Origin of the sequence: Cognatilysobacter terrigena, assembly GCF_004361065.1 — a bacterium.
Taxonomy (GTDB): Bacteria; Pseudomonadota; Gammaproteobacteria; order Xanthomonadales; family Xanthomonadaceae; genus Cognatilysobacter; species Cognatilysobacter terrigena.
In genome coordinates, this window is record NZ_SELT01000002.1 from 165,785 (window position 1) to 222,428 (window position 56,644).

A 56,644-nucleotide genomic window follows, 5' to 3' on the forward strand; every position below is an offset into this window, starting at 1 on the left:
CGAGCAGGTCGAGCCCGCGCTTCTGGTGGAAATGGATGAGGTGCGCGATGACTTCGGTGTCGGTCTGCGACTCGAACACGTAGCCTTCGGCGCGCAGGCGATCGCGCTGCTGCTCGTGGTTCTCGATGATGCCGTTGTGCACCACCGCGAGCTCGCCGAACGAGATGTGCGGATGCGCGTTCGTCTCGGTGACGCCGCCATGCGTGGCCCAGCGCGTGTGGCCGATGCCGAGGCGCGCGTGGAAGTTCTCCTGTGCGGCCGCGTTCTCCATCTCGGCGACGCGACCGGTGCGGCGCACGCGGCGCACGTCGTCCCCGTCGATCACGGCGATGCCGGCGGAGTCGTAGCCGCGGTACTCGAGTCGCTTGAGGCCGTCGATCAGGACCGGAACCACATCGCGATCCGCGATCGCGCCGACGATGCCGCACATAGGGAAGCTCCTCCGAGAAGGCGCCTAGTGTAGCGGCCGGGTGTCCGTCCGGCGGACGCGGGCGGTGTCCGCGGACGGCGTCCGTTTGGGTTTCGCCCTTGCGGATCAAGGAGTTGCGGTTGGCACGATGCGTGCTTAAAGCCGCTTCAGAACCTCAGCATCCCATCCGCCCATGGCCATCCGCGATACCTCCGCACAGGACGTGCAGGTTTCCACCACCGAACCCGGCCGCGGCCGGCGCCGCCTGCTCCTCGTCGGGGGTGCCGCCGCGGTCGCGCTCGTGCTCGCCTTCGGCGTCGCCGCGCGCTTCACCGGCTCGCGCTCGGTCGACGTGCAGCGCCTGCGCATCGCCGAGGTCACCCGCGGCACGCTGGTGCGCGACGCGCAGGTCAACGGCCGTGTGGTCGCCGCGGTGAGCCCGACGCTGTACGCGCCGGTGGCCTCGACGGTCGTGTTCGAGAAGCACGCCGGCGACAAGGTCGCCAAGGGTGACGTCATTGCACGGCTGGTCTCGCCCGAACTGCAGAGCGAACTCGCGCGTGAGCAGTCCACGCTGCAGCAGCTCGAAGCGCAGACCGGCACGGCGCGCATCACCGCGTCGCGCTCGCGCCTGGATGCACGCAAGGAAGCGGACGAGGCGCAGATCGGCCTGCTCGCCGCGCAGCGCGACCTCCAGCGCATCGAGCATGCGTTCCGAGGCGGTGCGCTCGCCGAGATCGACTACCTGCGCGCGCAGGACGCGCTCAAGACGGCGCAGATCCGCTCGCAGAACGCGATCAAGGCGGCACAGCTGACGGGCACGAGCGCCGGTTACAGCGTGCAGACCAGCGCGCAGGAAGCGCAGCGCCAGCGCCTCGTCGTCGCCGAAGCGCAGCGCCGGGTCGACGAACTCAACGTGCGCTCGCCCATCGACGGCGTGATCGGCACGACGCTGGTCGCCGACCGCGCCGTGGTGCCGGCGAATGCCGCGCTGCTCACCGTCGTCGACCTCTCCAAGCTCGAAGTCGAGCTGGAAGTGCCCGAGACGTACGCCGAAGACCTCGGCCTCGGCATGACCGCGCAGGTGCAGGTCGGTGCGACGACCGCGGACGCGACGATCTCGTCGATCTCCCCGGAAGTCGTGAATCGTCAGGTGCTGGCGCGCGTGCGCTTCGCCGGCGGCAAGCAGCCGCCGGGCCTGCGCCAGAACCAGCGCGTCACCGCGCGCGTGCTGATCGAGGAGCGCCCGAACGTGCTGATGGTCGAGCGCGGCCCGTTCGTCGACAACGGCGGCGGCCGCTACGCCTACTTCGTCGACGGCGGTAGCGCGACCAAGCGCCCGATCCGCGTCGGCGCCACCAGCATCTCCGCCGTCGAACTGCTCGATGGCGCCAAGCCGGGCGATCGCATCGTCGTTGCCGGCAGCGACCTCTTCGGCGACGCCGAAAAAGTCTCCCTCTCCCAGTAATCACCTCTCCAGAACACGCAGCCCGAGGACGTCCCCATGCTTCGCATGTCGCAGCTCAGTAAGGTCTACCGCACCCACATGATCGAGACGCATGCGCTGCGCGGTCTCGACATCCACGTCCGCGAAGGCGAGTTCGTCGCGGTGACCGGGCCGTCGGGTTCGGGCAAGACGACGTTCCTCAACATCGCCGGGCTGCTCGAGGATTTCACCGGCGGCGAGTACAAGCTCGACGGCGTCGACACGCGGGGTCTCAACGACGGCCAGCGCAGCAAGCTGCGCAACGAGAAGATCGGCTTCATCTTCCAGGGCTTCAACCTGATCCCCGATCTCAACCTGTTCGACAACGTCGACGTGCCGTTGCGTTATCGCGGCCTCGGCTCGGCCGAGCGCAAGAAGCGCATCGAGGACGCCCTCGGACAGGTCGGCCTGTCGTCGCGCATGAAGCATTTCCCGGCGGAGCTTTCGGGCGGCCAGCAGCAGCGCGTCGCGATCGCCCGCGCGCTCGCCGGCAGCCCGCGCCTCCTGCTCGCCGACGAACCGACCGGCAACCTCGACTCGCAGATGGCGCGCGGCGTCATGGACCTGCTCGAGGACATCAACGCCAAGGGCACGACGATCGTGATGGTCACGCACGACCCGGAGCTCGCCGCGCGTGCGCAGCGCAACATCCACATCATGGACGGCCTGGTCACCGACATCACCGCCGCCAGCGCGCTGCACGCGGTGACGCATCCGTCCGCGCCGGCATCGGTCTGAGGTCACCGCCATGTTCACCTACTACCTGAAACTCGGCGTCCGCAACCTGCGGCGCAATCCCGTGCTCACCGCGCTGATGGTGTTGACGCTCGCCGTCGGCGTCGCCGCAAGCATGTCCTCGCTCACGCTGCTGTATGCGATGAGCGGCGATCCGATTCCGCAGAAGTCCACTCGCCTCGTCGTGCCGCTGCTCGACAACGCACCGCTCCAGCAGCCGAACCCCAGCAAGGACCCGCCGGACCAGCTGACCTATCGCGACGCGATGGCGCTGCGCGCATCCGGCAAGAGCGCTCACGCGACCGCCGTGCTTGGCATCAGCGGCGCGGTGAGCGGCAACAAGCCCGACGCGCGCCCGGAACTCGTCGACGGCGTAGCCGTGAACAACGACTTCTTCTCGATGTTCGACGTTCCGTTCGCGCAGGGCGGCGCCTGGAGCGCGGCCGACGACAGCCGCGGCGGCAACGTCGCGGTGATCTCGAAGAAGCTCGCGGACAAGGTGTTCGGCGACGCCAACCCGGTGGGCCGCACGCTGCGCTTCGAGAACCACGACTACCGCATCACCGGCGTCGTTGGGCAATGGGAGCCGCTGCCGAAGTTCTATCGGCTGGTCGGCGGCAACACGCTCGCGTTTGAAGAAGTTTTCATCCCGTTCAATAACGCCATCGCCAACGAGATGGACCCGAACGGCAGCGTCAACTGCAACACGAATGGCGAGATCAAGCCGGGCTACCAGGGCCTGATGGATTCGGAATGCGTATGGGTGCAGTTCTGGGCCGAACTCGCGAGCCCGGGCGACCGCGCCGCCTACGCGCAATACCTCGACGACTACGTCCGCGAGCAGAAGAAGCTCGGCCGCTTCGAGCGCCCCCTCAACAACCGCACCTACAACGTCATGGAATGGCTGGACCAGCAGGAAGTCGTCAGCGACGACAGCCGCCTGCAGACCTGGCTCGCCTTCGGCTTCCTGCTCGTCTGCCTGGTCAACGTCATCGGCCTGCTGCTCGCCAAGTTCACCGCACGCAGCGGCGAGATCGGCGTACGTCGTGCGCTCGGCGCGCCGCGCATCGAGGTGTTCAAGCAGTACCTCACCGAGTCCGGCGTGATCGGCGTGGTCGGCGGTGCGCTCGGCGTCGCGTTGACGTTCGGCATCCTCGCGCTGATGGCGCACCAGTCCGACCAGATCAAGGCGCTCGCGCACATGGACTGGGTGATGCTCGGCACCGCGATCGGCCTGTCCATCCTCGCCAGCCTGCTCGCCGGCCTGCTGCCCACCTGGCGCGCGTGCCAGGTGCGCCCGGCCGTCCAGCTCAAGTCGCAGTAAGCGGAGAACGTCATGGAAATCCGTCCCATCCTGTCCGCGCTCCTGCGCAGCAAGACCGGCGCCGTGCTTATCGCCGCACAGATCGCACTGACGCTCGCGATCATCGCGAACGCGCTCTACATCGTGAACGATCGCGTCGCCCGCTCGATTCGACCGAGCGGCATCGACGAGGCAAACAGCTTCTTCATCACGTTCGCCGGCATTGGTGACATGGCCGACAAGGAAGCGATGCAGAAGCGCGACGTCGAGGTACTGAAGGCGATCCCCGGCGTCGTCGACGCCGCGTGGGTCAACCAGTACCCGATGACGCAGAACGGCTGGGGCCTCGGCCTCACCACGACGCCGCAGGACCCCTCGTCGGGCGTCAACGGCGCCGCGTACTTCTCGCCGGATTCCATGGTCAAGACGCTCGGGCTCAAGATCGTCGAAGGCCGGGACTTCACTGCGGACGACGTGCGCACCGTCGATCCCGACACCGGGCAGCTCGGCGCCGACAGCGTGCTCGTCACCAAGGCGATGGCGAAGAAGCTGTGGCCGGACGCGACGTCGTACGTCGGTCGCCCGGTGTCGCTCGGCAGTGGCACGGACAGCGTGCCCATGCGGGTGGTCGGCGTGATCGACACGCTGATGACGCCGTTCGCGCAGCGCAGCGACAACGCCTACAGCAGCTTCGTGCTGCCGGTGCGCTACATCGCCAGCGAGGGCTCCTACGCCGTGCACACGGCGCCAGGCCAGCGCGACCGCGTGATGCGCGCCGCCGAAGATGCGCTCGTCAAGCTGCGCAACGACCGCGTGCTGACGTCCAACCGCTCCGCCGATGACACGCGTGCGCGCCGCTACCAGGGCGAGCGCTCGATCGCCGGCATGCTGATCGCGGTGACGGTCGGCCTGCTGCTCGTGACGGGCAGCGGCATCGTCGGCCTCGCCAGCCTGTGGGTGACGCAGCGTCGCAAGCAGATCGGCGTGCGCCGTGCGCTGGGCGCGACGAAGGTCGACATCCTTCGCTACTTCCTCGTCGAGAACGCGATGATCAGCACGATCGGCATCGTCATCGGCATCGCGCTCGCGCTTGCGCTCAACCAGGTGCTGGTCAGCACGATGGAGCTGCCGCGCCTGCCGCTGGCCTACCTCGGCTACGGCATGCTGACGCTGTGGGGCTTGGGCATACTGGCGGTGTACGGGCCGGCGTCGCGCGCGGCCGCGGTCCCGCCGGCGATCGCCACGCGCAGCGCCTGATGTCCCCAGGGGAAGCCATGTCCGACACCCACCGCCGCGCACGTCAACCGATGTGCGCGGCCATCGACGAAACGGTGGCCTGATGGCGCGCGTGCTCGTCATCGACGACAACCCCGCGGTCGCCACCGCGCTCGACGTGCTGTTCTCGCTGCACGACATCGAGACGCTGCGCGCCGAGTCGCCGGATGCCGGCCTCGCGGTGCTCGATCGCGAAGCGGTCGACATGGTCGTGCAGGACATGAACTTCCACGCCGACACCACGTCGGGCGAGGAGGGCCGCGCGCTGTTCGCCGAGATCCGCGCGCGCCATCCGGACCTGCCGGTGATCCTGCTGACCGCATGGACGCATCTCGACGCGGCCGTCGACCTCGTGCGCGCCGGCGCGGCGGATTACCTCGGCAAGCCGTGGGATGACCGTCGCCTGATGGCATCGGTCAACAACCTGCTCGAGCTGTCGCAGGCGCGGCAGGAGATCGGGCGTCGTCTCTCGTCCGAGCGGCGGCGTCGCGAGGCACTGACCCGTGAGTTCGACCTGCGCGACGTCGTGTTCGCCGATGCGGCGACCGAGGCGGCGCTCTCGCTCGCGGGTCAGGTCGCGCGCTCGGAATTGCCCGTGCTGATCACCGGGCCAAATGGCGCCGGCAAGGAGAAGTTCGCCGAGATCGTGCACGCGAACTCGGCGGTGAAGAACGGTCCGTTCGTCGCGCTCAACTGCGGCGCACTGCCGGGTGAACTGATCGAAGCCGAACTGTTCGGTGCGGAAGCGGGCGCCTACACCGGTGCGAACCGCGCACGCGAAGGCAAGTTCGAAGCCGCGGATGGCGGCACCCTGTTCCTCGACGAGATCGGCACGCTGCCGCCGGCGGGGCAGGTCAAGCTGCTGCGCGTGCTGGAAACGGGGCGCTTCGAGCGCCTCGGCGGCAACCGGGAACGCACGGTCAAGGTCCGTGTCGTCAGTGCGACGAACGCCGACCTGCCCGCGATGATCGCGGCCGGACAGTTCCGCCAGGATCTGTTCTATCGCCTCAACGCCGTCGAAGTGCGCGTGCCGGCGCTCGCCGAGCGGCCCGACGACATCCTTCCGCTCGCCCGTCATTTCCTCCCGCGTGGCAAGCGGCTTGCGGTCGACGCCGAACGTGCGCTGCTCGCGCATGCATGGCCCGGCAACGTGCGCGAACTGCGCAACGTCGTGCAGCGCGCGGCGTTGCTCTCGCGTTCGGATGCGATCGAAGCGCGCGATCTCGGGTTGCCGGCAGCAGCGATCGTGCCAGCCTCCGCCGATGAACCGGATCGATCGAGCATCGAAGCCGCGCTTACGCGGCACGCGGGCGTCGTTGCGCAGGCCGCGGCCGACCTGGGGCTGAGCCGCCAGGCGCTGTATCGCCGCATGGAGCGGCTGGGCATCGGGCGCCCATGAACGGGTGCGCCGCCATTGCGGATGGGATGTCATGCGCGCGTTGCGTCGGCTGCCGCTGACGATCACGTTCTCGCTGGTCGCAGCGCTGCACGCGCTGTTCGCGGCGTCGCTCGCGCTGCTGCTGGATCGCTTCGTGCTCCACCAGGCGGCCACCTCGATCGCGCTCGCCGTCGTGCTCGACCTGCCGCTGCTCGTCTACCACGTGCGTCGCCTGCTCGCGCCGATGCACTCGCTGTTCCGCGCGCTCGCCGGCACGGTCGCGAGCTATCGCGATGGCGATTTCAGTTTCGGCATCCAGTGGGACGGCGACGACGAACTGCGCGAACTGGTCGACAGCCACAACGCGCTCGGCGACGTGCTGCGTGAGCAACGCGTCGCGCTCGTGCAGCGCGAGCTGCTGCTCGACACCATGGTGCAGAACACGCCGGTGTCGATGGTGCTGGTCGGGCCGTCCGGCCACGTCGTCCATGCGAACCTCGCTGCGCGCCGCATGTTGGGCGACGGCAAACGTCTCGAAGGCCGGATGTTCGGCGACCTGCTGATCGATGCGCCGGAAGCGCTGCGCGATGCCTTCGATCGCGGTGGCGATGCGATGTTCACCGTCGGCGATGACGACGACGAGGATGTCTACCACCTCTCGCGTAGGCACTTCCGCCTCAACGGACGTCGACATGAGCTCGTGCTGCTGCGCCAGCTCACCGCCGAACTGCGTCGCCAGGAAGTGCAGACGTGGAAGAAGGTCATCCGCGTGATCTCGCACGAGCTCAACAACTCGCTGGCGCCGATCGCATCGCTTGCGCATTCGGGTGCGGAACTGGTGCGTCGCGGCCAGTACGATCGGTTGCCGACGGCGCTGTCGACCATCGAGGAGCGCGCGCGCCACCTCGAAGGCTTCATTCGCGACTACGCGCGTTTCGCGAAGCTGCCGGCGCCACGTGCGGAGCCCGTCGAGTGGTCGCGCTTCCTCGCGCAGCTGCACGCGCAGGTGCCGTTCAAGGGCGAGACCGATGTCGAGGGCGTGGTGCGCATCGACCTCGCGCAAATGGAGCAGGCACTGCTGAACCTGCTGAAGAACGCGCACGAATCCGGGTCGTCGCATGAGGATGTCGAGCTGGTGCTGCGCAGGCTGCCCGACGCCTGGCGCATCGACGTTCTCGACCGCGGGCAGGGCATGAACGAAGCCGTGCTCGCGAACGCCTTGCTGCCGTTCTATTCGACCAAGCGCAACGGCACCGGCTTGGGCTTGGCGCTGGTGCGCGAAATCGCGGAAGCGCACGGCGGGCGCGTATCGCTCGCCAACCGCAACGGTGGCGGGCTCTGCGTGTCGATGACACTGCCTGCTTAACGCTACACATTCGTGAACGGGCCGTCGTGACATCGCGCTGACGCTTGGTCCGGAGGATCGCGTGGCAGCGGCAAAGGGGCGACACGCAAGATGAGCGTCACCGGGGGCACGGATGGACAGCGCACGCTGACACGCAGCGAGCTCGAGCTGGAGCTGGGCAAGCTCGCGCTCGTGCTGGGCCGCCTGCAGCCGCGTCGCAACCCGTCCACCGGTGGCATGCCGACGTGGCCGTCCCCCGTGATCGACGGTTTCCTCGATGCCTGCGTGCGTGTGCTCGCGCAGACGCGAAGCGCGCACCGCGGCTGGGTGACCGAGCGACTCTGCCATCTGGCGGCGTCCGCGCAGCTCGGCATCATCGGCCTTCACGAATGGCTGGCCGACAACTCGCGTGCGGGTGTCACGTCGGATCGCCTGCGCGTGCGCCCGGGTTCGCGTGCATCGTCCTCCGATGCGCCGTAGTCGCGTTCAGCGCACTTCGCGATAGCCGCCGGGCACGCCGTTCGGCGAGAACACGAACTGCCACAGCTGCGCCTGCCGCGTCCGGAAGGTCGCCATGCTCGCGGCGAGATAGAAGCGCCACATGCGGCGGAAGCGTTCGTCGTAGCGCGACGGCCATGCACGCTCGATGTTCGCGCGCCAGGCCTGCAGGGTGCGGTCGTAGTCCGGCCCGAAACCGTGCCAGTCCTCGAGCACGAACAGCCTTTCGGACGCACGCATGATCTGCGCCGCAGACGGCAGCATCGAGTTGGGGAAGATGTAACGGTCGATCCAGGGGTCGGTCGTGCGCACCGATACGTTCGAGCCGATCGTGTGCAGCAGCGTCAGGCCATCGGGCATGAGGCAACGGCGCACGGCCTCGAAGTAGCTGCGATAGTTGCGCTCGCCGACGTGTTCGAACATGCCGATCGAGAACACGCGATCGAACCGGCCTTCGAGTTCCCGATAGTCCTGTAGACGGATATCGATCGGAAGACCGCGGCACAGGTCACGCGCGAACTCCGCCTGCTCCGCGGAAATGGTGACGCCGACGCCACGGATGCCGTAGCGCTCGGCCATGAACTTCAGCGCTTCGCCCCAGCCGCAACCGATGTCGAGCATCGTCATCCCGGGCTGTAATTGCAGCTTGCGCGCGATGAGGTCCAGCTTCGCCTCCTGGGCGTCGTCCAGCGTGGCGGCATGCGCCCAGTACGCGCAGCTGTAGACCATGCGACTGCCGAGCATGGCGCGGAACAGGTCGTTGCCGAGGTCGTAGTGGACGCGACCGACGCGCCGCGCGCGTCGGGTGGACTGCACGTTGGTCAACGCGGCGCGCACGCCGGCCCAGATCGCCGTCATGCCGCGCACGCGCTCGTCGAGATGCGCATCGAGCAAACGCGTCAGCAGGCCGTCGAGGTCGTCGGTGCCCCACACGCCGTCCATGTAGGACTCGCCGAGCCCCAGCGATCCGTCACGTAGAACGCGGGCCGCGAAGCCCGGCGCGCGAACACGGATGTCCGTCGGCTTCGGGCCGTCGAACTCGACATCCGCGAACGCGAGCAGTTCGGCGAGGCGACGATCGAGGTAGCCCGAGCGCTGCACGCGGGCGGGGGCATCGCGGATGATCGGGGATTCGATGGACACGGCGTGTCCCTGTCCTGACCTGGAATGCGCGCGGTGAGTCGTAGTGCGCGCGGGAGTGCTTGTGTTGCGAGCGCCTGTCGGTACGGCCGAGCGCGGTCAGGTTGCGCGGCGCCGCGTCAGCATTTTGCGATGGTGGTGTAGAGGACGCGGGCGCGCGCACGCGCGCCGGTCGAGGCCGCTAAGCGCGCCTGACCGCGACGCTCAGCGGGGCGTCTTCTTCGGGCGATGCCAGCCTTCGAGCGTGGTCTGGCGCGCGCGGCCGACGGTTAGTTCGCCCGCCGGCGCATCGCGCGTGATCACCGAACCCGCACCGATCGTCGCACCGGCGCCGATCGTCACCGGCGCCACCAGTGAGCTGTTCGAGCCGATGAAGGCCTCGTCCTCGATCGTGGTGCGGTGCTTGTTCGCGCCGTCGTAGTTGCAGGTGATGGTGCCGGCGCCGACGTTGACGCGGCTGCCGATGACCGAGTCGCCGAGATAGGCGAGGTGGTTCGCCTTGCTCGACACGCCCATCGTCGTCGCCTTCGTCTCGACGAAATTGCCGATGTGCACGCCGTCGGCGAGCACGGTGCCCGGGCGCAGGCGCGCAAACGGACCGATCTGTGCGGCGCCTTCGACGACGACCCCCTCGAGGTCGCAATGCGCGCGCACTTCCGTGCCCGGGCCGAGCTTGACGTCCTTCAGCCGGCAGAAGGGGCCGATGCGCACGCCGTCGCCGAGCTCGACATCGCCTTCGAGGATGACGTCGACATCGATCGCCACATCCATGCCGACGCGCACCGTGCCGCGCTGGTCGAAACGGACGGGGTCCGCAAGCGTCGCGCCCGCGGCGCACAGCGCATGCGCGCAGCGACGCTGCAGCGCGCGCTCGAGCTGCGCGAGCTGCCAACGATCGTTCGCGCCTTCCACCTCGATGGGATCGTCGACCAGCACGAGTTCCGCCGGGCTGAATTCGTCCGCCGCGGCGGCGAACACGTCGGTGAGGTAGTACTCGCGCTGCGCGTTGTCGTTGGACAGATGCGCCAGCCAGCGACGCAGCGGTTCGGCGTCGGCGACGAGGATGCCGGTGTTGATCGTGGTGATCTCGCGCTCGTCGTCGGTCGCGTCCTTCTGCTCGACGATGCGCGCGACCTTGCCGGCCGCGTCGCGGATCACGCGGCCGTAGCCGTTCGGGTCGTCGAGTTCCGCGGCGAGCATCGCCATCCGGCCCTCGGCCTCGAGCAGCTTCTGCAGCGTGTGCGTGCGGATCAGCGGCACGTCGCCGTAGAGCACGAGCACGCGCGCGTCCTGCTCGATTTCCGGCATGGCCTGCAGCACGGCGTGGCCGGTGCCGAGGCGTTCGGTCTGCTCGACCCAGTCGAGATCGCTCTGGCCGTCGAACGCGGCGAGCACCTGGTCGCCTCGATGGCCGTAGACGACGTGGATGCCGGCCGGCGCGAGCACGCGTGCGGTGTCGACGACGTGCTGCAGCATCGGAATGCCTGCGACCGTCTGCAGCACCTTCGGCTTGGCGGACTTCATGCGCTTGCCTTCGCCGGCGGCGAGGATGACGACGTGCAGGGGCGCGGGCATGGCAGTCACGGGCAGCGGGACGGAGTCGGGATTCTAGCGGTCGCGTCGCGGCAGGCGTGGCGTCGCCATGTGAAAGCGCGCGGCGAGCCTCTACCATGCCGCCGGTGTCCGCATCGCCCGCTCCTTCGACGCCCGGCGTCCTCGTCCAGCGACGCCTCGTCGAGGCGGGCGCGCTCGCGTGCGTGGCCGGCTTCGTCTGGCATCGGTTGTGGACCGCATTGCCGGCGGCGCGCTTCGGTGAGTCGCTGGTGCTCGCCGTGTTGTGGCTGGCGCTGGCGTGGGGTGTCGCGCGGGTCGCACGTCGCCGTCTGGTCGATGGCATCGCGCTGATCGCGATCGTCGCGCTGGCCGTGATGGCGGGGCCCTTGCCGGTGCTCGCGACAGCATTGCTCGCGGGCGCGGCGATCGCGATCGGCACCTGCTGCGTCGATGAGATGGGCGGCGCGTTCGTGATCGGTGCAGCGGTGATCGCGGGTGTCGTCGGCTGGCTGTTGCCGGTGCCCATTCACTCGACCTGGCTCTACGCGGCGATGTGCAGCGGCGTCATCCTGTTGCGTCGTCGTGCGGTGCTCGGCGCTGTACGCGGTGGTGTCGCTGCATGGCAGGCGACCGTCGACGCAGCGCCGCGCGCGTGGGCGGCTGCGGCCCTAGCCGTCGGCCTCGCGTCCGCGGGCGCATGGTTGCCGACGCTGCAGTACGACGATCTCGCCTATCACCTCGGCCTGCCGTGGCAGCTGTTCGAGCGTGGCCGCTATGCGCTGGACGCGTCGCAGCAGGTATGGGCGCTCGCGCCGTGGGCCGGCGACGTGCTGCAGGCGATCGCGCAACTGCTCGCGCGACAGGAAGCGCGCGGTGCGCTGGACGCGGCGTGGTTGCTCGCGATCGCCGTAGGTGCCTATCGATTGTCCGCATCGCTAGGTGCGAACGCGGCGATGCGCGCTCTTTCCGTCGCACTTGTGGTGACCCTGCCACCGATCGCGGCGCTCGCCGGCAGCATGCACACGGAGCTTCCGGCAACAGCAGCGCTGCTCGCACTCGCCGCGCTCGCAGTGAAGCCAAGGAACGACGCACGCGGTGTCATCGCCGTCGCGCTTATCGCCGGATTCCTCGCCGGCCTCAAGCCCATCCACCTCGTCGCTGGCCTGCCGTTGGTATTGCTCGCCGCATGGCGACACCGTGTGCAGGTGCGACCGCTGCACGTGCTGGCGGCCATCGTCGCGTTCCTGATCGTCGGTGGATCGAGCTACGCCTACGCCACGGTCACCTGCGGCAATCCGGTACTTCCGCTACTCAACGGCGTCTTCCACTCGCCGTGCTTTCCGCCCGTCGACTTCAGCGATGCGCGCTGGCAACGCGTGCCTTGGGTGCCATTGCCGTGGTCGATGACCTTCATGACGCACCGGCACCTCGAAGGGTGGGACGGCGGGGTTGGATTCGCGCTCATCACGCTGTCGGGCGCGGCGATCGCGGCGGTGATCGACCGGCGTACGCGGGCGATCGCGCTGTGCGCGCTGTTCGCCGTGATCGCCCCGATGGCCGTCATCGCCTATGCGCGTTACGTCGTGCCGGGTCTGGCGGTGCTGATTCCGACCGCCGTCGTCGCGATGGCGCGCGTGCTGCCGCCGCGCCGTGCGGTGCTGCTCGGCGTCGCGCTGTGCGTGCTCGACATCGCGTTCCAGGCGAACGCGCAGTGGATCCTGCATACCGGCGGCATCAAGCGCGCGTTGGTCGCGGGTGGACGCGATGAGCCGCTGTTGATGCGTTACGCGCCGGAACGTCTCGCCATCGAACGACTTCGCGCGGTCGCTCCGACGGCGACCGTGCTCGACCTTGGCGGCGCAACGCATGCGGAGCTGGCCGGTCGCGGTCGCACCACGCTGTGGTACGCGCCGCGGATGAATGCGGCCGCGACGTCGGCCGACGGCGATGCAACCGGCGAGGCCTGGTCACGTGTGCTGCGGGACGCCCGCATCGGCATCGTCCTGCTGCGCACGCCGGACGCCACACCTGCACGCCGCGCCGGCTTGGCCCGCGCCGGTGCCTACCCGCTCCTGACCGTCGGCCCGGTAGAGTGCTGGCGCCTTCCCGAACCCGGAACCCGATGAGCCTCAGTCGACAGAGCCGCGCCTATCTCACCATCGGCCTGATCCAGTGGCTGGTCGACTGGGCGGTGGTCGTGGCGCTGAGCCACGCGGGCATGGGAATCGAGATCGCGAACGTCATCGGCCGTATCGCCGGCGCGCTGCTCGGCTTCCGCATGAACGGGCGTTTCACGTTCGGCGACGGCGACACGACGCTGGGCGGCCCGCAGTTCACGCGCTACCTCGTCATGTGGCTGTCGACGACCGTGGTGAGTACGTGGTCGATGGGTGCGATCGACGACGTCGTCGGCCTGCATTGGGCGTGGCTCGCGAAGCCGGGCGTGGAGTTCATCCTCGGTGTCATCGGCTTCGTGCTCTCGCGGCATTGGGTCTATCGACCCTGACCCGGTCGCGCTTTCGGGTCGCGTTCACCCGACACGCGCTAATCCTGACTCCAGTTGGCCCGAGGTGGGCCGATAGCCAAGGCATGGGGCTTTTGGCGACGGAGGTCCGGGGATGGCTTCACTGCAACGGGGTGCGTCGGCCGAGCTGTGGCAGGCGCTGGTGCACGAGGCGGGTGAGCGTGCCGGTTGCGCGCTCGACGAATCGCGCGAGAGCTATCTGGTATTCGTGCTGCTGCGCCATCAGGGCGACAACCACCTGCTCGCGCGCACACAGGCGCTCGAATGGCTGCATGCGCAGTCGCTGGCAGGGCGCGCCCGCGAGGAATCACTGCGTGACGTCGGCGATCGCTGCCTGCTGATCGCCGGACTGTATCCCGCGCTCGCCGAACGACGGCGCGTTAACGTGCGCTACTTCATCGACATGGGCCGCAGCGCCTATCAGGGCGTGGCCGAAGCCGGCCGCTCGGCCTATGCGACGTTGTTCGCCCAGCTCGCCGACACCTACGGCGAGCTCGTGTGCACGTTGCGTGCGGTGCGACCGGACATCACCGGCCTGTCGATCGACTACGCGCAGCTCGCACGGCTCACGCCTGCACCCGGCCGACACTGACGCGATCGCCGGCGTTCACCGGCGACCGCGTCATTCGCGTCAAGGCGTCGGCGCGTACCGCAGGGTTACGAACAGCCCGCGACCAGGCTGGCGGTAGTACTCGACCGTCTCGTACGTGCGATCGAACACGTTCTCGATACGCGCCTGCAGGCGAAGCGCTGGTGTGAACGCGTATTCCGCGCGCAGGTCGAACGTGGCGAAGGCACCGAGACGACGCGTGTTCGCGAGGTCGTCGTATCGCGCGCCTTCGCCCGCGGCGGTGACGCCGAAGCGGAACGCACCGAACTCGCGATCGAGGTCGAGACGCGCGCTTTCGCGTGCGCGACGCGGCAGCAGCAGGCCTTCCACACCTGCGCTGCGGTTCTTCGCGTCAACCCAGCTCACGCTGCCCGACGCGATCCAGCCGGCGAGCGTCGTGTTGCCGCTCAGCTCCGCGCCGCGGAGGCGTGCGCGGCTGATGTTTTCCGGTCGGAACGACGTGGAGCTGTACGAGATCAGGTCGTCGACGTTGGTCTGGTAGACGTCGAACCGTGCGCTCGACGCCGTGCCCGTCCACGCGAGCCCTGCTTCGAACGTGCGCGAGCTTTCCGGCTGCAGGTCCGGATTGCCGAAGCCGAACGGGTAATACAGCTCGTTGAACGTCGGCGCCTTGAACGCGGTGCCGGCGCCCACGGTGAAGCGCCACTGCGACGCGAACTCGTAGCCGAGTGCGAGGTTGCCCGTCGAGTGACCACCGAACTGCTGGTTGTCGTCGTGGCGCCCGCTCGCCTGAAGGTCGAACGCGCCGAAGTCGCCTTGGTACTGCAGGAAGGCGGCACGGTCGATGCGCTGCTTGAGGATGTAGTCGGTGACGTCGCTCTGCACGACGTCACGTTGCCATTCGGCGCCCGCGCTGATCCGCTGACCTGTCGCGACCGTGAAGTCGCCCTGCAACGAAGCCGTGTCGCGGTTGGAAGCAAAGTTGCCCTGGTACTGGGTGCCGCTCGAGTAGTTGTCCGACGCGTCGCGATTGCGACCCGCCTGCAACCTCACGGACGCGTGCGCGGACGGGGTCCACGTCACGCCACCGCCAACAACCTGCTGCACGACGGTCGAGCGGTCGTAATAGCCGTCGTACTCGTTGTCGCCTTCCGCGCGGAGCGCGTTGACGTCGGCCTTCCAGCCGTCGGCGATGTCGACACCGCCGCGCAGCGACAAGGCATCGCGCGTGTAGCCGTCGCGGTCGCTTTGCGCAAACGCAGGCGTGAGGAAACACCCGCCACCAAACGAGGTGAGCGGATCGTACGTGCGACACGAATCAAATCCACGCGTCTCCTGCCGCGAATAGTCCGCGCCGAACCAGCCGCGGCCCACGCGACCGCCGTAGCCCGCGCTCGCTTCGTACGTATCGCGGCTGCCCGCGCCGATCGACATGCGCGGCGCCAATGCACCGGTATCGCGCTTGGTGAAGATCTGGATGACGCCGCCGATCGCCTCGCTGCCGTACAGGCTCGAGCGCGGACCGCGCACGATTTCGATGCGATCGATCAGTTCGACGGGAATGTCCTGGAACGCGACGAGACCCGAGGTCGCCGAGCCCATGCGCACGCCGTCGACCAGCACCAGCACGTGGTCCGACTCGCTGCCGCGCATGAAGATCGTGGTGAGCTTGCCGAGGCCGCCCTGGTTGCCGATGGAGATGCCGGCGCGGCCGCGCAGCAGGTCGGGCAGCGAACGCGCCTGGCTGCGTTCGATGTCTTCGCGATCGATGACCTCGACCGGCGCGAGCACGTCGCGCACGGCGACCGGCGCGCGGTTGGCGGTGACGACGACGGTGTCGAGCTTGGTCGCGTCGTCCGCGAACGCGGGCGTCGCCAGCGACGCGGCGATGGCGAGGGTGATGAGGCGGTACGTCATTGCGGTACTTCTCCGGCGTGCACGACCCCACGTCGTGCGGTCATAGGAAATCGCGAGGAGAAGGCGGAAGCGGGACGACGGCGCGGCAACGCGACGCAGGCCGCCGCAATGCCCTCCGCATCGCAACCAGTCGACGATCGGGCCGGTCTCCGGACTCGCGAGTGGATGCGTTCGCATCCCTCCGGGGCGCCTTCCCGTGACCTGACGTCACAGTGGCCGATGCCGCGGATCGACTCGCTTACCGTTGCGGGGGCAGTGCCGGGCTGGCGCAGTGCGCGTCACCGGCTTCCCGTTTCAACCTGCGGCGATCGACCGCCAGGTCACCCGAAAGCGGCGCGAAGTCTACGGGAAAGATCGACCCGGCGCGCGGGCCGCGTCAGAACGAAAGCGCATCAGGCGCTTCGGCCTCGTCATGCGCTTCGTGCGCATCGCCCATCGTCGTGGTGACTTCGGACGCCGGCGGCATGCGCCGGGCCGATGGCAGCAATGCCGCGCCCGCAGCCGCCTGCGCGGCGAGTTCGGTGCGGCGGTTGATGTCGACCTGTTGCCAGTGACAGCCGACCAGCGCGCCTTCCAGTGCATACAGAAGGTTGAGGCTGGGCCGGAATCCCGCGCGCTTCACCCGCAGGAACGATTCGACCGCGCCGATCGCGTTGACGTCGTCCCACGTGCGCAGGCCCACCTGGCGGAGCCATGCGGCGGACTTGCCACCGATGTTGAGGAGTCTCGGCGCGTCGGTCATGGCATCACCCCAGCGAGTCGACGAAGGCACGTGCAATCGCCTCGAGACCGCGCTGGTCGTCGAGGTCGAAACGATCGGGTTCCGGGCTGTCGAGGTCGAACACGCCGATGAGCGAGCCGTCCTTCGCCACGAGCGGCACGACGAGTTCCGAACGCGACGCCGAATCGCAGGCGATATGGCCCGGAAACGCATGCACGTCCGGCACGCGCTGCGTTTCGCGCGTCGATGCCGCCGCGCCGCACACGCCCTTGTCGAGCGGAATCCGCACGCAGGCCGGCAGGCCCTGGAACGGGCCGACGACGAGTTCGGTGCCGTCGTAGAAATAGAAGCCGACCCAGTTGAGCGACGGCAGCGCGTTGTAGACGAGCGCCGACAGGTTCGCGGCGTTGGCGATGCGATCGCGTTCGTCGTGCAGCAGGCCGTGCGCCTGGTCGAGCAGTTGTGCGTATTGCTCGGGCTTGGTGCCGCTGAGCGCGGAGGCGGTAAAGGTCATGCGCGAAGTCTAGCGCGCACGATTCGGCCGGATGCGCCGCTTTCGTGCGTTCGTTGTCGCATGCATGCAACGACCGGCACCGACCGTGCATCGCCTGTCCGCATACGACATGACTTTTCGCCCGGGCGGCCGCTTCGGGCATAGCTATACTCCGCAGTGCACAAATTGGCCTGCCGCCCGCGACGCTCGTCGCCCCCGACCCGGAGCCCTCCTGCATGACCTCCACCACGCGCCTCATCGTCGCGGCCGGCGTCCTGTCGCTCGGCCTCGTCGCCTGCAAGAAGGGCGGCGACGCACAGCAGCAGGGACCCGGCGGTGCGATGCCGCCCGCCGACGTCGGCGTGGTCGAAGTCCGGCCGCAGACGCTGCCCGCCACGCGCGATCTTGTCGGCCGTCTCGCGCCGTTCCGCAGCGCGGACGTACGTGCGCGCGTGCCGGGCGTCGTGCAGAAGCGCCTCTACGAAGAGGGTGCGGACGTGCGCGAAGGCCAGGTGCTGTTCCTGATCGATCCGGCCGAACTGCGCGCCGCGACCGGCCAGTCGCAGGCCGCGCTCGCGCAGGCGGAAGCCACGTACACGACGGCCCGCGCCACCGCCGCGCGCGCACGTCGCCTCGGCCCTGCGCAGTACATCTCGAAGGCCGATCTCGACAACGCGCTCGCCGCCGAACGCTCCGCCGCGGCCGCGGTGCAGCAGGCGCGTGCGGCGCTCGCGAGTTCGCGCATCAATCTCGGTTATTCCGAGGTGCGTTCGCCGATCACGGGACGCGCCGGTCGCGCGCAGGTCACCGAAGGCGCGCTGGTCGGGCAGGGCGGTGCGACGCTCCTCGCCACCGTCGACCAGATCGATCCGCTGTACGCGAACTTCTCGATCTCGGTGGCGGAACTCGACCAGCTGCGTCGCGGCGAAGGCAAGGGCGAACCGGCGGATCGCGACGTGCAGATCGTGCTGCCCGACGGCACCGTCTACGCGCAGCGCGGCACGCTCGATTTCGAAGGCAGCGTGGTCGACCCGGCGACGGGCGCGGTCTCGCTGCGTGCCCGCGTGCCGAACCCGGAACGCCGCCTGCTGCCGGGCACCTACGTCGGCGTTCGCGCGACGCTGGGCCTGCAGGACGCCGTCTACCTCGTGCCGCAGGCCGGCGTGCTGCGCGATGCGCAGGGCGCGTACGTCTACGTCGTCGGTGCCGACAACAAGGTCGTGCGCAAGGACGTCGGCGCGGATCGCCAGCAGGACGGCAAGTGGGTCGTCGACCGCGGCCTCGCGCCGGGCGACCGCGTGATCGTCTCCGGCATCCAGAAGGCGCAGCCCGGTGCGGCGGTGAAGCCGACGCCGTGGACCGAAGGCCCGGCGAACGCGAAGCCGGCGCCGGCCGCACCCACCGCGCGTAAGGGCTGATCCGCCATGTCCCGCTACTTCATCAACCACCCCGTATTCGCGTGGGTGATCGCGATCATGGTGGTGATCGCGGGCCTGCTCTCGATCCGCGGCCTCGGCGTCGAGTCGTACCCGAACATCGCACCGCCGCAGGTTGGCGTGTTCGCGAGCTATCCGGGTGCCGACGCGCAGACCGTCGAGCGCGCGGTCACGCAGATCATCGAACAGCAGCTCACCGGCATCGACGGACTGGATTACTTCAGCGCCTCGTCGAGCCAGGGTTCGGCGTCGGTGAACCTAACCTTCAAGCCCGGTGTCGATCCCGACATCGCGCAGATGCAGGTGCAGAACAAGGTCTCGCAGGCGACGCCGCGCCTGCCGTCCGACGTCACGCGTAACGGCATCACCGTCGCGAAGGCGAACTCCGGCTTCCTGTCGGTGGTCGCGCTGAAGTCGTCCGATCCCGCGATCGGCAAGGACCAGCTGTCCGACCTCCTCGCGTCGAACGTGCTCGACCAGATCTCGCGCGTTCCCGGCGTCGGCGGCACGCAGCTGTTCGGCGGCGAATACGCGATGCACATCTGGCTCAACCCCGACAAGCTGCAGGCGTACGGCCTTTCGGCGAGCGATGTGTTGAGCGCGGTGCGCGCGCAGAACGTGCAGTTCTCGGCGGGCCAGGTCGGTGGCGAGCCGTCGCCCGACACCCAGATGTTCACGGCGACGGTCGCGGCGGAAGGCCGGTTCTCCTCGCCGCAGGAATTCGAGAACATCATCCTGCGCGCGGATCCGAACGGCGCGACGGTGCGCCTGCGCGATGTCGCGCGCGTGGAGATCCTCGGCTCCGCGCATGGCTTCGACCTCAAGTGGGACGGCCAGCCGGCCGCCGGCTTCGCCGTGCAGCTCGCGCCGGGCGAAAACGCGCTCGCCGTCGCCGCTGCGGTGAAGCAGCGCATGGACGAACTGCAGCCGAGCTTCCCGAAGGGCGTGCAGTGGTTCTCGCCCTACGACAGCTCGGACTTCGTGCAGATCTCCGTCGACGAAGTCATCAAGACGCTGATCGAAGCGATGGTGCTCGTCTTCCTCGTGATGCTGCTGTTCCTGCAGAACATCCGCGCCACGCTGATCCCGACGCTGGTCATCCCGGTCGCGCTGCTCGGCACGTTCCTGGGCATGAAGATCCTCGGCTTCACGATCAACCAGCTCTCGCTGTTCGGCATGGTGCTGGCGATCGGCATCGTGGTCGACGACGCGATCGTCGTGATCGAGAACGTCGAACGCATCATGACCGAGGAGGGCCTGAGCCCTCGCGAGGCGACGTACAAGGCGATGCAGCAGATCACCGGCGCGGTCATCGCGATCACGCTGGTGCTCGCCGCGGTGTTCGTGCCGTCGGCGCTGCAGTCGGGTTCGGCGGGTGCGGTGTATCGCCAGTTCGCGCTGACCATCGCGATGGCGATGCTGTTCTCCGCATTCCTGGCGCTGGGCTTCACGCCCGCGCTGTGTGCGAACCTGCTGAAGCCGAGCGCGCACCACGACGCCCGCAATCCGATCTTCCGCGGCTTCAACCGCATCTACGACCGGATGGCGAAGACGTATGTCGGCCACATCCGCAGCGCCGTGCAGCACGCACCGCGCTGGATGGCGGTGTTCGCCTTGCTCGCGCTGCTGACCGGGTTCCTGTTCTGGCGCATGCCGGGCTCGTTCCTGCCGGAAGAAGACCAGGGCTATGCGCTCGCGATCGTGCAGCTGCCTCCGGGCGCGACGCTGCGTCGCACCGAAGCGGTGTTCGACCAGATGCGCGAGTCGGTCAAGAAGATCGACGGCTTCGACGGCATGATGCAGGTCGCCGGTTTCTCCTTCATCGGCCAGGGCGAGAACGTCGGCATGGCGTTCATCAAGCTCAAGCCGTGGGACGAGCGCAAGATCACCGCGACCGAGTTCATCCAGCAGGCCAACGGCGCGCTGTTCCCGATCCGCGACGCGCAGATGTTCGTGATCAACCTGCCGACGGTGAACGGCCTCGGCGCGTTCGGCGGTTTCGACATGTACCTGCAGGATCGCAGTGGCCAGGGCCGCGAAGCGCTGCAGCAGGCCATGGGCACGTTGCTGGCGAAGGCGGGGCAGGACAAGACGCTGGTCGGCGTGCGTCCCAACTCGCTCGAGCCGTCACCGCAGTTGAAACTCGACGTCGATCGCGTGCAGGCGCAGGCAATGGGCCTGTCGGTCGGCGACATCTACAACGCGATCCAGATCATGCTGTCGCCGGTGTACGTCAACGACTTCGTGCAAGGCGGCCGCGTCAAGCGCGTCACCATGCAGGCCGACGCACCGTACCGCACGGGCCCGGAGTCGCTCGGGCACTTCTACACGCCGGCGCCCGGCATGACCACGAACGGCACGCCGGCGATGGTGCCGCTGTCGAACGTCGTGCACTCGAAGTGGACCGTCGCCGAGCCGTCACTCACCCGCTACAACGGCTTCGCCGCGGTCGAGATCGTCGGTTCGCAGGCACCGGGCAAGAGTTCGGGCGAGGCGATGAAGGCGATGGAGAACATCGTCAACAACGACCTGCCGCCGGGCTTCGGCTACGACTGGGCGGGCCAGTCGCACCAGGAAATCCTGTCGGGCAGCCAGACCACGATGCTGATGATCCTGTCGATCGTCGTCGTGTTCCTCTGCCTCGCGGCGCTGTACGAAAGCTGGTCGGTGCCGGTGTCGGTGCTGCTGGTGGTGCCGCTCGGCGTGCTGGGTGCGATCGTGTTGTCGATGATGCGCGGCTTGCCGAACGACATCTACTTCAAGATCGGCCTGATCACCGTCATCGGCCTTGCCGCGAAGAACGCGATCCTGATCATCGAGTTCGCGATCGCGGAGCGTCAGCTCGGCAAGCCGCTGCGCCAGGCGGTCGTGGAAGCGGCGAAGCTGCGACTGCGCCCGATCCTGATGACGTCGTTCGCGTTCATCATGGGCGTCACGCCGCTGGCCATCTCGACGGGCGCGGGCGCGAACTCGCGCCATGCGATCGGTACGGGCGTGATCGGCGGGATGCTGTTCGCGACGTTCCTCGGCCTGTTGCTGATCCCGGTGTTCTACGTCGCCGTACGGCGCATCCTGGGTGACACGCTCGACGATCCGCCGAAGCTCGATCCGAACGAGATCCATCGACAGATCCCGCTCTGAGTCGAATCGTCCGCTGCACCTCGAAGCCTCCGCACTGCGGAGGCTTCTTTTTTTGGTGGCGCGAGGCGCCAACTGGTGGCGGATCTCTCTCGTGTCACCACGCAGGTGGGAACGCGACGCGGCGCCCGCCGTGCACCTGCATCGCGCCAATGCGCCAACGTGAAGCACGCATCTGTCTGGCACCGGGGCAAAAAAACCCGGCAGCTGGCGCTGCCGGGTTCGGGGTTTCCAGCGGGAACTGGAGAGAGAAACTTACTTCGCGGCCTTGCCGGCGGCGACGTTGACCGTCTGCTCGGCGGTCTTGGCAGCGCCCTTGGTGGCCTGCTCGAACTGGTCCTGCGCCTGGCGGACGGTCTCGTTCGCGCTGCGGGCAGCGGCTTCGAACTGGCCCTTGGCGATCTGGGCGACCGACTCCTGGACCTTCACGAAGCGGCCGAGGACGTCCTGACCCGTGGTTAGCGCGCGCTCGACATTCTCGCGGGCAACTTGCGCACCGCGCGGCCAGAGGTTCTTGGCGCCGTCGAAATCACGGACGTTGGTGGCTTCGCCGAAGAAGGCGAAGGTGGCCGACGCGCGCTCTTCGAGGGCCGACAGCTGCAGGCCGACGATGGCCTCGGCGTTCTCGAGGGCGAGACGGTTGATGCGGGCCGCGGTGTCGGCGAACTGACGGGTGGCCGCGGCGAACTGCTCGTTGAACTGTGCGTACATGGCGGGCTCCTGAGGCCGGGATCGGCCGAGACTGCATGGATGGTGCGTTGCAGCATAGGCTCGTCTTTTGTGCAGCGCAACAACCGCTCGTCGGCCGTTGCCCGCGGCTCAGGGAGGTGAGCGGCTGTAGCGCCGCAAGCGGCGGTAGGCGGGTCGATCCGCTTTCGGGGCCGGTCTCGGAGCCTCAGGCTCCCGGGCCGCGGTAGCGGCAGCCCGACGTGCAGGTCTCGTGGACCACGATTTCCGACAGCAGCGGCAGCGCAGGCTTCAGCCGGTCCCAGATCCAGGCGGCGAGCCGCTCGCTGGTCGGGTTCTCGAGCCCCTCGATGTCGTTGAGGTAGTGATGGTCGAGCCGGTCGTAGATCGGGCGGAAGGCCGCCTTGAGGTCGGCGAAGTCCATGATCCAGCCGGTCTCGGCGCCGGGCTCGCCGGAGACGTGGATCTCCACGCGGAAGGAATGACCGTGCAGGCGGGCGCACTTGTGGCCCGGCGGCACGTTCGGGAGCCGGTGTGCGGCCTCCAGCGTGAAAACTTTAAAGATGTCCATCGCCGGCATTGTACGGGCGGCCTTCCCGGGTGGCTGGGCGGCGCGGGGCCTCTGCTAACGTACCGACGTCGCGGCTTCGACCCCGTTTTACGTGTCCGACTCCGTCCCGAGCACCGCGCCGAACGTTCGCCGCCCGGCGCCGCGGGTGCCGGCGGCATGGGGTCCCGTGTTCGGCAGCCTCCTGCTCGCCGCGATCTACGCACCGCTCGCATTCGCCAGCCTTCGCTGGGGCATGACGCGCGGCGTCGCGTCGCCGATGTGGCCGGCGGCGGGCGTCGCACTCGCCGTGTTCGTTCTGCGCGGACGCCACCTCTGGCCCGGCGTCGTGCTCGGCTACCTCGGGGGTGCGCTGCTCAACGCATCGCCCAATCCGCTGTGGGTGTTGACGGTCGTCGCTGGCGGCAACGCGCTCGCGGTCTACGCCGGGCATGTCGCGCTGGAGCGCCTGCGCTTCAACCCGGCGTTCGAGACGTTCCGCGACTTCGTGACGTTCGCGCTGGTGTCGGCCTCCATCGCCGTCATCTCGTCCAGCATCGGCGCCGCAGCGATCGCCGTGCCACTGCATCTCGCTGCCGACCGCGTCTGGTTGATGTGGAGCCACTGGTATCTCGGCGACATCACCGGCGTGCTGATCGTCGGCACGATGCTGCTGGCCTGGGCGCGGGGCGACTGGACCCGCACGCTGCGCTGGTGGGCGGAGCTCGCCGCCTGCCTCGCGGTGTGCACGGCGATCGCCGCGTACGTGTTCCTGAGCAGCGGCGAACGCATCTACACCTTCATCGTGTATTGCCCGTTGATCTGGGCGGCGCTGTCGCTGCGGCTGCGCGGGGCGAGCGCCGCGTGCTTCCTCGTGGCGATGGTCGCGGTGGTCGGCACCACGCTCGGCGCGGGTCCGTTCGTGTCGCACGACCTCCACGCGCGCTATCTCGACCTGCAGGTGTTCGTCATCGTGATGGCGGCGGCCACGCTGGTGCTCGCGGTGGTCGCCGACGAGCGCCGGTCGCAGCACGCGCTGATGATGAGCGAGACGCGCCTGCGCCTCGCGCTCGAAGCGTCGGACACCGGGCTGTGGAAGATCGACCTGCGCAACAGCGCCATGACGTTCTCGCCCGAGTGCGCGCGGATCACCGGCATCGACGAGCGTGCGATCGCGCCGACCCGCGAAGGCGTCGCGACGCTGCTGCATCCGGATGACCTCGCGCGCATGCGCGTGACGCTGGCCGAGGCGATCGAGCGCCATACCCTTTTCGAAAGCCAGTTCCGCGTGCGCCGGCCCGACGGCAGCGAGCTGTGGATCGAGGCGCGAGGGCGCGCGCTCTACGACGCCGACGGCGCTCCCGCCTCGATGCTCGGCACGATCAGCGACATCACCGAGCAACGTCGCAACGAGCGGCGCCTCGCCGAGCAGGCGCGGCTGCTCGACCTCACGCGCGACGCGATCCTCATCCGCGATCTCGAAGGGCGCATCACGTTCTGGAACGACAGCTGCGAGCGCCTCTACGGATACTGCCGCGACGAAGCGGTCGGGCAGATCGCACGCGAGCTGTTGCGCACCCAATTCCCGCGACCGTTCGAGGAGATCGCGGCGTCGCTGCTCGAGCACGAGCAGTGGGACGGCGAGCTCCTGCATTACCGCAAGGACGGCGAGGCGCGGGTCATCCACGCGCGCTGGGTGCTGACGCGCGATGCGGCGGGCCAGCCGCAGTCGGTGATGCAGACGCATACCGACATCACCAATCGAAAACGCGCCGATGCGGCCACCGCGTTCCTGACGGACCTCGATCGCCACATCGCGCAGGCCTCCAGTGCCGACGAGGTGGCCGAGGTCGGTCTGCGCCTGCTTGGTGAGCATCTCCACCTCATGCGATGTCTGCTGTCCGACATCGACCTGGACAACGCGCGGATTCGGCCGCTCTACGAATGGACGGGTGGTGGTCCCACTGTTCACGGTACGTACGACGCGCGTGATTTCCTCACCAGCGAATTCGGGAAACGCTTGGCGGCGGGCGAATCCGTCGCCATCCGCGATGTGCGCACGGATGCATTGACGGCGTCCGTCGCCTCCAACTACGTGCCCTACCGCACGATCGCATTGGCGGCGACGTCGTACGTCATCGAAGGCCGACTGGCCGGCACGCTGACGGCGTCCGTCGCAGAGCCTCGCCAGTGGCGGCCCGACGAGATTCAATTGCTCCGCGAAGTGGTCGCGCGCCTGTGGCCGGCGATCGAACGCGCGAAGTCGGTTTCGGCGCTGCGCGAATCCGAAGCGCGCTTCCGGCAGATGGCCGACACCGCCCCGATGATGATCTGGGTGGCCGAAGCCGACGGCCGCTGCAGCTACGTCAGCCGGCGCTGGACCGAATTCACGGGGCGCGTGCCCGAGGCCGAGCTCGGCTACGGCTGGAAGGATGTCGTGCATCCCGACGACCTGCCCGCGTACTCGGATGCCTTCGGCGAGGCGGCTGCCGCGCAGCGCGCGTTCGCGTCGGAATACCGCGCGCTGCGGTGGGACGGCGCGTGGCGCTGGCTTCACGCGACGGCGCGTCCGCGTTTCGGTGCGGCGGGCGAATTCCTCGGCTACATCGGCGCGGTGATGGACGTCACCGAGCGTCGCGATGCCGAGGATGCGCTGCGCGAGGCCGATCGTCGCAAGGACGAATTCCTCGCCACGCTCGCGCACGAATTGCGCAATCCGCTGTCGCCGATCCGCACCGGCCTGCAGGTGCTCAATGTCACCGACGATGGCGACACCGCGCGACGCACGCGCGCCATGATGGAGCGCCAGCTCGGCCACATGGTGCGGCTGATCGACGACCTGCTCGACGTCTCGCGCATCACCAGCGGCAAGGTCGTGCTGCAGCGCGATCGCATCTCGCTGCAGGATGCGGCGCTCGCGGCGATCGAATCGGCGCGTCCGTTGATCGAACATGCGCGGCATCGGCTGCACGTCGAATTGCCGTCCGCGCCCCTGTGGATCGACGCGGATCCGACGCGCATCGCGCAGGTGATGACCAACCTGCTCACCAACGCGGCGAAGTACACGCCCGACGGCGGCGACGTCACGCTGCGCGCCTACGAGTCGGAGGGATCGGCCTGCGTGTCCGTCATCGACAGCGGCCTCGGCATTCCGCCGGACGCACTCGGCGCGGTGTTCGGCATGTTCGCGCAGGTGAATCGCACGCTCGACCGTGCACAGGGCGGGCTCGGCATCGGTCTCGCGCTCGCGCGGCGACTGGTGGAGATGCACGGCGGTTCGATCACCGCGCAGAGCGAAGGCTTGGGGCGCGGCAGCACGTTCGTCGTGCGACTGCCGCTCGCCGTCGACCTGCCGTCGTCGTTCGAGCACGTTGCGACATCCACGGCGTTCGCGCCGCGCCGCCGCGTGCTCGTCGTCGACGACAACCGCGACGCCGCGGAAACGCTCGGCATGATGCTCGAGCTCGATGGCCATGCCATCTGCGTGGCGTATTCCGCACTCGACGGCCTGCGCCTGGTCGACGAGTTCCGGCCCGACATCGCCTTCCTCGACATCGGCATGCCGGTGATGAACGGCTACGAGCTTGCGCGCCGGCTGCGCGACCGCGACGACGGCGACGCGATGATGCTCGTCGCGGTGAGCGGCTGGGGCGCCGATGCCGACAAGCAGGACGCTGCCGATGCCGGCTTCGACCTGCATCTCACCAAGCCCGTAAGTGTGGAAGCGGTGCAGGAGGCGATGATCCGCACGCGCACCTGCGACATCGCGGGCTGACGCCGATCCGTCACGCAGCCTTGATCCCGATTTCATGGATCGCTGCGTAGAACGAACGCGTCCCACCGAGTCCGCCGTCATGTCTGCCACGCTGTCGTCCGACTGGACCCTCGACCCCGCCCACGCCACCGCGACGCACGTGTCCGGCGTCACCGTGGTCGCCCTCCGCGGCAATGGCCGTGGACGCTATCGGGCGGTGCCGTTGCCGGACACGCTGCCTGCGCCCGGCCCGGGCCTGACCGACGACGACTGCGAGTTCGTCGCGCGACTCGTCGGCGAGCGCGTTCGCGAGGGCGCGAAGCTCCTGCTCGACCTGATGCGCCGCCGGCGCGTCGAGGGCGCGACCCTGCACTGAGGTCGCCGCTGCGCCCGCTCGGCGCAACGATCGGTATACACTCGGGACTGTGCGCGCCATCACGGTCCGCGCCCGCATGCCGAGGGAGGCTGGCCGCGGGCGCCGCGCGACCCAGGAGTCGATGTGACGTCCCAGCAGCTCCAGACCGCGGCCGATGCGACCGAGGGGAGCGATCTCGACCCGGTCGGGCGAGTCGATCGGGAGATCATCCGTCAGGTCGACCTCGACCGCGCGACAGCGCTGATCGAACGCCGCAGTGCGTCGGGCCTGCTCGACGAGCTCGCCGGCATCGTGCAGGCGCTCGAAGTCGCCGATTCCCGTACCACGCCGCGCCGGGCCACCATCGTCGGCCGGTTGCTGGGTCGCGATCTGTCCGGGCAGGCGCGGGCGCGCCAGGCGCACGAACACGTCCGCATCCGTCTTCAACTCGCCGAGCGCCGTGCGCACGACGTGCTCGCGCACGTCCGCGAACTCGACGACGCGAGCGCGCACATCGCGCGCCAGCGCGCGCGGCTCGCCGAGATCGCCGAACGCGGTCGCGAAGCATTCGATGCCTTCGAAGGCGGTACGCGATCCGATGCGATGGGGCGTCGCCTCGACCACCTCACGCTGCTGTTGAGCACGTGGGACATCGCGATTGCGCATCTGCGGCTCGTGCGCCAGTACGACGAACTCCTGCTCGCACGCTATGCACACGTGCGCGACGTCGTGGTGCCGCAGTGGTTGCGTCGCGTCGATGCTGCACTTGCAGCCGAGGAACACGACGGCCCGCCGCCGGGCGAGCCGTTGCGCGAAGCACTGGCGGTGCTGTTGCAGGTGACCGCACCGGAGCCCGCGGTGTTCCCGCGCGCCGAGGACGTGCGCGTCGTCTGACCTAGCGTTCGTCGCGATCGAGCATGTCGCGCGATTCGCGCGGCCCACGCGGCTGGCGATGACCTTCGAGCGGAACGTCCGACACGACCGGCGGCGCCGGCGTCGCGGTCGTTGGCTTGTTCCACGCATGCGATTCGAGCATGCCGACACCGACCAGGCCCGGCATCAGCGCGAGCAGCGACAGGTCGTTCCCCTGCGCCTGCGGCGCCACGTGGCTACCGAGCACCGCGCCCGTCGCCACCGCGAGCAGGCCGCACATCATCAGCATTCTGGGATTGCGGACCATGCCGACCTCGAGGGCGGAGGCGTCGAGGCTCGCACGCATCGGCTGCACGCCATGTCGAGACGCAGCGGGCCGAACCGCGCTATTCATGCCCCGTGCGAAGGCGTGAGCACGCAGTGACCCGGTGCGGTCGAGGCCGATCCATCGCAAGCGGCTGTAACCCCGTCCGCAGCTCGGGTACGTTCTAGCCGGGGACTTCCAACGGACTCGACCATCATGCGATCGCTCGTCGCCTTGCTCGTCTGCGCGCTCGTCGCCTCGCCGTGCCTCGCGCAGGCGCGGCGCAACCTCACTGCACCACCCTTGGTGACGACCGATCGGGTCGACGCACCCGTGCGGCTCGAACGCGCCGCGATGTCCGTGGAGCAGGCCGGCGGCACCGTGCGCACCACGCTCGACATGACGTTCCGCAATCCGTCGTCGCGCACGCTGGAAGGCAACCTCGAATTCCCGCTGCAGCCGGGCCAGCAGGTCGTCGCGTTCGCGCTCGACATCGGCGGCCGCCTGCGCAGCGCGGTGCCGGTGGAGAAGCAGCGCGGCCGCCAGGTGCTCGAAGCGATCGAACGTCGTGGTGCGGATCCCGGCCTGCTCGAGCAGTCGCAGGGTGAACACTTCCGCCTGCGCATCTATCCAGTCGCGCCGGGCGGCGAGCGCAGCGTGCGGATCGTGCTGGCGGAGGTGTTGTCCGCCGGCGCGACCTCGGCTTCGTTGCCGGCCGCGTTCGTGGCGGGCCTCGATGCGCTGCCGATCACGGTGCGTGCGAACGACACGCCACGTGTCGAAGGCGCGTTGCGCACGTTGGCGTTCGCACGCAAGGGTCGCGGCCGGTACGAGGCCGTGCTGCATCCGGGCGATGTCGGACGCGCGGGTGCGCTGCGTCTCGTACTTCCGGCTGCCATCGCACCGCTCGCGCAGGTGCAGACGTGGCGCGGCGAGCGCTATTTCGCCGCCGACGTGCCGGTCGCCCTGCGGGCCGAACCACGCGCGCTGCCGCAGAAGATGGTGCTGTTGTGGGATAGCTCGGCGTCGGGCGCGAAGCGCGCGCACGACCTCGAACTCGCGCTGCTCGACGCCTACTTCCATTCCACCCGCGCGGTCGACGTCGACCTCGTGCGCTTCCGCGACACGGTCGAGCCGGCGCAGCACTTCCGCGTGCTCACCGGCGACTGGAGCGCGTTGCGCGCCGCGCTGGAATCGACCGTCTATGACGGTGCGACGCGCTTGAACGGGTGGACGCCACCCGCCGACGCCGGAGAGGTGCTGCTCTTCAGCGACGGAGTGTTCAATTTCGGCGACGCGGCGTTTCCGACGTTCGACGCGCGTCAGCGCCTTTACACGGTGCGCGCGGGCGTCGCCGGCGACGCGGCCCGCCTGAAGGCGCTTGCCGAGGCGCGCGCGGGCGTCGCGATCACGCTCGACAGCATGCGCGACATCGAGCGCGCGCGCAGCGAGCTGCTCAACGACCTGCCGCGCATTGCGGCGATCGACGCCATAGGCGCGCGCGATGTCATCGCCGACTCGACGGTCGTCCGCGACGGCATGCTGCGGATCGCGGGACGACTGACGGACGCCGACGCGCGGGTCACCGTCGATGTCGTGCGCGGCGGAACGCACGAGCGCGTCGAGGTGCCGGTCGCGAACGCGATCGAAGGCGAGTCCGCGGCGCCGCTGTGGGCGCAGTACGACGTCGCCCGGCTCATGGAGGCGCCTGAACGCAATCGCGCGGCGATCGCACGCGTGGGCGCGGATTTCGGCATCGTCACGCCGGGCAGCTCGCTGATCGTGCTCGAGAACGTCGCGGACTACGTGCGCTATTCGATCGCGCCGCCCGACGAGCTGCGCGAGGAATACGCGCGACTGGCCTCGGCCGCTGCCACGCAACGCGACGAGGCGCGTGTGAAGCAACTCGACACCGTGCGCGAGCAATGGAAGGAGCGGGTCGAATGGTGGTCGACGTCGTTCCCCAAGGGCGCGCCGCCGGTCCCGAAGAAGATGCGCGAGCCCGCGGTCGCGGCTGCGGTGGCGTACGCACCGCCCCCGGCTCCCATGGCGACGCCCGCCGAACAGACCGTGCGTGAGGCAGCCGACGCCGCTGCGAACGCCGCGCAGCAGGCGGCATCCGAAGCGGCGGAGCGGACGGATACCGCGCGCGCGGAACGGGCACAGGCGCAATCGCTGGATCGCGTCGCGGTCACCGGCAGCCGCATCGCCGATGCAGAGACGGGCGGGCCGCAGCGCGCGACCGAAATCGGCGTCCACCTGCAACCGTGGACGCCGGATTCGCCGTTCGCGCGTCGTATCCGCGGCCTCGATGCGGACGGTGCTTATGCGGCCTATCTCGACGAACGCACCCGCGCTGAACCCGGCACCGCGTTCTACCTCGACGTCGCCGACGTGCTGTTCGACCGCAAGCGGGACGACCTCGCGCTGCGCGTGCTGTCGAACGTCGCCGAGATGGATCTGGACAACCGCCATGTACTGCGTGTGCTCGGCTACCGCCTGATGCAGGCCGGTCGCGCGGACCTCGCGGTACCGGTGCTCGAGCAGGTACTGGCGATGAGCGACGACGAGCCGCAGAGCTATCGCGACCTCGCGCTCGCGTATGCAGCGATCGGTGACCGGCAGAAGGCCGTCGACCTGCTGTACGAAGTCGTCGCCGGCACGTGGGACGGGCGTTTCCCGGGCATCGAAGTCACCGCGCTCGCGGAGCTCAACGCACTGGTGGCGACTTCGCCCAAGCCGCTCGACACGCATCGCGTTCCGTCCGATCTGCTGCGCAACCTGCCGCTCGATCTGCGTGCGGTGCTGAGCTGGGATGCCGACAACAGCGACATGGATCTGTGGGTGACGGATCCGAACGGCGAAAAGGCCTACTACGCGCATCGCGACACCTACCAGGGCGGCCATATGTCGCGGGACTTCACCGGCGGCTACGGCCCGGAGGAGTTCGCGCTGCGCATCGCGAAGCCGGGACGCTACAAGGTCGAGGCGAACTACTACGGCGATCGCCAGCAGGTGGTGACCGGCGCAACGACCTTGCAGCTGTGGCTCAGCACGCGCTTCGGAACGGCCAAGCAGAAGGACCAGCGGGTGACGCTGCGCCTGCGCGATGACAAGGAAACGGTGCTGGTCGGCGAGTTCGAGGTGAAGTGATGGGACGCGCGGTCGTGTCCACGGATGCGGCCGCGCAGGCGTGCGACGAAGCGTTGCGACGCGTGGGCCAGGGTCGATCGTCGAGTCGAAAGCGCCGATAGGGCAGCGATCAGCGCATCACCGTGCGACCTCTCGGCGACCTCGTCCCGCGCTCGGTCAGCGCAACGCCAGCGCGAATGCCGCGACGAAATTGACGAGCGCGAAGGCGATGCCGAGCAGTGTCAGCAGGGCGGTGCGGTGGCGGCGGTTGCGATAGGTCGTGGTCATGGCGGCGTCGGCGATGTGGCCCCGGCGCCGGCGCGCTGCTCCTGTCGTCCTTCGCCGTCGGTCCGTGCGGCTCGGTAGCGAGCGCCGGGGCAGGGCCATGCTCGGCCACGACGCGACCGGCCGCCGTCCGACGATGGCGCGTCGCTGCGTAGGAAAAATCCGGTGGGATACCGCCGGCCGATTGGCCGCAGCGGCTCGGCTGCGAATCGTCAGTGATACATCGGCTTCTGCAGCAGCGACGCCTGCGGCACGCGGTGCCGCTTGACCCACATCAGCGCGTCGACCGCATCCGTGAATGCGTGCGCGCGAAGCCCCAAACGCGCCGCCATGATCACGCCGACCCGGTCGGCATCGAACAGCTCTTCGTGGGCCGCGATGGCGATGGTGTACGGCAGCGGCGCCGCGTCCGCCCACTCGCGCACGATCTCGAAGCGCTCCGTCAGCGTCGGTGCGCTGGCGATATCGGCATGGGTGAAGTCGAGCAGCAGGCGATTGGTGTCGGCATCGCGCGTGTCGCGGATCGCGTCGAGCGCGATCGAACGCGCTTCGCCGAGCGACAGCGCGCCCTCGACCAGCACCACCAGGCAGTCGTCATCGAGATGGCGTTCGACGTTCATGCGGCTTCTCCGAGACGAGTGTCGCCGCCGGCTCGCTCAACCACCGCTGCGCGGCGGCGCGGTCGGTGAACACCTGCGCGTCGAGGCCGAGACGAGAGGCGACGTACAGGCCCGCGCGGTCCGGCCTCAGCAGCGATTCGGGTGCGGCAAGCGCCAGCGACAGTCCGCGCGGCGCGGCTTCGGCCCATTCCTGGACGATGTCGATGCGCTGCACGTACTGCGGCGGCGCGTCGAGTTGCATGTCGAGGAAGTCGAGAAGCAGCCGACGGAGGCCGCGGTCACGACAGGCCATGACCGCTTCGAAAGCCGTTGCGCGTGCCTGCCCGAGCGTCGCATCCCCCTCGACGCGCAGCACCAGCGTCTCGTTGTCGATGCGCACGTCGGTGTTCATCGCCACTGATGGTAGGCGCGGGGCATGACGCAGACGCACCGCCGGTCGCATGTGCACCAAAGGGCAGGGACGACCGAACGCGTCGAATGCGCGTCGCCAAGCGGCCGTTCCTGCGATGCATCGTGGGCCGGTTCGCCCGGATCGCGTCAGATGTAGGCGCTGCTCGCCGCCCACTTCACCTGCGCGATCACTTCCTTGATGCGTCCGCGTTCGACGAGCTCCGCGGGCGATGCCTCGCCGCGCCGCGTGCACAGCCATCGAGCCAATGCGGCCTCGTCGTGCTTCCAGAAATCGAGGAGCAGGGTGGCGAGCTCCGGCGATTGCGCCCGCACCAGCTCCCATACGCGACGTTCGGCCTCCCGACATTCGTCCTGCGCGCCGGAGCAGTTCGAGCTCCAGGAACAGATCGTCGTGGGGTCGGGCACAGCCGGTCATGCGGGGGATGCTCGCATGGGTCCGGCGTGGCGGGGCTGAATCGTCCATCAACGCGTTCACGACTGCCGCAGCGCACGCGACTGGCGCGGCGTGCATCCCGACGAGCGGTTGGATCCCGCGCCACCGATGCGGCGGAGCAACACGACGACGTATCACGACATTCGCCTTGCGCCGTGTTGCGTCAGCCCGCGTCACAAGGCGCGTCTGCGCGTCACAATGGTCGCCACCGGGGCGGGCTCGCTCGTACAGCGCGCCGGCCCGTCGCGTATGTCGAACACGCTGGATCGCAACCAATGTTCCAGACCCTGCCTGCCATCGACGCGCGATTCCGCTACCGAATGCGGCTCTGGTTCTGCCGTGCCTTCATCGTGCAGTTGCTGGTGATCGGTGCGCTCAGGCTGCATCTCGGGCACGACGAGATCGCGCTTTTCGATGCGGCGTGGGCCGTGTGCTTGTTCGTCGTGCTCGGCGCCATCCATCTGCTGCCCGACAATCCGCGCGTCGGCGATGCGCTGGTGCTGCTCAACGCGGCATTCGCGTCGGCGAGCATGCATCTGGTCGGCGTCATCGGCGTCGGCTGGGTGTTCCCGACCGTGATCGCGTCGTTCGCCATCAGCCGGACATCGTTGGCGCTCGGGCTGTCGACGATCATGCTGGTCAACGCGTTCCTGTTCACGCGCTTCGACAGCGTCGATATCCAGGTCGCGTTCGGTCTGTCGGGCGTGCTGATCACGGTGCTCGCGTACGTCGCGGCAATCCACGTCCAGCGTCTGCGCGGGCTGCTCGAGCGCCTGGCGACACGCGATCCGCTGACCGACTCCGGCAACCGTCGGGCGATGGACGAGGCGTTGCGCGCCGCATTGCGGTCGCGCCAGCCCAGTGTGCTTGCGGTGCTCGATCTCGACCACTTCAAGAAGATCAACGACGCCTACGGCCACGCCGTCGGCGACCGTGTCCTTCGGGAAACGGCGGCCGCCGCGCGACTGGCGCTCGGTGACGCCGGCGAGCTCTACCGCCTCGGTGGAGAGGAGTTCGTGATCCTGCTTCGCGACACCGAGCGCGACGCAGCACACGCACGGTTGCTCGCGCTCACCGCGGCCGTTCGGCGCGACGTGCGGCTGCGCGAGGTGCAGGTCACGTGTTCCGTTGGCCTTGCGGGCAAGCAGGCCGGTGACGATCAGGCGGCGTGGCTCGCACGCGCGGACAAGGCCGTCTACCGCGCGAAGGCGCTGGGCCGCGATCGCGTGGTCGATATCGACGACACGCCCGAATTGGACGCGGCGAGCTTCTGCATGGAGTAGTGCGCTCGCGCTACGGCGTGACCGGGCTGTTCAGAGGTCGTACGAACCCCGCGGATTCGCGCGCCGCGCGCGCGGCGCCGTCACCTGGCAGCGCACGCGTACCTGCACGCGATCAGGCGACGGCGCGCACCTTGCGATTCGGCTGCTGCGGCATCGCATTGGCGCGGCCCGCGGGTGCCGGCGCGTCCGATGTGCGATAGCGCGCGACCTGCGCGACCAGTGCGTTCGCTTCGTTCTCGAGGCTGCGCGCACTCGCCATCGCTTCCTCGACGAGCGCGGCGTTCTGCTGCGTCGTCTCGTCCATGGCCGTGATCGCACCGTTGACGAGGTCGATGCCCGCGCTCTGCTCGGCCGCGGCTGCCGCGATGTCGCCCATCAGGTGGGTGACGTCACGGATGCGGTCGACCGTGCGGGCGATCGTCGAGCCGGCGTCGTCCGCGACGCGCGCACCGATGCCGACCGCTTCGCCGGATGACAGAATCAGCGAGCGCACGTCCTTCGACGCAGTGGCGCAGCGCTGCGCGAGGCTTCGGACTTCCGACGCGACCACCGCGAACCCGCGGCCCTGTTCGCCCGCACGCGCGGCCTCGACGGCCGCGTTGAGCGCGAGGATGTTGGTCTGGAAGGCGATGCCGTCGATGACGCTGATGATGTCGGTGATCTGCTTCGCATTGCCCTCGATGCGCGACATGGCCTGCACCATCTGCGCGACGGCGGCGCGTCCGTCCTCGGCGACCTGCACGGCATCGAGTGCGAGCTGGTTGCCACGACGCGCGTTCTCCGCGGTGCCACGCACGGTGGACGCAAGTTCTTCCATCGACGATGCGGTTTCCTCGAGCGATGCCGCTTGGCGTTCGGTGCGGACCGAGAGGTCCTCGTTGCCCGCCGCGATCTCGCGCGCGGCGGCGTGCACTTCGCCGGACGCGGCCGCGACCTGCGACACGACGGTCGCCATCGAATCGAGGAGCGCATTGACGCCGTTGCAGAGCTCGGCAATTGCGCCGGCCTGCCCATCCAGCCGCACGCGTGAACGAAGGTCGCCCTGGCTGGCAGCCGACACCACGTCGCCGACGCTCGCCACCGCGTCCGCGAGCGCGCGCGCCTGCTTCACCTGGTCGGTGACATCAGTCGCGTACTTCACGACTTTCCACGGCTTGCCGTCGCCGTCGAAGATCGGGTTGTACGACGCCTGGATCCAGATCTCGTTCCCGGCTTTGCCGACGCGGCGATAGCGCCCGGAGTCGAACCGGCCCGCACGCAGGTTCGCCCAGAAGGCGGCGTAGGCGTCCGACTTGGTCTCCGCCGCCTCGAGGAACATCGCGTGGTGCTTGCCGCGCACCTCGTCGAGCGAGTAGCCGGTCGTGGCGCAGAAGTTCTCGTTCGCGGTCAGCACGTTGCCGTCGAGATCGAACTCGATGACGGCCTGCGCTTTGGAAATCGCCGCCATCTGGCCCGCGAAGTCCGCGGCCTCGCGCATCTTCGCGGTGATGTCGGTGGCGAACTTCACGACCTTGTACGGCGTGCCGTTCTCGTCGAACACCGGGTTGTACGACGCCTCGATCCAGATCGGCGCGCCCGACTTCGCGATGCGACGGAAGCGCCCGGCCCGCAGTTCGCCCCGACGCAAGGCACTCCAGAATTCGCTGTATTCCTTCGACGCCGCGTAGGCATCGTCGACGAACAGGCGATGGTGCCGGCCGGTGATGTCGTCCAACTCGTAGCCGACCGCCGCGAGGAAGTTCGCATTCGCCTGGCGGATCGTGCCGTCGAGGTCGAACTCGATGATCGCCTGCGCACGATCGACTGCGGCGAGCAGGCTGCGCGCCTCGAGCAGCGCGCGATCGGGAACCGACATGGTCGGCGCCATCTTTCGAAAAATCTTGTGCAACACGTTCGCGTCCTCGCGTAACGAAGTCGTCACGCCCTTCGTCACGATTTATCGGCGACGGCGCGGTGCGCTTCATGGGTAGACGAAAAGGCGCGTGAATCGTTCAAGCAGTGCGGCCGCTTTGCTGCACGCGGATGCGAGCGTCGTGATCCCCCGCGTTTGCGTCTGCGTCTGTGCGAATGACTAATGACCGATAGTGCGACGGCCGCTTGCCGTCGCAACAGCGGTTGTCAGCGCTCGAGCTGGTTCAGGACAGCCGGACGCACGCGGACAATGCGACGACTACCCTGCGGAACGGCACAGATATCACGTGTCTTGCGAATGCGCGGCCCGATGAGCCTGAACCGTTTCACATTTGCCTTTCGTTCGACAACAGCCGGTTGACTCCGCAGTCGGCTGCATTGACTGTGGACCTCGCCTGCTCTCGCCGACCGGCGAGGCGAAGTACCGAAGGACGGGCGATGCCGTTGCACGGTGATGCTTCAGTGACAGCTCCGGTACGACATTTGCTTGGCCACCGTGAAGCTTGACCGGCCCTAGGGGAGGGCGATGACCATCAGTGAGCGCTACCGCACACGTCGGCGGACGATGGGATGGACCCTGCTCGAGCTGATGCTCGGCTTGGCCGTGGCCGCGGTGCTCGCGGCGATCGCGCATTCGGGCTACAGGTCCATCGTCGAGCGCGGTCGCGTGGCGCATGCCAAGGCGGACATCGCCGAGTTCGACACCCTGATCGAGCGATGGCGTACTGGCCACCGCGAATACCCGACGAGCCTCGACGACTTCAATTACGACGGCCGTCTCGATCCCTGGGGCAATCCGTACCACTACACATTGCTGGCGGGAGTCAAAGGGAACGGTGCAGCGCGCAAGGATCACAAGCTCAATCCGCTCAACAGCGACTACGACCTGTTCAGCGCCGGCCGCGATGGCGTCTTCAAGACGCAGATCACCCAGAAGGACAGCCTCGACGACGTGATCCGCGCGCGCACCGGGGGTTACATCGGCCTGGCCGCGGACTACTGACCGTCCATGACGAATTGGTCGGCGCTTCGTATCGAGGGCACATGGCTGCGCAGCCGCCTCGCACGACGCATCTTCCTCATGTTCTGCGCGATGGCGTTCGTGCCCGCCGCGCTCGTGTTCTGGCTCACGTGGCGACAGGCCGATCTCACGGTCCGTACCGCCGAACAACGCGACCTGCGTGCAGAGACGCGATTCGTCGCGTTCACCCTGCTCAGCCGACTGCAAAGCGCCGAAGCCCTGTTGACGCGCATCGCCGCAGCCGGCGGCGTGCCGGATTCGAACGATGCGGACGTTTTCGACGCCGTTGTTCGTCGAACGCTTGCCAACGGCGTGGACACGTCGCGACTGTCGCGTCTGCACGTGTCAACGGTCCCGGGCGCGCAGATCGGTCGAGCTGTCTTGCTCGTCGCACGGCCGCAGCCCGACGGATCGACGGTGATCTACGCCGGCACGTTGTCGCCGCGCTACCTATGGCGGGCGGACGAGGATGTCGTCGAAGGCACCCGCATCTGTATTCGTTCCAGCGTGCAGGCGCTCGGCTGCGGCGGTGAGGTCACGTCGGGCGCACGCACGATTCGGACGTCGTGGGACCTCGACCTGAAGACCGAATACGGCGCGCCCGTGTGGCGTTTCGACGCCGAGCGCGAGTCGGGCGCGGCGCCCGCGTTGCGCGTGCACTGGTTCGCGCTGCTGGCCGCCGGCGTGCTGCTGATGGCGATGCTGATGAGCCTGGTGCAGATCCGTCGCACGCTGGTTCCGCTGGAAGCATTGATCGATCGCATCCGCGCGTTCTCCGGCTCGCGACGCGCCGTGCAGCGGAACTCGAACTCTGACGAGCTCGCGACGCTGTCGCACACCTTCGACGAGATGCAGCAGCGGATCGGCGGGCAGCTTGCGCGCCTGCACGGCTTGTCGGCGGTGGATGGCGAGATCGTGTCGCGCCAACCGCTCAGCGCCATCCTCGAGAGCGTTGCCGAGCAACTGCGTGCGTTGCCCGGCGTGCTCGAGGCCGCGGTCATCGTCGAGGTATCTGCAAGCGGGCCGCGCGACGTGTATCCGGCAAGCAACTCCGCGCACGAGCGGCACAAGGTGCTGCAGGTCATCGATTCGGTGCGCGTCGAGCGCGATGGCGATCCGTGGCAGCGCGTCGTCACGCCAGACGAGCATGACGGAGCGGGCAGCGTCTGGTATCGCCTCTCCCTCGCCGCGTCCGACGACCATCGCGCCTGGGCGGTCGTGGCGCTGGATACACGAGCAGAGCGCGATCCCGAAACGCTCGACGCCGCACGTCAGCTCGCCGACCGCGTCGCCATCGCGCTTGCACTCGACGCGCGCGAGCGTCGTCTCGTGCACCAGTCGCGCCACGATGCACTCACCGGCCTGCCGAATCGGCTGGCGATCATCGAAGAACTCGAAGCCGCGATCGCAACGTCGTCGCGGCCGTTCGCGGTCGTCTTCATGGATCTGGATCGCTTCAAGTCGGTCAACGACGGGCTCGGCCATGCGCTGGGCGACGCGCTGCTCGCTGAAATCGCGGCGCGACTTGCCAGCACGCTGTCGGCGGACGACGTCGTCGCACGCCTCGGCGGTGATGAGTTCGTGCTGCTCCTGCGCGATGTCGCAGGCATGGACGACATCGACGCCGTGCGCGCACGCATCGACACGGCGTTCGGACTGCCGGTGACGCTCGGCGACCACGTCATGGCGATCCGCTACAGCGCGGGCGTCGCGTTCCATCCCGTCGATGGCGACGATGCCCACGATCTGCTGCGCAAGGCGGACGTGGCGATGTATCGCGCCAAGCAGGAGGGCGGCGGGCGCTTCGCGGCGTATTCGGCGGGCATGAACGAGGCGGCGCGCGAGGAGGTCGAACTGGTGGCGGCGCTGCGTGTCGCGCTGTCGGACGAGGCGCTGGATGTGCACTACCAGCCCCGCATCGATCCGCACACCCGCCAATGGCAGGGCATGGAAGCGCTGGCGCGGTGGCACGATCCGCAGCGCGGCTGGATCCCGCCGTCGAAATTCGTCCCGCTCGCAGAGCGGCACGGGCTGATCGACGCGCTGGGCGCGCTGGTGCTTCGGAAGACGTGCGCGCAGATCGCCGCATGGCGTGCGCTCGGCTTCGCGCCGGGGCGCGTCGCGATCAACGTGTCGAGCGAACAGTTGCGTGCCGGGACGCTCGTGGACGACATCGGTCGCGTCCTCCTCGCCAGCGGCGCGGAGTGGTCGGACCTCGAAATCGAGATCACCGAGTCGCTGCTGATCGCCGATGCCGAGACGAGCTCGCGACAGTTGCAGGCGCTGCGGGATCTCGGTGTGCATGTCGCGATCGATGACTTCGGCACCGGCTACAGCTCGCTCGCCTATCTCGCGCGATTGCCGCTGGATACCATCAAGATCGATCGCGCGTTCGTGGTCGCACTCGACGAGCCCGGAACGGCGTCGGTGGTGCGTTCGATCCTTGCGCTCGCCACGGCGCTGGGCAAGCGCGTCGTCACGGAGGGCGTGGAAACCGAATCGCAGCTGCAGGTCCTGCAATCGTGGGGCTGCGACGTGTTCCAGGGCTATCTGTTCTACCGCCCGATGCCGGCTGCGGACGTCGGCACGTTGCTGGCAGCTGCATCGGCGGGCGCAGTGGGCAGCGAGAAGTCGTTGGCGCCGTAGGGTGCTTCACGATAAGGGGTAGCGGGCTTTCGCCACACCTTCCTGTACCGACGAGTGGACAGCGCAGCCGGACCACCGCGCGACGGAATCGCTGGCAGGGCAGCTCCGCGCGCTTGCCGCCACTCGCGCCAGGGCTTTTCGTCGTCTCCACGCGTCATCCGCGAGCACGCCATGACCTCGTTGGCCCAGCGCATCCGCCGCGCACGCACCGCCGCCGGCCTTTCGCAAAGCACGCTCGCCGCGCGCATCGGCATCAAACGGAGCGCGGTGACGCAGTGGGAGCACCCGCACGGCACGCGTCCGAGCGTCGACCACCTCATCCGCATCGCGATCGAAACCGGCACCGGCTTCGAGTGGCTGGCCACGGGCCGTGGCCCGAGCGAACTCGATCCGCTCGACACCACCCCCGCGGTTCTCGTCGACGACTACGCCGGCGACGAATTCGAAGCCCAGGCCCTCGGCCACCTCCGCCGTATGCCACCCGCGAAGAAGCGCATGGCCGTGGCGATATTGGAGACGATGGGGCGATGACGGTCGGCGATGATCGAACCCGCTGGGCGCTAAGGCACTGCGGCAGCCCAGCCCCATACTGCCGCTCGTCGGAAACGTCACCACAGCTGCTAGTCCGGGATTTCATGTAAGCGTACAGTCGCCTTCCATGAAAGGCGATCGCCCCCGCAGCTCGACGGACTACGTCCGGGAATTCCGCAAGCGGATGCGGGAATCCGGCCTGGTGAAGCGCGAGGTCTGGATCCGCCCCGAGCGGGCCCCCGAGCTGACGGCGATCGAAAAGCAGCTGCGCCAGCCGCCCGGTACGGCGACGGCGCTCGACGAAGAGCGATCGGCTCGGCCGGGCTGGACCGTACACGCGCTCGCCGTCGCGCTCGCAGCGACCCGGCCCGTGCTTACGGGCCGCGTCACCATCGAACTCATCGAGGGTGCGGAGCCCAGTCTCCACCTCGTCATGCACGACTACGGCGACCTGCCGGTTTTCGTTGCGATCGGTGGCGAGCAGATCATCGTGCAGGTGCTGATGTGGCCCGTGGACGACGTCGTCGACACGGCAGCGTTCGACATGCACGTGCTTCGGACACACAAGCTGCTGCCACTCAGCACGATGGGCATCGAGCCGATCGGTGGTGTCATGAGCTACATCATGTTCGGCTCGCTCGACACCCATTCGAGCCTCGCCAACGTCCTGTTCGAAATCGAAACGCTCGCCGAGAACGTGCTGAGCGCCGCGGAGTCGTACGCGCCGTTCCTGCGCCCCGAACTTCTCGACGAGGCGGCCGCATGAACCCTTTCAGTCGCCTCATGGGACGGGTCCGCGAGCAGCTCGTCGAACTCGGCGAAAGCCTCGCCGGCAGCCAGGCCGAGCGGTCGCTGGACGATCGCATCCGCCGTGCCGACGATCAGTTGCGCGAATGGCGGGCCTCGCTGGCCGAGTTCCGCGCGAAGCACATGGCCGCGAAGGAACGCCACGACGCCACGATCGCCATCGTGCTGCAACGCGAAGCGCAGACGGCCGTCGCTCTGCAAGCCGGGCAGGACGCCCTGGCCACCGAAGTCGCTGCCGAGATCGATCGATTGGAGCAGGCACGCGACGACGAGGCGGAACTGATGGGTCATCTCGACGCCTGCATCGCACAGATGACGCCCCTCGTGGAGCAGGGCGAACGCCAGCTGCGGCGCTTGCGACACCAGCTCGACGTCCTGCGCGCTGCGCACGCCGTGCAGCGTGCGCAGGAAGCCGTCGCCGGCCGCGGTGATGGTGATGCGGTTCGCCCGCAGACCGCACTCGATTCGTTGGCTCGCGTTCGTCGACAGCACGAAGCGGCGAGCGCACCCGAGTGCGCCGCGGTCGACACGTCGTCGACCGGGGCAGATACCGATCCGCTCGACGCAAAGCTTCAGGACGCGGGTGTCGATCGCCGTGCGCGCATCGACGCGATCCTCGCCCGCATTCGCGCGTCGGCCGAGCCCGCACCGACCCGGCCGGCCGGACGTGCCACCCGCAAGGCATCGTCATGACCGATTTCCTTACTACCGCATTGACGTTCCCGACCGTCGTCTACAGCGTGTTGCTGGCGGTCTGTCTGATCTATTGGCTGCTCGCCGCGACCGGCCTGATGGACCACCACGCGCCCGACGCGCTCCTGCATGGGCATCTGCACGGCGGCGACCTGCACGGGCACGGCGATCACCATGCAGAAGCCAGCGACCTTGCGGCGTTGCTCGGCCGGCTGGGCCTCGCCGGCGTGCCGGTCATGGTCATCGCGACGGTGCTCAGCTTCTTCGGCTGGATGTGCGCGTACTACGCGCAACTGCTCGTGCTCGATCACCTGCACACGACGTTGCGCGTCGCGATCGGCATCGCGGTCGATGTCGCTGCCCTCGTGCCGGGTCTCATTGCGACGTCGATCGCCCTCCGCCCGGTCAGCCGCTGGATCCTGAAGCTGCGTCCGCCCGTGGAGCCCAGCCTGCTCGGGCGCGTCGCGGTCGTCAGTACGCCGGTGGTCGACGACCGCTACGGCCAGGCACGCGTCGACGACGGCGGCGCCGGATTGATCCTGCAAGTACGTACCAACGAACCCGGCCGGTACAAGCGCGGCGACCGGGTCGTGCTCATCGAGTTCCTCGATGCGCAACATGCCTACCGCGTCGTCCCGGAACATCAGTTCCACAGTCTGTAAGCGTCACACCTCAAGGAGAGGGTCGCAAATGAGTATGTCCCTGATCATGCCGTTCATCATCGGCACCGGCGCGCTGCTGGTGGTGTTGCTCGGCCTTTTCGGCCTGTTCAAGGCTTTTTACGTCAAGGTCGAGCAGGGCACCGCCTTGATCGTCAACGACCTGAGCAGCACGCCCAAGGTGCGGTTCACGGGCGGCCTGATCATTCCGGTGCTGTACAAGGCCGAGTACATGCAGATCTCGCTCATCACCCTGCAGGTGGATCGCAAGGGCAAGGAAGGCTTGATCTGCAAGGACAACATGCGCGCCGATATCTCCGTTGCGTTCTACCTCCGCGTGAACGAGACGCAGCAGGACGTGCTGCGCGTGGCCAAGGCCATCGGCGCGCATCGCGCCTCCGACAAGGTCGCCGTGGACGAGCTGTTCAACGCCAAGTTCTCCGAGGCGCTGAAGACCGTCGGCAAGCGCTTCGACTTCACCGAACTGTTCGACAAGCGCGAAGAGTTTCGGGACGAGATCGTTAAGGTCATCGGCAGCGACCTCAACGGTTATGCGCTCGAGGACGTCGCCATCGACTACCTCGAGCAGACGCCGAAGCACCTGCTCGATCCCAACAACATCCTCGACGCCGAGGGCATCAAGAAGATCACGGAGCTGACGTCGGCGCAGAACGTGCGCACGAATGATCTCGAACAGAATGCGACGCTCGAGATCCAGAAGCGCAACACCAGCGCCCGGGAAGCGGCGCTGGCGATGGAGAAGCAAGTCGCTGAGGCGGAAGCGCGCCAGGCGCGTGAGGTTGCCGAGGTGCGGGCCCGTGAAGAGGCGGCTGCGAAGAAGGCGCAGGAAGAACAGCGCCTGATCGCGGAGCAGGCGCGCCTGGAAACGGAAGAGAAGCTGCAGATTCGTGACCAGAACAAGCTGCGCGAGATCGAAGTTGCCGAGCAGAACCGTCAGCGCGCCGTGGCGATCGAAGCCGAGCGCGTCAACCGCGCGCGTTCGCTCGAGCAGGTGACCACCGAGCGTGAAGTGCAGCTGCAGAACGTCGAGCGTGACAAGGCGGTCGAAGCCGGCCGCATGGACGTCGCCAACATCACCCGCGAGCGCATCTCGATCGACAAGACGGTGGCGCAGGAGGAAGAGCGCATCAAGGACGTGCGTGCCGTGTCGGAAGCCGAGCGCCAGCGCCAGGCGCGCGTCATCGCTGCCGAGGCGATTGCGCAGGAGGCGCTCGTCCGCACGGTGAAGGAGGCCGAGGCTGCCGAAGCCGCCTCGAAGCACCGCGCGAACGAGACGACCATCACCGCCGAGTCCGAACTGCAGTCGTCGATCAAGCTGTCGGAAGCCAAGCGCGTGCTGGCCGAAGGCGTCAAGGCCGAGCGCGCTGCGCCGGGCCTGGCCGAGGCGCAGGTGCGTGAAGCTAGCGCGGCGGCGATCGAGAAGGTCGGTATCGCGGAAGTGCGCGTGCTCGAGGCAAAGGCCGAAGCGACCTACAAGCAGGGCAATGCCGAAGGTCGCGTGCTGGCCGAGACGCTCGCGGCGAAGGCGCACGGCGAGGAGAAGATGGGTCTCGCGAAGGCGAAGGCGGTCGAAGCCGTCGGCACGGCCGAAGCCGAAGTGCTTGGCAAGCGCTTCAACGTCGAAGCGGAAGGCCTGAACAAGCGCTTCGCGGCACTGGACGAGCTCAGCGACAACGCGCGTGCGCACGAAGAGTTCCGCATGGTGTTGGAGAAGAACCTCGAGCAGGCGCTTGCCGCGATCGAGGCCGGCAAGGACGTCAGCAAGGAAAACGCCGAAGTCATCGCGACGGCGCTGCGTGGGGCGAACATCGACCTTGTGGGCGGCGACGGCGGGCTGTTCGAAAACTTCTCGAAGGCGCTGTCGCTGGGCAAGGCGATCGAAGGCTTCGCTGCCAAGAGTCCGATCGCGCAGGATCTGCTGGAGCGCTATCTCGGCGTTGCCAGACCCGCGCCGCGCGAGCGCGTGATCGATGCCGCCGGTGCCGCACCGATTGCAGCCGCGATCGAACGCGCCGCGCATGCTGCCGACGCGGAACCAGCCAAGCCCGCGGTCTGACGAAGGAACCGCCGGGCGCCGTGTGGTGCCCGGCCTGCTCACGGAATGGAAGGCTTCTAGATGTCCGAGTCCACGCCCACGGTCGCGTCCGGCGACACGTCTTCTGCAGTCGATCGCGCCGTCGCCGAGGGCGGTGCGTACGAGGTGCTGCGTCGGCGCCTGACCGAGCAGGGTGGTCGCCTGCGCGGAATCGCCGACACGCTCAATGCGCAACGCGTCGCCGAGTTCGGCGATAGCCGGCTCGAGGTGATCGGTCGCCTCCGGGTCCGCACCGAGCACAACTGCGTAGGGCGCGACATCGTGCCCGTGGGCGGCTTGCTCTTGTTCGGCTACAACGTTTTCATGGGTCTGAAGACGACCACCGGCATCGCGGACGTCTTCGCCCTGTACCGCCTGGTCGAAACGGCGGACGGCTTCGACGTCGAAACCGTCGATCCGGCGAGCAGCTTCCTCGGTGACGCACAGTTCGAGCGCGACTTCGCGGAGCTGTACGCGTATTACAAGAACGCACGTTTGCTGCAGCTCGACGTCACGGGCGGCAAGCTCCTCGCCGCGTTCCAGATCGGCGAGCGCAGCACGGATGTGCGCGTCTTCCGTTGGGCGGTTTCGCCGCAGGGCGAAATCACTTACATCGACGCACGGGGCGAGCGCGACCTCATATTGCCGCCTCCGTTCGATTTCGAGTGGACGCGCGCGACGCGCGACCTGATGGTCAGCGGTCGGTTTCCGCATCTCAATATTCTCGACACGTTGTTTGTCGAGACGACCGGTGGCGACCTCACGATCAAGGTCGAGAACAATACCGAGACCGGTCAGGGCATCTACGCCGAGCCGGTCGACGACATCACGCAGTCGCTCGACGATGCGACGTTCGAGTTCGCCAAGCTCGGTTCGCTGATCCTGCTCAAAGTACTGCCGTACCGCGAGCACGCGTGGCGCGGCTTCATCTACAACACGCTCACCGGCAAGATCACGCGCAACGACGCGATCGTGCAGGCCTGTGTGCAGTTGCCCGAGGATCATGGGCTGCTGTTCCCTGGCGGGTACTACCTGCAGAACGGCGAACACAAGGCGTTCGACGCCCAGATGGACGGCATGCAGTTCCAGCGCGCCATCCGTTCGCCGAACGGCGAAGACGTGCTCTACATGTTCTACGAGCACGAGGCCGGAAAATCGGCACTGTTCGTCTACAACATGATCCAGCGCAAGCTGCAGAACCCGTTGTTTGGCCACGGTCATGCGGAGTTGCCGGACGGCCGCATGGTGCTGTTCGGCGCCGAGGGCGATGCGCCCACCCGCGTCCACGCGATGCAGGTCTGGCAGACCCCGTTCGTGTCCGACGAAGTGGCCGCGGCACGTCCGCCGGGGAACAGTTTCATGGGCCGCCTGGGTAACGCAGAGCTGGTGCGCGGCATTTCCAACCTGCTGGAGCTCACGCGTGAGATCGAGCGCCCCGACGTGTCGGCGGCCCGCTATCAGCTCCTGGCCCAACATACGCGGCGGCTGTTCGATGCCCATCACTGGATCGACGACGCCCACTGTTGCGGCGCAGCGACCCTGCTGCGCGAGATTGCTGCGAGCAGCGAGTCCGTGCTCGACGAGTTCGAGAAGGTCGAGGGCATCCGCCGACAGTCGGAACAGGCGATCGTCCGCGCAGCCTCCGACCACAAGGCGCTGCTGGCTCGGCTGACACCTGACAGCTGGACGCAGGTTCAGGACTACGTCGACGCCATCAACGACATCACACGGCAGCGTGGTCATTTGCTGACCATTCGGGACTACCGCTACATCGACGTTGCCGCGGTCGACGGGATGAACTCGGAACTCGAAGTGGCCCATGCGCGCATTGGCGCTGCGACGGGTACGTTCCTTGCCGGTGCGGCTGCGCTGGCACCGTTCGCCAAGCGGGTCGACGATCTCGACGCCGCGGCCCAGCAGGCGCAGACCGCGAAGCAGCTCGCCGAGCATCTCGCATCGCTGAAGACGCTGTCGGCGGATCTCGACATGCTTTCGGCGCTCATGGCCGGGTTGCAGGTGGAGGACGCGACCGAGCGCACACGCGTCGTTGACGCGATCGCGGGGATTTACGCGCGTCTCAACCAGGCGCGCGCACGCGCTGACCAGCGTCGCAAGTCGCTGGGCTCGGCTGAGGCTGTCGCGCAATTCGCTGCGCAGTTCGCACTTTTCGGGCAGTCCATTACGAGCGCGCTGGGTCTGGCGACAGATCCCGAGAAGGCCGACGAACAGCTGTCGCGACTCATGGTGCAACTCGAGGAACTGGAGAGCCAGTTCGGCGAGCACGAGCAGTTCCTGGGCGACATCCTCACCAAGCGCGAAGAGCTGCTCGAGACATTCCAAGGCCACAAGCAGGCACTACTCGACGAGCGCCAGCGCAAGGCACAGGCCGTTCTGGATGCCGCGAACCGAATCCTCGAAGGATTGAGCAAGCGTTGCGAGAAATTCACCACCGCGGACGAGCTCAATGCCTTCTTCGCGGGCGATCCGCTGATCCTCAAGCTGCGCGAACTGGCGGACCGGCTTCGCGCGCTGAAGGACAGCGTCAAAGCCGACGACGTCGCGGCACGACTCAAGGCGACGCGCGACCAGGCCGTCCGTGCGCTTCGCGATCGCAGTGACCTCTTCGAGGGCGGCGGGGACATCATCCGGCTCGGCCGTCATCGCTTCAGCGTCAACACGCAGCCGCTCGATCTCACGATCCTGCCGCGCGGCGACCACCTCGCGCTGCACCTCACGGGCACCGACTTCATGGAGCCGATCGACAGCGCTGAGCTCACTACGTTGCGCGAGTACTGGCAGACGGCGTTGGAATCGGAATCCGCCGAGCTCTATCGCGGCGAGTACCTTGCGGGCGAGCTGCTGACCGCGGCGGAGCAGGGCGCGGATGGGCTGTCACAGGAGAGCCTGCAGCGGCTCGCCGCCGACCCCGACGCGCTCGCCAAGGCAGTACGTGACTTCGCAGCCCCGCGCTATCGGGACGGCTACGAACGCGGCATTCATGATCACGACGCCGCGCGCATCCTGCGCGCGTTCCTCGCCCAACGCGGCGTCGCGGGTGAACTCGTGCACGCGCCGGCGGCGCGGGCGCTTGCCGCCCTCTTCCAGGCCACCCATACCGACGACGCGGATGTCCGAGAGTGGCTTGGGCGTGCGAACGGCGCGAAGGCGATGCAGGTGTTGTTCAATGCGCGAAGCGGTCTGGATGCATTGCTTCGCGACATCAATGGGCGCATCGTCGCTTTCGTCGATGCCGCAGGGCTTCCGTTCGAGCCGGCCGACGCATCAGATGCAGCACGCTACCTCGTCGACGAACTGACCGCAGGCCAAAACGCGTTCGTCCTGTCGCGCTACGGCCGCGAACTCGGCGAGGCGCTGCTCGCGCGTCTTGAGAGCGCAGGCCTCAAGGAGGGATTCGAGCGCACGATCGAGCAGTTCCGCGATCGCCCCGGCGCGCGCTGGCACCACGCGGTGCACTGGCTCGACGCGCTTTGCGGTGACGCGACGTTCGTCCCGATGCAGCGTTACGTCCCTGAAGCCGCCGCGTGGCTTCTTACGCGCGATGTGCTGCCGCGTCGCGACAACGCGACGCCTCTCCTGACCGCCGTCGACGGCCTGCTGGGCGAGCACCCGCGTATCGCGAGCGGAACGCTGCACCTTGCGATCGACGACCTGCTCGCGCGTCTTCGCGCCCATCGCGAGCGTTTCCTGCCGGGCTATCGTCGGTACCAGGCACTTCGCCAGACCGTCGCGACGCGTGAACGAGACGCACTGCGCCTGTCGGAGTTCAAGGCAAGGCCGCTTACGTCGTTCGTCCGCAACAAGCTGATCAACAAGGTCTACCTGCCGCTGATCGGCGACAACCTCGCCAAACAGATGGGCACGGTCGGCGAAGGCAAGCGCAGCGATCTCATGGGCCTGCTCATGATGATCTCGCCGCCCGGCTACGGTAAGACGACGCTGATGGAGTACGTAGCGAATCGTCTCGGCCTGATCTTCATGAAGGTCAACGGGCCCGCGCTCGGCCATGAGGTTCGTTCCGTCGACCCCGCCCAGGCCCCCGACGCTACGGCGCGCCAAGAGCTGGAAAAGCTCAATCTCGCGCTCGAGATGGGCAACAACGTGATGCTGTACGTCGACGACATCCAGCACACCAGCCCCGAATTCCTGCAGAAGTTCATTTCACTCTGCGACGGCACGCGCCGCATTGAGGGCGTCTGGAAAGGGCGCAGCAAGACCTACGACATGCGGGGCAAGAAGTTCTGCGTCGTCATGGCTGGCAATCCGTATACGGAATCCGGTGAGGTCTTCAAGATTCCGGACATGCTCGCCAACCGTGCCGACATCTACAACCTCGGTGACGTGCTCGGCGGCATGGAAGACGCCTTCCTGCTCAGCTATATCGAAAACAGCCTGACGTCGAACCCGGTGCTTGCGCCGCTCGCAACGCGCGACATGTCCGATCTGTATCTCCTGATCGACAAGGCGATGGGCAAGGACGTTTCGACCAACGGCCTCAGCCATGCCTACAGCGGCGCCGAGATCAGCGAACTCGTCGCGACGTTGCAGCGGCTCATCGCAGTGCGCACCGTGGTCTATCGCGTCAACCAGGAATACATCGCGAGCGCTGCGCAGGCCGACAGATACCGGACGGAGCCGCCGTTCAAGCTGCAGGGCAGTTACCGCAACATGGGTAAGCTGGCCGAGAAGATCTCGCCGGTGATGAACGATGCGGAAGTTCAGCAGCTGATTTCCGATCACTACCTGGGCGAGGCGCAGCTGCTCACCCAGGGCGCGGAGGAAAACCTGCTAAAGCTCAAGGAATTGCGTGGTCTGCTGTCGGGGGACGATGCCATCCGCTGGGCGCAGATCAAGCGCGACTTCCTTCGTAACAAGGCGATGGGAAGCGACGACGCGGACGTCGGCGGTCGCGTTGTCGCCCAGCTCGCGGACATCGCGAGCGGGCTGCAGGCAATCGAAGGCGCGACAGCACGGCCTGCGGAAACACCCGCGCCGTGGGGCGAACTGCTGCAGTTGTTGCGCGACGCCGTCGAGCGACCGGCTGGATCCGCGACGGCGACCGAGGCGGCGCGGCCACCCGTAGACGATGTCGTGCGTGAAGCGCTCAAGCGCCTTCCCGACAGCCTGCATGCCGCGATCGTGCCGCTGCTCGATGCCCTGCGGAGTTCGCAGGATCAGCAGACCCGCGTGAATACGGCGATCATGCAGCTCGCCGAATCGCTGCGGGATGCGTCGCCCACGCGCCAAGTCCTGGTCGCGCCTGCGAAGACGCGCGGGCCCCATCACCCCACGGCGGAGGAAGCGCCGCTGGATCGCGCCCTCGAGCAGTTCGGCGCATCACCCTCGCCGTGACCGAACGCTGTCCTGCTGCAGGCGGGCCAAGGATCAGCGACGCGCCGTCCGCGCGCGCGCGGTTGCTGGAGGACGTCGCCGACCTGCTGGCGCGGCAGCCCGCCACGGATCTTCTCGGTGACCTCCGGCAGTGGCTCGAGGGGTTAGTCCCGCAGCGACGGGGCCTGTCGGCTCTTGCCGATCGCCTACTCGCACGAGACCTCGTGCGGGCAGCGCATCCCGACGCGCTGGACGCGCGGCTGCGTGTCATCGACGATCGCTGCGCCGCGCATGCGGCTGCAACGGAGCGCTTTCTCGCCCACGCGGACAGCGCCATCCGCGATGCGGACCAGCAGCTCGAAATGATCGGGCGGGAGCGCGAGAAGGCGTCAGCGGCGATGGCCGACGACGTCGCTGCGGGCCCGGGGGCGCTGCAGCGCCTGGATGCTTTGCACGCATCATGGCTCGCGACGCGCGCGCAGGTCGCACTGGCCCGGTCGACGGCGGAAGCAGTGCTCGACCAGTACCAGCACATGCGTGACCTGCTCATGCCGCTGTGGCGGCAGCACGGCGCGGCCAGAGCGGCGGCCGAACATGCGCGTGCCGCCCGGGGCTTGGCAGAGCTGCAAGCCGCGTTCGCCGCTGGCCCCACCAACCTATCGTTGATCGACCCGCACGCACTGGAGAGTCTCGATGACCGCACCCACTCATGATCTCGTTGCTGCCACACCCGCCGCTGGATTGGATGCCGCCACGCTGCGGGCCATGGACCTGCAGCCCGCGGACGCCGAAGCGATCGAGAGCCTGCGCGCGGCGCTCGCCGCCCAGCCCGTAACGGACCTGCAGGGTTATGGACGAGACGCCTCATTGCGTACGACGCAGTTCTCCAGCCAATTGCTCGATCAGGTTCGCAACAAGGATCTCGACGATGCAGGCGTCAAGCTCGGTGAGGTCGTCCGAATCGCGCGATCATTGAACCTGCAGAAGTTCGCCGGGCGGTCGAAGGTACCGGTCATCGGACCGTTGATCGACCGCATGCGCGACGCGAAGGGCGAGCTGGTGCAGAAGTTCAGCAGCACCAACCAGCAGATCGACCAGCTGATGCGCGACCTCTCGCGCCAGCAGGACGATCTCGGCAAGCGCGTACGCGACTTCGACCGCATGCACGACATCGTGCTCGAGGAACGCCATCAGCTGGGTGTGCACGTGGCCGCGGGCAAGCTCCGTCTCGCCGAACTCGACGAAGCGCGTCGTGCACTCGATGGGCTGGAGGATGCGGAGTCGCGGACCCGTCGGTCCGAACTCGAGATGGCGATCCGGCTACTCGACAAGCGCGTTGGCGATCTTCAACTCATGCGGCATGCCGCGGAGCAGACGCTGCCGATGATTCGTCTGATTCAGGCGAACTCGATGCAGCTTATCGAGAAGTTCGGCTCGGTGCGCGACATCACCATCCCCGCGTGGAAGCGGAGTTTCGCGCTTCAACTGTCACTCAACGAGCAGCAGAACGCGGTGCAGCTGGCCACCGCCATCGACGACGCCACCAACGAGCTCATGCGGCGCAATGCCGACCTGCTTCGCGAGAACTCCGTAGCGACCGCACGCGCCAACCAGCGCGGCGTGATCGACATCGAGACGCTGCAGCACGTGCATGAGCAGCTGATCCAGACGGTCGAGGATGTCCGCCAGATCCATCGGGAAGGTGCCGAAAAGCGTCACCAGGCCGAGCAGGACCTCGCGCGCATGCGCGACGATGTCCAAAAGCGGCTCGCGGCGCCAAACGTATGATCGCGTTGGACGACCTGGACCGGCTGCTGCGCGAATCCGCCGCCGACGGACGCCTCGACCACGACGAACGTCTGGAACTGCGCGACATCGGCCAACAGGCGACCGCCGATCAGGTCCGTTTCCTGCGCAATCGCGCGTTCGATATCGCACGCGAGTCGATGCGGGCTGATGCGACGACGGCGCTCGATGTGCTGCGCTGGTTGGAGCAGGTGGTGAAGACGCTGGAGGTCGCTGCGATCGGTGCGAGCGCGGCGACGACGGCCTTCTTCTCGCCCGGGGATGCGTGCCTGCGGCAGCTGCAGTCGCTGTGGTCGAATGCCAAGCGCTCGGCCGATGCGTGCGTGTTCACCATTGCGGACGATCGCATCACGCGCGTCATTCTGGACGCGCATCGCCGCGGCGTAACGGTGCGGATCGTCAGCGACGACGACAAACGTTTCGACACGGGCAGTGATCTGGACGAGCTAGTTGTGGCCGGAGTTTCGGTGCGCACCGATGCCACGCCGTATCACATGCATCACAAATTCGCGGTTTTTGATGGCGCGACTGTGGCGAACGGCAGTTTCAACTGGACGCGTAGCGCGAGCTCGAACAACTTCGAGAATCTTGTCGTCAGCAGCGATCCGTACCTGGCGCGTGTGTTCGCGGGCCATTTCGAGACGCTCTGGAGTCGCTTCGCGTAATCGCTGTCGGTCGGCACGGGCAAATCTTGCGCCGACGGCAGCGCCGCCGTGGTGTCTAGCCTCGTTCATCGCATGCGCCTTGCGGATGGTGGCGGAGGGCCGATGTCGACGAGGCTCGCGCACTCTTGACGGACTGCAAGCGGCAATATGCCTTGGCGCCTCAATCGCAGGCGTTGTTTGGAGCGATGTCAGCCGCGGCGCCGGTCCTCGAGTCGGGCGGGAGGGCCGGCGCACGTGGGCAGCGATCAGCCGATGGCGTGCGTCTGACGGATCTTCGTGATGCGTGCGGCGACTGTCGGGTCGAGCTGCGTTTGCTCGGCCTGCTTGAAAATGCTCTGCAGAACCCGCTTTTCGTCTTCGTCGTACGTGCCGTCGCGTTCTGCGAGTTCGAGCAGCTTGTCGAGTTCCGCGTGGTCGAGCAGACCATCGTTGGTGAACAGGGGGATCGAGGCGAGGGCGACGTCGAGATGGCTGCGGGACGATGGCATGAGTTCGAGCTCAGCGTGCGATGGAAAGCGCGAAGATAGAGCTTCGTAGTGCTGTTGTCGCCTGCTTGCCCAATGACGGGAATGCACGCGCCGGCGCGTGCAGATGTTTGCTCGCCGGAGCGGAACCGGACGGTCGGCGGTCGTAGGTGCGCTGGCTTGTTGCAATGTGGGGGTGGGCTGTGACGTGCGTGCGTCCAGCGGTTTTTCGTCGGCCGGCCGGTCGACGCCGTGGATGCAGCGCACTGAGGCGCACCTACTGGCACGGCCGATCGACGTCGCCGGGCCCGGGCTGGTCAATCAACTGCCCCAAAGACGAGGCGCTCGCCGGGCACAAAAAAGCCCGCGCAGTGGCGGGCGTAGATGGTGGCTATGGGTGGACTCGAACCACCGACCCCAGCATTATGAGTGCTGTGCTCTAACCGGCTGAGCTACATAGCCATGCGGTGAACCGCGAATTCTTCCGGTTCGGCCGCTCACTGTCAACGGCTGCAGCGCCTACACCGCGTTCGCTTGTTGTCGACCGCCCCCCGTGGCAGAGTCGATCGCAGTGGCTTCGTGCCTAAGCGATCGAGGTCCGCATCGTGATCGATCCGGACGGCTACCGCCCCAACGTGGGCATCGTGATCATGAATGCCGACGGCCAGGTGTTCTGGGCTCGGCGTGTCCATCGCGATGGCTGGCAGTTCCCGCAGGGCGGGATGAACACCGACGAGACGCCGCTCGAGGCGATGTATCGCGAGCTGCGTGAAGAGACCGGGCTGCTGCCGGAGCACGTCGACGTGCTGGCCGCGACGCCCGGCTGGCTTCGCTATCGGCTCCCGCAGCGTGCGATCCGTCGCCGCGACCGGCTGGTCTGCATCGGCCAGAAGCAGGTGTGGTTCCTGCTGCACCTCAAGGGCGCGGAGTCGGAAGTCCGCTTGGATCTGACCGAGAAGCCCGAATTCGACCACTGGCGCTGGGTCGACTTCTGGTACCCACTGGACCACGTCGTGACGTTCAAGCGCGGCGTCTACTCGCGGGCGTTGCGGCATCTCGCGCCCACCGCCCGCCAGCTGGCGGGCGCCACAGCGATCCCGACGCCGGTGCCTGATCCGTACGACAACCGCGGCGTCCGCTCGCCGCGACGGCCCCGCCCGCGCTCCGGCGGCTACGGGCAGCCGGTCGGGGCCTCCGAACCCGCATCTAATTGACAATCATTCTCATTCGTGTTGGACTAGGGGCGTCCCATCGATCGTCCCGGCCCCCATGTACGTGTGCATCTGCAACGGCGTCACTGATCGCGACATCCGCCAAGCGGCGGAGTCCGGTTGCCGCAGCATGTCGGAGCTGACGATGCGCACCGGCGCGGGTGCCACCTGCGGCAGCTGCATCGAGATGGCGACGTCGATCCTCGACGAAACGACGGCGCGCCTAGAAGCATTGCCGCTTCCGGTGCTCTCGATCGCGGCCTGACCTCAACGCAGGCGATTCGCATTACGCCGTAGCGCGTCGGGCCGGTTTAGAGTGCCCGCTCCGCGTCACGGAGCCGGCCCATGAAGGGCGATGCCAAGGTCATCGAGTTTCTCAATCGCGCGCTCTACAACGAGCTGACCGCGATCAACCAGTACTTCCTGCACGCCAAGATGCTGAAGAACTGGGGTCTGAAGGAACTCGCGGAGCACGAGTACCACGAGTCGATCGACGAGATGAAGCATGCGGACAAGTTGTCCGAGCGCATCCTCTTCCTCGACGGGCTGCCGAACTTCCAGGCGCTGGGCAAGCTGCGCATCGGCGAGAATCCGCGCGAACTGCTCGGCTGCGACCTCGCGCTTGAATACGAGGCGTTGCCGCTGCTGCGCGAGGCGATCGCGTATTGCGAGCAGGTGCAGGACTACGTCAGCCGCCAGCTGTTCGCGGACATCCTCGAATCCGAGGAAGAACACATCGACTGGATCGAGACGCAGCTCGCGTTGATGGATCGCCTCGGCGACGCGCTCTACCTGCAGTCGAAGATCGAAGGCTGATCGCGGCTAGGCGGCCGGGCGCGGGCTTCCGAAGCCGCGCCGCATCACGCCGCGCACCCGTCGCCACAACCATGCGAGCGCAAGCGCGACGAGCAGGCTGATCGCGAGCACCAGCACGAACGCCGCCACCGGATGCGCGATCAATAGCGCGAGCAGGCCGATCGTGGCGGTGTCCTCGCCCAGCGATGCGCCCCAGTTGGTAACCGGCTCCGGCGAGATGTTGAGGAGCGCGCGCGTGCCGGACTTGAGGCCGTGACTGGCCAGCGCGACGCCCGCGCCCGTCGCCAGCGCACCTGCACCGAGATGCCCATCGGGCGATAGCGCGGCCGCAGCGAGGAACGCGCCGACCGGCACACGCAGCAGCGTGTGCACCAGATCCCACGCCGAATCCACGCCGGGGATCTTGTCGGCGAAGAATTCGACCAGCGCGAGCAGGCCGGCGACGCCGATCACCCACGGGGACTGCGCCGCCTGCAGCGCGGGCGGGAGGTCGAGCCAGCCGAGCGCGCCGGCAAGGCCGACGCCGAACACCGTCAGGTAGACGCGGATTCCAGCGAGCCAGGCGAGGACCAGGCCTAGCGCGAACAGCGGGGCATCGGACATGGGGGAGTCTCCGGAGCGCCGCTGCCATGGAACGGCCGGCCGTGTCGACGTGGCGTGGGCATACTGCAGCCACTGCCGCTTCGCCCAAGGCTGCCATGACGCCCCGACCGACGCCATCCGCCGTCGCCCGCACCGGTTTCGGACTGGTCGCGGCGCTGTTCGTCTTCCTGCTGGCCCTGCTGTTCGGCGCCTGGGGCGTATGGCAGGTCGCGCGCACGTCGCACGCCTCGCCCTGCGACCCGCACGCCACCGACGCGCTCACGCAGCGCGTCGCGACGCTGGAGCGCTCCGACCAGGTCAGCCGCGCGGCCAATACCAAGCTGCAGTCGACCCTCGCCGAGCGCGAGGAGCAGATCGCGCAGCTCAAGGCCGACGTCGACTTCTACGAGCGGCTCGTCGGTGCGACGGGCCAGCGCCACGGCCTCAGCGTGCACGCGCTGCAACTGCATCGGCAGCCCGGCGGGGCGTGGCACTTCAGCGCCGTGCTGACGCAGAACCTCGATCGTGCGGCGGTCAGCACCGGCACCCTGACGCTTGCGATCGAAGGCAGCCGGCAAGGCGAGCTCGAGACGCTCGACTGGCCGACGCTGCGCCAGCAGGCGAACGCGGCGGGCGCGCCGTACTCGTTCCGCTACTTCCAGCAGGTCGACGGCGACGTGTTCCTGCCGGCCGGGTTCACGCCCGCGCGCATCAACGTGCGCCTGCAGCCGCGCGGCGGCGCGGTCGTCGAGCATGCGGTGACCTGGGCCGAGGCGACCGG

The 56,644-nt window shown here is 67.9% G+C and carries 47 protein-coding genes, 1 tRNA gene, 1 pseudogene and 1 riboswitch (2 of these 50 cut by a window edge); of the genes and pseudogenes, 32 read left to right on the plus strand and 17 right to left on the minus strand.

Annotated features, from left to right (window positions below; translation table 11 throughout):
- Nucleotides 1-430: the beginning of a glutamine--fructose-6-phosphate transaminase (isomerizing) gene (glmS, locus tag EVS83_RS02610; RefSeq protein WP_133499301.1), read on the minus strand. Its footprint begins 1,403 nt before the window's first position; the window shows 430 of its 1,833 coding nt (coding positions 1-430); its start codon is at nt 428-430; its stop codon lies beyond the left edge, outside the window.
- A 172-nt stretch (nt 431-602) separates the two neighbouring features.
- Here glmS and EVS83_RS02615 point away from each other — a divergent pair, with 172 nt between their 5' ends.
- From EVS83_RS02615 to EVS83_RS02645, 7 genes are all read left to right on the plus strand, one after another.
- On the plus strand, nt 603-1,877 hold the full coding sequence (locus EVS83_RS02615; RefSeq protein ID WP_133499303.1) for an efflux RND transporter periplasmic adaptor subunit: 1,275 nt from the start codon (nt 603-605) through the stop codon (nt 1,875-1,877).
- Nucleotides 1,878-1,913: 36 nt separating this feature from the next.
- Complete coding sequence (locus tag EVS83_RS02620) at nt 1,914-2,633, plus strand: ABC transporter ATP-binding protein (protein WP_133499305.1); 720 nt, start codon at nt 1,914-1,916, stop codon at nt 2,631-2,633.
- Nucleotides 2,634-2,643: 10 nt separating this feature from the next.
- Nucleotides 2,644-3,954 carry an ABC transporter permease gene (locus EVS83_RS02625; RefSeq protein WP_133499307.1) on the plus strand — a complete coding sequence of 437 codons (1,311 nt, stop codon included), beginning with the start codon at nt 2,644-2,646 and terminating at the stop codon, nt 3,952-3,954.
- A gap of 12 nt (nt 3,955-3,966) precedes the next feature.
- Nucleotides 3,967-5,190, plus strand: a complete 1,224-nt coding sequence (locus EVS83_RS02630; RefSeq protein ID WP_133499309.1) for an ABC transporter permease — start codon at nt 3,967-3,969, stop codon at nt 5,188-5,190.
- A gap of 82 nt (nt 5,191-5,272) precedes the next feature.
- Nucleotides 5,273-6,607: a sigma-54-dependent transcriptional regulator gene (locus EVS83_RS02635; RefSeq protein ID WP_133499311.1), complete on the plus strand. Its 1,335-nt coding sequence runs from the start codon at nt 5,273-5,275 to the stop codon at nt 6,605-6,607.
- A 31-nt stretch (nt 6,608-6,638) separates the two neighbouring features.
- Complete coding sequence (locus EVS83_RS02640; RefSeq protein WP_133499313.1) at nt 6,639-7,952, plus strand: sensor histidine kinase; 1,314 nt, start codon at nt 6,639-6,641, stop codon at nt 7,950-7,952.
- 90 nt (nt 7,953-8,042) lie between these two features.
- Nucleotides 8,043-8,411: a hypothetical protein gene (locus EVS83_RS02645; RefSeq protein ID WP_133499315.1), complete on the plus strand. Its 369-nt coding sequence runs from the start codon at nt 8,043-8,045 to the stop codon at nt 8,409-8,411.
- A 6-nt stretch (nt 8,412-8,417) separates the two neighbouring features.
- Here EVS83_RS02645 and cfa read toward each other — a convergent pair whose 3' ends face one another.
- On the minus strand, nt 8,418-9,566 hold the full coding sequence (cfa, locus tag EVS83_RS02650; RefSeq protein WP_425456055.1) for a cyclopropane fatty acyl phospholipid synthase: 1,149 nt from the start codon (nt 9,564-9,566) through the stop codon (nt 8,418-8,420).
- A gap of 207 nt (nt 9,567-9,773) precedes the next feature.
- Nucleotides 9,774-11,144: a bifunctional UDP-N-acetylglucosamine diphosphorylase/glucosamine-1-phosphate N-acetyltransferase GlmU gene (gene glmU, locus EVS83_RS02655; protein WP_133499317.1), complete on the minus strand. Its 1,371-nt coding sequence runs from the start codon at nt 11,142-11,144 to the stop codon at nt 9,774-9,776.
- A 95-nt stretch (nt 11,145-11,239) separates the two neighbouring features.
- On the opposite strand from glmU, the gene EVS83_RS02660 reads away from it, so the two are divergent.
- The 3 genes from EVS83_RS02660 (at nt 11,240) to EVS83_RS02670 (ending at nt 14,239) form a co-directional block, all read left to right on the plus strand.
- Nucleotides 11,240-13,249, plus strand: a complete 2,010-nt coding sequence (locus tag EVS83_RS02660; RefSeq protein ID WP_133499319.1) for a hypothetical protein — start codon at nt 11,240-11,242, stop codon at nt 13,247-13,249.
- The gene (locus EVS83_RS02665) at nt 13,246-13,629 is read left to right on the plus strand and encodes a GtrA family protein (RefSeq protein WP_133499321.1); all 384 of its coding nucleotides are present in this window, start codon (nt 13,246-13,248) and stop codon (nt 13,627-13,629) included. The genes EVS83_RS02660 and EVS83_RS02665 overlap by 4 nt, the downstream gene beginning before the upstream one ends.
- Nucleotides 13,630-13,741: 112 nt before the next feature.
- Nucleotides 13,742-14,239 (plus strand): hypothetical protein, encoded by a 498-nt coding sequence (locus EVS83_RS02670; RefSeq protein ID WP_133499323.1) that lies wholly within the window; start codon nt 13,742-13,744, stop codon nt 14,237-14,239.
- Nucleotides 14,240-14,278: 39 nt separating this feature from the next.
- Here EVS83_RS02670 and btuB read toward each other — a convergent pair whose 3' ends face one another.
- From btuB to EVS83_RS02685, 3 genes are all read right to left on the minus strand, one after another.
- Entirely contained in the window at nt 14,279-16,135 is a 1,857-nt protein-coding gene (btuB, locus tag EVS83_RS02675; RefSeq protein ID WP_133499325.1) for a TonB-dependent vitamin B12 receptor, read from the minus strand.
- A 123-nt stretch (nt 16,136-16,258) separates the two neighbouring features.
- Nucleotides 16,259-16,478, minus strand: a riboswitch (cobalamin riboswitch).
- A gap of 33 nt (nt 16,479-16,511) precedes the next feature.
- Nucleotides 16,512-16,877 (minus strand): TfoX/Sxy family protein, encoded by a 366-nt coding sequence (locus tag EVS83_RS02680; protein ID WP_133499327.1) that lies wholly within the window; start codon nt 16,875-16,877, stop codon nt 16,512-16,514.
- Nucleotides 16,878-16,881: 4 nt separating this feature from the next.
- Nucleotides 16,882-17,370 (minus strand): GAF domain-containing protein, encoded by a 489-nt coding sequence (locus EVS83_RS02685; RefSeq protein ID WP_133499329.1) that lies wholly within the window; start codon nt 17,368-17,370, stop codon nt 16,882-16,884.
- 215 nt (nt 17,371-17,585) lie between these two features.
- On the opposite strand from EVS83_RS02685, the gene EVS83_RS02690 reads away from it, so the two are divergent.
- Nucleotides 17,586-18,767 carry an efflux RND transporter periplasmic adaptor subunit gene (locus EVS83_RS02690; RefSeq protein ID WP_133499331.1) on the plus strand — a complete coding sequence of 394 codons (1,182 nt, stop codon included), beginning with the start codon at nt 17,586-17,588 and terminating at the stop codon, nt 18,765-18,767.
- Between the two features lie 6 nt (nt 18,768-18,773).
- The gene (locus tag EVS83_RS02695; protein ID WP_133499333.1) at nt 18,774-21,926 is read left to right on the plus strand and encodes a multidrug efflux RND transporter permease subunit; all 3,153 of its coding nucleotides are present in this window, start codon (nt 18,774-18,776) and stop codon (nt 21,924-21,926) included.
- A gap of 252 nt (nt 21,927-22,178) precedes the next feature.
- On the opposite strand, the gene EVS83_RS02700 is transcribed toward EVS83_RS02695, so the two are convergent.
- On the minus strand, nt 22,179-22,634 hold the full coding sequence (locus EVS83_RS02700; protein WP_133499335.1) for a phasin family protein: 456 nt from the start codon (nt 22,632-22,634) through the stop codon (nt 22,179-22,181).
- Nucleotides 22,635-22,818: 184 nt separating this feature from the next.
- Nucleotides 22,819-23,181: a 6-carboxytetrahydropterin synthase QueD gene (gene queD, locus EVS83_RS02705; RefSeq protein ID WP_133499337.1), complete on the minus strand. Its 363-nt coding sequence runs from the start codon at nt 23,179-23,181 to the stop codon at nt 22,819-22,821.
- A 166-nt stretch (nt 23,182-23,347) separates the two neighbouring features.
- Between queD and EVS83_RS02710 the strand changes: the two genes are divergently transcribed.
- The 3 genes from EVS83_RS02710 (at nt 23,348) to EVS83_RS02720 (ending at nt 28,160) form a co-directional block, all read left to right on the plus strand.
- Nucleotides 23,348-26,932, plus strand: a complete 3,585-nt coding sequence (locus EVS83_RS02710) for a PAS domain S-box protein (RefSeq protein ID WP_166636771.1) — start codon at nt 23,348-23,350, stop codon at nt 26,930-26,932.
- 79 nt (nt 26,933-27,011) lie between these two features.
- Complete coding sequence (locus EVS83_RS02715; RefSeq protein ID WP_133499341.1) at nt 27,012-27,287, plus strand: hypothetical protein; 276 nt, start codon at nt 27,012-27,014, stop codon at nt 27,285-27,287.
- Between the two features lie 123 nt (nt 27,288-27,410).
- The gene (locus EVS83_RS02720) at nt 27,411-28,160 is read left to right on the plus strand and encodes a hypothetical protein (RefSeq protein ID WP_133499343.1); all 750 of its coding nucleotides are present in this window, start codon (nt 27,411-27,413) and stop codon (nt 28,158-28,160) included.
- Between the two features lies 1 nt (nt 28,161).
- Here the strand turns inward: EVS83_RS02720 and EVS83_RS02725 are convergent, their stop codons facing one another.
- Nucleotides 28,162-28,485, minus strand: a complete 324-nt coding sequence (locus EVS83_RS02725) for a hypothetical protein (RefSeq protein ID WP_133499345.1) — start codon at nt 28,483-28,485, stop codon at nt 28,162-28,164.
- A 174-nt stretch (nt 28,486-28,659) separates the two neighbouring features.
- Here EVS83_RS02725 and EVS83_RS02730 point away from each other — a divergent pair, with 174 nt between their 5' ends.
- Entirely contained in the window at nt 28,660-31,596 is a 2,937-nt protein-coding gene (locus EVS83_RS02730) for a VIT domain-containing protein (RefSeq protein ID WP_246022748.1), read from the plus strand.
- Nucleotides 31,597-32,072: 476 nt separating this feature from the next.
- Here the strand turns inward: EVS83_RS02730 and EVS83_RS02735 are convergent, their stop codons facing one another.
- From EVS83_RS02735 to EVS83_RS15555, 3 genes are all read right to left on the minus strand, one after another.
- A complete protein-coding gene (locus tag EVS83_RS02735; RefSeq protein ID WP_133499347.1) occupies nt 32,073-32,480 on the minus strand; it encodes a hypothetical protein in 408 nt (135 codons plus the stop codon).
- On the minus strand, nt 32,455-32,871 hold the full coding sequence (locus tag EVS83_RS02740) for a hypothetical protein (RefSeq protein ID WP_166636772.1): 417 nt from the start codon (nt 32,869-32,871) through the stop codon (nt 32,455-32,457). The genes EVS83_RS02735 and EVS83_RS02740 overlap by 26 nt, the downstream gene beginning before the upstream one ends.
- Before the next feature lie 146 nt (nt 32,872-33,017).
- Nucleotides 33,018-33,296, minus strand: a complete 279-nt coding sequence (locus tag EVS83_RS15555) for a hypothetical protein (protein WP_166636773.1) — start codon at nt 33,294-33,296, stop codon at nt 33,018-33,020.
- 303 nt (nt 33,297-33,599) lie between these two features.
- Between EVS83_RS15555 and EVS83_RS15560 the strand changes: the two genes are divergently transcribed.
- Nucleotides 33,600-34,607: a GGDEF domain-containing protein gene (locus tag EVS83_RS15560; RefSeq protein WP_166636774.1), complete on the plus strand. Its 1,008-nt coding sequence runs from the start codon at nt 33,600-33,602 to the stop codon at nt 34,605-34,607.
- A 112-nt stretch (nt 34,608-34,719) separates the two neighbouring features.
- Here the strand turns inward: EVS83_RS15560 and EVS83_RS16215 are convergent, their stop codons facing one another.
- Nucleotides 34,720-35,562 (minus strand): methyl-accepting chemotaxis protein, encoded by an 843-nt coding sequence (locus EVS83_RS16215; protein ID WP_425456056.1) that lies wholly within the window; start codon nt 35,560-35,562, stop codon nt 34,720-34,722.
- Nucleotides 35,563-35,709: 147 nt separating this feature from the next.
- Nucleotides 35,710-36,474, minus strand: a pseudogene (locus EVS83_RS16220) (PAS domain-containing protein); the annotation flags it as partial.
- Between the two features lie 570 nt (nt 36,475-37,044).
- Between EVS83_RS16220 and EVS83_RS02755 the strand changes: the two are divergent.
- The 11 genes from EVS83_RS02755 (at nt 37,045) to EVS83_RS02805 (ending at nt 52,790) form a co-directional block, all read left to right on the plus strand.
- The gene (locus EVS83_RS02755) at nt 37,045-37,521 is read left to right on the plus strand and encodes a prepilin-type N-terminal cleavage/methylation domain-containing protein (RefSeq protein WP_133499355.1); all 477 of its coding nucleotides are present in this window, start codon (nt 37,045-37,047) and stop codon (nt 37,519-37,521) included.
- A 6-nt stretch (nt 37,522-37,527) separates the two neighbouring features.
- Nucleotides 37,528-40,185, plus strand: coding sequence for a putative bifunctional diguanylate cyclase/phosphodiesterase (locus EVS83_RS02760; RefSeq protein ID WP_133499357.1), 2,658 nt, complete (start codon nt 37,528-37,530; stop codon nt 40,183-40,185).
- 171 nt (nt 40,186-40,356) lie between these two features.
- Complete coding sequence (locus EVS83_RS02765; RefSeq protein WP_133499359.1) at nt 40,357-40,716, plus strand: helix-turn-helix domain-containing protein; 360 nt, start codon at nt 40,357-40,359, stop codon at nt 40,714-40,716.
- Between the two features lie 127 nt (nt 40,717-40,843).
- Entirely contained in the window at nt 40,844-41,482 is a 639-nt protein-coding gene (locus EVS83_RS02770; RefSeq protein WP_133499361.1) for a YjfI family protein, read from the plus strand.
- Nucleotides 41,479-42,216 (plus strand): PspA/IM30 family protein, encoded by a 738-nt coding sequence (locus EVS83_RS02775; protein ID WP_133499363.1) that lies wholly within the window; start codon nt 41,479-41,481, stop codon nt 42,214-42,216. Before EVS83_RS02770 ends, EVS83_RS02775 begins: the two co-directional genes overlap by 4 nt.
- Nucleotides 42,213-42,878 (plus strand): OB-fold-containig protein, encoded by a 666-nt coding sequence (locus tag EVS83_RS02780; RefSeq protein ID WP_133499365.1) that lies wholly within the window; start codon nt 42,213-42,215, stop codon nt 42,876-42,878. The genes EVS83_RS02775 and EVS83_RS02780 overlap by 4 nt, the downstream gene beginning before the upstream one ends.
- A 28-nt stretch (nt 42,879-42,906) precedes the next feature.
- Nucleotides 42,907-44,952 carry a flotillin family protein gene (locus tag EVS83_RS02785; RefSeq protein WP_133499367.1) on the plus strand — a complete coding sequence of 682 codons (2,046 nt, stop codon included), beginning with the start codon at nt 42,907-42,909 and terminating at the stop codon, nt 44,950-44,952.
- A gap of 60 nt (nt 44,953-45,012) precedes the next feature.
- Nucleotides 45,013-50,340: a DNA repair ATPase gene (locus tag EVS83_RS02790; RefSeq protein ID WP_133499369.1), complete on the plus strand. Its 5,328-nt coding sequence runs from the start codon at nt 45,013-45,015 to the stop codon at nt 50,338-50,340.
- Nucleotides 50,337-51,032, plus strand: coding sequence for a hypothetical protein (locus tag EVS83_RS02795; RefSeq protein ID WP_133499371.1), 696 nt, complete (start codon nt 50,337-50,339; stop codon nt 51,030-51,032). The genes EVS83_RS02790 and EVS83_RS02795 overlap by 4 nt, the downstream gene beginning before the upstream one ends.
- A complete protein-coding gene (locus EVS83_RS02800; protein ID WP_133499374.1) occupies nt 51,013-52,107 on the plus strand; it encodes a toxic anion resistance protein in 1,095 nt (364 codons plus the stop codon). The genes EVS83_RS02795 and EVS83_RS02800 overlap by 20 nt, the downstream gene beginning before the upstream one ends.
- Entirely contained in the window at nt 52,104-52,790 is a 687-nt protein-coding gene (locus EVS83_RS02805) for a phospholipase D-like domain-containing protein (RefSeq protein WP_133499376.1), read from the plus strand. Before EVS83_RS02800 ends, EVS83_RS02805 begins: the two co-directional genes overlap by 4 nt.
- Nucleotides 52,791-53,035: 245 nt before the next feature.
- On the opposite strand, the gene EVS83_RS02810 is transcribed toward EVS83_RS02805, so the two are convergent.
- Together EVS83_RS02810 and EVS83_RS02815 are read right to left on the minus strand one after the other, a co-directional pair.
- Nucleotides 53,036-53,278 (minus strand): hypothetical protein, encoded by a 243-nt coding sequence (locus EVS83_RS02810; protein WP_133499378.1) that lies wholly within the window; start codon nt 53,276-53,278, stop codon nt 53,036-53,038.
- A 361-nt stretch (nt 53,279-53,639) separates the two neighbouring features.
- Nucleotides 53,640-53,716, minus strand: a tRNA-Met gene (locus EVS83_RS02815).
- Between the two features lie 143 nt (nt 53,717-53,859).
- Between EVS83_RS02815 and EVS83_RS02820 the strand changes: the two genes are divergently transcribed.
- From EVS83_RS02820 to bfr, 3 genes are all read left to right on the plus strand, one after another.
- Complete coding sequence (locus tag EVS83_RS02820) at nt 53,860-54,468, plus strand: RNA pyrophosphohydrolase (protein WP_133499380.1); 609 nt, start codon at nt 53,860-53,862, stop codon at nt 54,466-54,468.
- Nucleotides 54,469-54,523: 55 nt separating this feature from the next.
- Nucleotides 54,524-54,730, plus strand: coding sequence for a bacterioferritin-associated ferredoxin (locus EVS83_RS02825; RefSeq protein ID WP_133499382.1), 207 nt, complete (start codon nt 54,524-54,526; stop codon nt 54,728-54,730).
- Between the two features lie 80 nt (nt 54,731-54,810).
- Nucleotides 54,811-55,281 carry a bacterioferritin gene (gene bfr / locus EVS83_RS02830; protein ID WP_133499384.1) on the plus strand — a complete coding sequence of 157 codons (471 nt, stop codon included), beginning with the start codon at nt 54,811-54,813 and terminating at the stop codon, nt 55,279-55,281.
- Nucleotides 55,282-55,287: 6 nt separating this feature from the next.
- On the opposite strand, the gene EVS83_RS02835 is transcribed toward bfr, so the two are convergent.
- A complete protein-coding gene (locus EVS83_RS02835) occupies nt 55,288-55,884 on the minus strand; it encodes a DUF4126 domain-containing protein (RefSeq protein WP_133499386.1) in 597 nt (198 codons plus the stop codon).
- 95 nt (nt 55,885-55,979) lie between these two features.
- On the opposite strand from EVS83_RS02835, the gene EVS83_RS02840 reads away from it, so the two are divergent.
- Nucleotides 55,980-56,644 carry the 5' portion of a DUF6776 family protein gene (locus EVS83_RS02840; RefSeq protein WP_133499388.1) on the plus strand. 25 nt of this gene lie beyond the right edge of the window, so the window shows 665 of its 690 coding nt (coding positions 1-665); its start codon is at nt 55,980-55,982; its stop codon lies off the right edge, out of view.

What these genes read in the sequence shown, in the direction of transcription:
- EVS83_RS02685 (WP_133499329.1), bottom strand. Translation starts at nt 17,370, where the DNA reads ATGACCTTTACCGCCTCCGCGCTCAGCGGCACCAAGCCCGAGCAATAC.
- EVS83_RS16215 (WP_425456056.1), bottom strand. Translation starts at nt 35,562, where the DNA reads ATGGCGACCGTCGTGTCGCAGGTCGCGGCCGCGTCCGGCGAAGTGCAC.
- queD (WP_133499337.1), bottom strand. Translation starts at nt 23,181, where the DNA reads ATGGACATCTTTAAAGTTTTCACGCTGGAGGCCGCACACCGGCTCCCG.
- EVS83_RS02660 (WP_133499319.1), top strand. Translation starts at nt 11,240, where the DNA reads ATGCCGCCGGTGTCCGCATCGCCCGCTCCTTCGACGCCCGGCGTCCTC.
- EVS83_RS02800 (WP_133499374.1), top strand. Translation starts at nt 51,013, where the DNA reads ATGACCGCACCCACTCATGATCTCGTTGCTGCCACACCCGCCGCTGGA.
- EVS83_RS02640 (WP_133499313.1), top strand. Translation starts at nt 6,639, where the DNA reads ATGCGCGCGTTGCGTCGGCTGCCGCTGACGATCACGTTCTCGCTGGTC.
- btuB (WP_133499325.1), bottom strand. Translation starts at nt 16,135, where the DNA reads ATGACGTACCGCCTCATCACCCTCGCCATCGCCGCGTCGCTGGCGACG.
- EVS83_RS02715 (WP_133499341.1), top strand. Translation starts at nt 27,012, where the DNA reads ATGTCTGCCACGCTGTCGTCCGACTGGACCCTCGACCCCGCCCACGCC.
- EVS83_RS02770 (WP_133499361.1), top strand. Translation starts at nt 40,844, where the DNA reads ATGAAAGGCGATCGCCCCCGCAGCTCGACGGACTACGTCCGGGAATTC.
- EVS83_RS02635 (WP_133499311.1), top strand. Translation starts at nt 5,273, where the DNA reads ATGGCGCGCGTGCTCGTCATCGACGACAACCCCGCGGTCGCCACCGCG.
- EVS83_RS02615 (WP_133499303.1), top strand. Translation starts at nt 603, where the DNA reads ATGGCCATCCGCGATACCTCCGCACAGGACGTGCAGGTTTCCACCACC.
- EVS83_RS02775 (WP_133499363.1), top strand. Translation starts at nt 41,479, where the DNA reads ATGAACCCTTTCAGTCGCCTCATGGGACGGGTCCGCGAGCAGCTCGTC.
- EVS83_RS15560 (WP_166636774.1), top strand. Translation starts at nt 33,600, where the DNA reads ATGTTCCAGACCCTGCCTGCCATCGACGCGCGATTCCGCTACCGAATG.
- EVS83_RS02625 (WP_133499307.1), top strand. Translation starts at nt 2,644, where the DNA reads ATGTTCACCTACTACCTGAAACTCGGCGTCCGCAACCTGCGGCGCAAT.
- EVS83_RS02785 (WP_133499367.1), top strand. Translation starts at nt 42,907, where the DNA reads ATGAGTATGTCCCTGATCATGCCGTTCATCATCGGCACCGGCGCGCTG.
- EVS83_RS02645 (WP_133499315.1), top strand. Translation starts at nt 8,043, where the DNA reads ATGAGCGTCACCGGGGGCACGGATGGACAGCGCACGCTGACACGCAGC.
- EVS83_RS02725 (WP_133499345.1), bottom strand. Translation starts at nt 28,485, where the DNA reads ATGCGTGCGAGCCTCGACGCCTCCGCCCTCGAGGTCGGCATGGTCCGC.
- EVS83_RS02735 (WP_133499347.1), bottom strand. Translation starts at nt 32,480, where the DNA reads ATGAACGTCGAACGCCATCTCGATGACGACTGCCTGGTGGTGCTGGTC.
- EVS83_RS02760 (WP_133499357.1), top strand. Translation starts at nt 37,528, where the DNA reads ATGACGAATTGGTCGGCGCTTCGTATCGAGGGCACATGGCTGCGCAGC.
- EVS83_RS02825 (WP_133499382.1), top strand. Translation starts at nt 54,524, where the DNA reads ATGTACGTGTGCATCTGCAACGGCGTCACTGATCGCGACATCCGCCAA.
- EVS83_RS02670 (WP_133499323.1), top strand. Translation starts at nt 13,742, where the DNA reads ATGGCTTCACTGCAACGGGGTGCGTCGGCCGAGCTGTGGCAGGCGCTG.
- EVS83_RS02700 (WP_133499335.1), bottom strand. Translation starts at nt 22,634, where the DNA reads ATGTACGCACAGTTCAACGAGCAGTTCGCCGCGGCCACCCGTCAGTTC.
- EVS83_RS02790 (WP_133499369.1), top strand. Translation starts at nt 45,013, where the DNA reads ATGTCCGAGTCCACGCCCACGGTCGCGTCCGGCGACACGTCTTCTGCA.
- EVS83_RS02755 (WP_133499355.1), top strand. Translation starts at nt 37,045, where the DNA reads ATGACCATCAGTGAGCGCTACCGCACACGTCGGCGGACGATGGGATGG.
- EVS83_RS02695 (WP_133499333.1), top strand. Translation starts at nt 18,774, where the DNA reads ATGTCCCGCTACTTCATCAACCACCCCGTATTCGCGTGGGTGATCGCG.
- EVS83_RS02620 (WP_133499305.1), top strand. Translation starts at nt 1,914, where the DNA reads ATGCTTCGCATGTCGCAGCTCAGTAAGGTCTACCGCACCCACATGATC.
- EVS83_RS02805 (WP_133499376.1), top strand. Translation starts at nt 52,104, where the DNA reads ATGATCGCGTTGGACGACCTGGACCGGCTGCTGCGCGAATCCGCCGCC.
- glmU (WP_133499317.1), bottom strand. Translation starts at nt 11,144, where the DNA reads ATGCCCGCGCCCCTGCACGTCGTCATCCTCGCCGCCGGCGAAGGCAAG.
- EVS83_RS02680 (WP_133499327.1), bottom strand. Translation starts at nt 16,877, where the DNA reads ATGACCGACGCGCCGAGACTCCTCAACATCGGTGGCAAGTCCGCCGCA.
- EVS83_RS02780 (WP_133499365.1), top strand. Translation starts at nt 42,213, where the DNA reads ATGACCGATTTCCTTACTACCGCATTGACGTTCCCGACCGTCGTCTAC.
- EVS83_RS02810 (WP_133499378.1), bottom strand. Translation starts at nt 53,278, where the DNA reads ATGCCATCGTCCCGCAGCCATCTCGACGTCGCCCTCGCCTCGATCCCC.
- EVS83_RS02665 (WP_133499321.1), top strand. Translation starts at nt 13,246, where the DNA reads ATGAGCCTCAGTCGACAGAGCCGCGCCTATCTCACCATCGGCCTGATC.
- bfr (WP_133499384.1), top strand. Translation starts at nt 54,811, where the DNA reads ATGAAGGGCGATGCCAAGGTCATCGAGTTTCTCAATCGCGCGCTCTAC.
- EVS83_RS02740 (WP_166636772.1), bottom strand. Translation starts at nt 32,871, where the DNA reads ATGAACACCGACGTGCGCATCGACAACGAGACGCTGGTGCTGCGCGTC.
- EVS83_RS02730 (WP_246022748.1), top strand. Translation starts at nt 28,660, where the DNA reads ATGCGATCGCTCGTCGCCTTGCTCGTCTGCGCGCTCGTCGCCTCGCCG.
- EVS83_RS02765 (WP_133499359.1), top strand. Translation starts at nt 40,357, where the DNA reads ATGACCTCGTTGGCCCAGCGCATCCGCCGCGCACGCACCGCCGCCGGC.
- EVS83_RS02630 (WP_133499309.1), top strand. Translation starts at nt 3,967, where the DNA reads ATGGAAATCCGTCCCATCCTGTCCGCGCTCCTGCGCAGCAAGACCGGC.
- EVS83_RS02690 (WP_133499331.1), top strand. Translation starts at nt 17,586, where the DNA reads ATGACCTCCACCACGCGCCTCATCGTCGCGGCCGGCGTCCTGTCGCTC.
- EVS83_RS02835 (WP_133499386.1), bottom strand. Translation starts at nt 55,884, where the DNA reads ATGTCCGATGCCCCGCTGTTCGCGCTAGGCCTGGTCCTCGCCTGGCTC.